We start from the raw sequence: 55,099 nt of genomic DNA, 5'->3' as shown, positions 1-55,099 counted from the left end.
ACGTGCAGGGCGGAGGCGACGGCTGGATCGGCGAGTGCGGCGGCCCAGCCGGTGGCCGCTCCTACGGCTTGGTCGTGCAGGCAGGCCCGAAGGATGTAGAGCAGCAGAGTGTCGAGCAGGGAAGGCACCACTGCGTCCGTGCCGGGCCCGGGTCGTTCCAGTTCGCCGCCCAGCAGGTCGACGGCCGCGCGCAGTTCGCGGTGTGCGCCGATGCGGGCCGGGAGATGCACGAGGCCGGGCAGCGCGGTCAGCAGCGGGTGTGCCCTGGTGCGGCTGAGCCGGTAGGCACCACACAGGACGACCGTGGTCGGCCCCGTGTCCCGGGGCAGTTCGCCCCGGATGATCCAGCTGCCGTCCGGTTCCTGGACCACATCGGTCAAAGGCGTCGCCGGGTCGTCGGCGATGCCGTGCCCGCGCCCGTCCGGCCGGAAGACCACATCGCCCGGACCGAGCCTGACGGGTGCTGAGCCGTCGCCCGGCAGGAGCCAGCACGAGCCCTGCAGGACGATGTGGAAGCCCGCGCCGTCGGAGGCGGCGAAGCGCAGGCCCCAGGGCGCTGACACGGCGGTGAGGAAGGACTCCGGACGTCCGGCGCGCATGGCGGTGATCGCGTCGCTGAGTACATCCATGCGCTGACCTTAACTCTTGCTCCGGGTTGCGAGACGGTGGGCAAAGGATCGTGGACTGTGAGGCATGGGTCGGCTCGTTCTCGCCGCATAGCGTCGTAGCCACCCCTACGGAAGAGAACCCCTCGCATGAGCATCGTTGTCACCGGAGCCACCGGATCCCTCGGCCGTCTCGTCGTCGGCGAGCTGCTCGCCACGGTCCCCGCCGAGCAGATCGCCGCAGTCGTCCGCAACAAGGAGAAGGCCGCGGACCTCGCGGCGCGCGGCGTCGAGCTGCGCATCGCCGACTACAGCCGGCCCGAGACCCTCGACGGGGCCTTCCGCGCCGGCGACCGCGTCCTGCTGATCTCCGGCAACGACGCCGAGCAGCGGGTGGCGCAGCACACCGCCGTGATCGAAGCAGTGCAGGCGGCGGGCGTGGCGCAGCTCGCGTACACCGGCGTCCTGGGCGGACCCGAGGCCGACTTCGAGCTGGCCGCCTCGCACAAGGTCAGCGAACAGCTGATCCTGGACGTTGGGCTGCCGTACACCTTCCTGCGCAACGGCTGGTACACCGAGAACCACACCGACCAGCTCGCCCCTGTGCTGCGGTACAACGCCGTCGTCCAGAGCGCGGGCGAGGGCCGGGTGGCCTCCGCCGCCCGCGCCGACTACGCGGCCGCGGCGGCTGCCGTCCTGACCGGCGACGGCCACCTCGGGCAGGCGTACGAGCTGAGCGGCGACGTCGCCTGGTCCCTTGCGGAGTACGCCGCCGAGCTGTCCCGGCAGCTCGGCCGCACGATCACCTACAACAACGTCCCGGCCGAGACGCACCTGTCCATCCTGACAAGCGCGGGCCTGCCGCAGCCGCTCGCCGAGATCCTCGTGGACCTGGACGCCGCGATCGAGCGCGGGCTGCTGGCGGCCACGCCGGGCGACCTGGCGCGGCTGACGGGCCGTCCCACCACCCCGCTCGCGGACACGGTCGCAGCGGCGCTGGCCGCCACCGCGTAACTGCCGGACGACGCGACGCCGATCGCCCGCCATCGGGCCGACGGAATGCGACGACGGTCCGCGCCGATCGATGCCGCGTCCGAACCCGGATCCGGCGTACACGCCTACGAGTTCTACCGCGACGAGACCGGGGTGTGCGTACATCGCGACTCCTATGTGGACGAGGCGTCGGCGTTTGAAATCCTGAGGGGTAGGCAGTTACGGCCCCGGCCGTGTGTTGGTGAACCTGGTTGACCGTGGAGTCCACCGACACGGTCCGCTCCACGACTGCTGCGGCGGCGCCGGTCGCCCACAACCGTCGCGGAGGTCAGCCCAGTGGCGCTGCCAGATGCGAGGTCCCTGACCGGATGACAATCTGGTCAGAAGGACCAAAAGCAATGCGGGAGGACGGTCATGGGTGCTGAAGGGATGAGGCAGCGGGCCAAAGACATGGCTGACAAGTTGCGCCAGATGAGCCAGGGCGGGCAGAGCAGCAAGTCGCGGCACAAGGACCAAGGGCGCGGTAAGCGCATCGAGGAGCAGATGAGGAAGCTCCAGGAGCGGCGGCACCGGCATAGGTGACGTCTAGTCCGGCTGCGGGTGCCGACGCGAACGGTCCGCGCTCTCCCGGGCGGGTCTCTTGTGCGGGCTCATGTCGTCGCCGTGCGCCGCCGGTAGTGGATGCTGTCAAATGGGGCCTCTCCGCGGCGACATGAGGGAAGGTTCGCTCGATCGAGCCGGTCGCGGACCACCCGCGAGCGACTCGGCAGTAATCAGGCCCATTGCGAACGGCGATCGGCCGTAATCGCGTCGTTTACCCCGGGATCAGGCCCTCGTCGGACAGCAGCGCTTGTACGTCGGTCAGGCTGGCGTCCTGGTCGGGGAGCACGAGGTCGGATGGGGTGAGTGCTTCATCCGGCAGGGTTGTGCCCAGGCGGCGCACGGTGTCCAGGAGGGCGTTGAGCGCGGTGTGGAAGGCTGCCTCGTCGTCGGCGTCGGCCGCGGACTGCAGGGCTGAGTCGGGTTTGTTGAGTTCGTCGAGGTGGGCATCGGTGACGTCGTACTGGCCCTCGCCGAGAATCCGGATGATCATGGTGCCTCCTGGCCCGTCGGACGGTTGAGGCTGCCGCCTTCCACGGCCGCCGGTTGGGCTGCGGATGCCGGGAGTTGGGCCTTCATCCGGGCCAGCTCCTGCTCGATTTCGGTGCCGGAGCTGAGGGCCTCGAGCTCGGCCTGGATGTCGTCGCGGCCGGCGGGGAGGGTCGCGTCCGCCAGGACTCCGGAGTCGATCAGCTCGTCCAGGGCGCCAGCGCGTGCCTGCATCTGCTCGGTCTTGTCCTGGGCGCGCTGCATGGCCAGGCCGACATCGCCCAGCTCTTCACTGATGCCGGTGACGGCCTCGGTGATGCGGGTCTGGGCCTCAGCCGCGGTGTAGGTGGCCTTCATGGTCTCCTTGCGGGTACGGAAGGTGTCCACCTTGGTCTGCAGGCGCTGCGAGGCACCGGTGAGCTTGTCCTCGTCGGCCTGCAACGCTGCCTGCTGGCTCTGCAGATCGGTGAGTTGGGAGGTCACCGCGTTGCGCCGGGTCAGCGCCTCGCGGGCGAGGTCCTCGCGGCCTGCGGCCAGTGCATGCTGTGCCTGGGTCTGCAGCTTCCCGGCGTACTGCTGCAGCTGTACCAGCTGCAGGTCCAGCCGTTTGCGGCTGGTGGCCACATCCGCCACCCCGCGCCGCACCTTGCGCAGCAGCTCAAGCTGCTGGGCATAGGAGTAGTCCAGCACCTCACGGGGATCCTCGGCCCGGTCCAGGGCCTTGTTCGCCTTGCTCCGGAACAACAGGGTGACGCGGTCCGCGATGCTGCTCACAGCCCCTCCTCCTCTCCTCTGACAGAGGCGTACACCTTCAGGCTCCGCCCGGTGGCGGTGCGCCGCAAACCGTCCCGCCTGCGGCGATCCGGTCCGTGGGCCGGGCGGTGTCGCTGCCGCCTTCGCAACCGCCTGGACCGGTGGGTGAGGCGGCCGGGCCGCGCGTCGTCGGCCACCGGGACCGAGACCTGCGCAGGAGCCCAGCAAAGCGAGGTTGCGGCATTGCGGATGGCGCCGGCCGGATGACGGGGTCACCGACTAGGAAGATTTAATCCGGTTTGTGGCTGGTTTTGCTGTTTCGTCGATTGGGTGAGGGTTAACCGGGACAGGGTCGCCGGCACGGTCACCGAGCAGGCAAAGGCCGTAACCGGTGAGGCTCGGGAACAGCCCGACGCGGCAGCGCGTGAGCTGCTCGGGCGGGTCACCGCAGGGCTTCGCCCGACGGCGGTTTCCTGGGCGCGGCGGCCCTGGCCGGTAGAAGCCGCCGCACCAGCGGACCGCCTGCATGGTCCTGCCGGCCCCATGGCAGGCGTGCTGAACACACCTCTTGTTGCTCTCTTTCGGAAGTGATCGCAATGACGTCACCCAACTACGGGTCCACCGGGTCGACCCGATCGGGCGGATCGACCGGGTCGACCGAGTCGACCATGGAGACCCACCCCGACATCGTCGAGATGCGCCAGCGCCACACCCTGGCCGAGCGCGCCGCAACGACTCCGCGGGCGCAAGCCATCGAGGCACTGGCCCTGCTCACGGGCCTCTACCTCGCGGCCTCCCCGTGGATCGCGGGATTCAACGGCGGCGGCTTCTCCCGGCTGGCCATCAACAACCTGATCGTGGGGATCGGCTATGCGCTGCTGATGAGCGGCGGCTTCGGCCGTGCCTACGACCGGACGCACAGCATGGCGTGGGCCGCATGCGCCCTGGGCGCGTGGACGGTCATCGCCCCATGGGTGGTGGCAGGCAACGTCGACACCACACGCACCGTCACCAACAACATCGTCACGGGCCTGATCGCCCTGCTGCTCGCCCTTGCCGCCAGCGCGGCAGCCCGCTCAGGCAGCGCACGCGGTACCGAGGGCGCCTACGGGGGCGCATACGGCGGAACCGGCCGCTGAGCACACGCCGGTCCGGCGACCGGGGGGGATTCCCGGCAAAAATCACCGGCGAGGTCCGCAAGGAACGCATTGAGGCCGACGAGGAGACCGGCGAGCGAGGCAGTGCCGCCGCTGACCCGCCGCGGACCCCAGGCGCCCGGGACGGGAAGAGCGACGGCCCTCGTCCCGGGCGCCCCGCACTTACGCCGTCCCTTCCCCCGCCGCACTCGGGTAGGGCGTATCCGGCTGGCACCGGAGCGCCGGAGCCGCGTGTCCGCGCGCAAGGAGCTGTCGTCTCAGAGACTGCGACACAGACGCGACACCGTTCACCAGGGCCGGGGCCTGGAGCCCGGCGAGGCGCAGCGGCGGGACGTCGAGGCGTACGGCCGCGAGGATGAATCGGAGAGGTTCGGCCCGTCTGCGGAGGTGGAGCGCAGAGCACCGAAGGCTCTGACCAGGATGCCGAAGAGGTCCTGGTGGGCGGTTCTGCGAGGGACGTTCAAGGAGTTCAAGGACGACGAGCTCGTCGACCGGGCGGCATCTCTGACCTACTACGGCATCCTGTCGCTGTTCCCGGCTCTGCTGGTTTTGGTCTCGGTGCTGGGGATCACCGGACAGTCGACGACGAGGCAGGTGCTGGACAACGTGCAGCAGCTGACTCCCGGTGCCGCCCGCGATGTGATCCGCAACGCGGTGCAGCAGATGGAAGGCCGCGGCGGCGTCGGCTCGGTGATGGCGATCGTCGGCCTGGCCCTGGCGGTGTGGTCGGCATCCGGCTATGTGGCGGCGTTCATCCGCACGTCCAACGCCGTCTATGACATGCCCGAGGGGCGCCCGGTGTGGTTGGTGTTGCCGCTGCGGCTCGTCGTCACGGTCGTGCTGATGATCCTGGCGGTGGTCAGCGCGCTGAGTGTGGTCTTCACGGGCGCTCTGGCCCGGCAGGCGGGCAAGGTGCTGGGGATCGGGGACACGGCCATCACCGTGTGGTCGATCGCCAAGTGGCCGGTACTCGTGTTCCTGGTCTCCCTGATGATCGCGATCCTGTACTGGGCCAGCCCGAACGCGAGGGTGCGCGGCTTCCGGTGGATCACACCCGGCAGCTTCCTGGCACTGGTGATCTGGATGATCGCCTCCGCAGGCTTCGCGGTCTACGTCGCCAACTTCGCTTCCTACAACAAGACCTACGGCACCTTCGCCGGGGTGATCGTCTTCCTGGTGTGGCTGTGGATCACGAACGTCGCCGTCCTGCTCGGCCTGGAGTTCGATGCCGAGACCGCACGCCAGCGCGCCGTCGTCGGCGGGCACCCACCGCACAAGGAGCCGTACGTCCATCCCCGCGACACCAGGAAGTGGGATGAGGACGACCGCCGCCGCCTTGAATGAGCTGCGGCGTGTGCTCGCGGCATCAGATGCCCCGGCCGGGAAGCCGGAGTCATGAGAGTGCTGGCAGGGCTTGAAGAAGGCGACCGGCGCCTGACCGCCCGCATGGCGTCGTGGAACTCGCCGTTCGTGCGCCGGGTGCTGCCCGCGGTCCGGGCGGCTGCCGAGCACACCAGGCTGTGGTGCGGCGCGGCCGTGCTGCTGTCCGTCGCCGGGGGCGGGCGTGGCCGCGAGGCCGCGCTGACGGGGCTGGCGAGCATGGCCGTGGCGGAGCTGGTCTCCAACGCGGTGGCCAAGCCCCTCCAGGAGCGTCCGCGGCCGCCGAAGGAGTGGATCCCGCACGACGACGTCGACGACCGTCCCAGGTCATCTTCCTTCCCGTCCGGTCACACCGCCGCCGCAGTGGCCTTCACCAGCGCCGTTGCACCGACGTGGCCGCGCGTGGCAACGGCGTGCGCGGTGCCGGCGGTGATGGTGGCGGCCGAGCGGGTGCACAGGGGCGCCCACTACGCCAGCGACGTTGCTGCTGGCGCCGCCATCGGCCTGGCCAGCTCCTGGTTCACTCGCCACGCTCCGCGCCTGATCCAGCGCCACTGGCCCCAATAACAGGGCCGGGTACGACTGGCGTATTGATGCAGCGCCTGCTGGCCATACCGAGTCCTGTGATCGCGCCGCTCCAGATGTTCCGGGGCATGGCAGACCTCCGCGGCTACCCCGGGCAACACCAGACTATGAGGGCAACTGCCAGCCGCGCACGTGCAAGGGCAAACAGCCGCTGAACGTCCCGGCCCATCCATCTGGGCCGGGACGCCCAGCAGGCACGGCCTATTCCCACCCTGCGCTGTTCCCTCGGAAGCAAGGGGGATGAGCTTGAACCAGTCGTCGACGAAGCAAGCCTCGCAGTCGCCGCTCCGCAGCGGAGCGCGCCGTGCAGTGGGCGGGCAACGGCGTGCACCGGTCCTTAAGTCGGCGCCCTGTTCACCACTCGTGTGAGGAATGGGGAAGGCATGACCCCTGCGGGTGACCTGACCGGTCACCCATGTCGCCTGGACTCGGTCGTCTGCCACCGTCGTGATCGGGATGCGGAGTCATCCGTTCCTCTCCTCGTGGGTCCCGACGAAAGGGCACAGGCATGCCTTCGGCCATGCGTAAGTCGACGACAACTTCTCTGCCGCAGCGGCTGGCCGCCGCGGCCGTCGCACTGGGCAGTTGCCTGGCGCTCGCCGTCCCGGCGGGCACTGCCACCGCGGCGCCCGCCGACCCGGTGCCGACCGTCTTCTTCGGCGACTCCTACACCGCCAACTTCGGCATCGCTCCCGTGAAGGACCATGACAGCGAGAGGGGCTGGTGCTTCCAGACCACGAAGAACTATCCCGCCGTCGCCACCCAGCGCCTGGCCGACAAGAACATCACCCTCGACGTCCAGGCGGACGTCTCCTGCGGAGGCGCACTCATCCACCACTTCTGGCAGGAGCAGGAGCTGCCCTTCGGAGCCGGGAAGGTCCCGGCGCAGCAGGACGCGCTCAAGGACAACACCCGGCTCGTCGTGGGTGGTATGGGCGGCAACACGCTGGGCTTCACCAGCATCCTCAAGCAGTGCTCCGACGAACTCCGCAAGCACCCTCTGCTGCCCGGAGAGCCGGTGGACCCGGACAAGCCGGCCGGCGAGTGCAAGGACTTCTTCGAGTCGGAAGACGCAAAGGCATGGCTGGACTACCAGTTCCAGCAGGTCGAAGGGGACCTGGAGCAGATCCTCATGCGCATGAGCTACTTCGCCCCGGACGCCGAGCGGGTCCTGGTCGGCTACCCCAGGCTCGTGCCGGAGGACACCACCAGGTGCCTGACTGCGGCCCCCGGCCAGACGGAACTGCCGTTCGCCGACATCCCCAAGGACGCGCTGCCGCTCCTGGACCAGGTGCAGAAGCGGCTGGACGACGTCATGAAGAAGGCCGCCGCGGATGATGGTGCCGACTTCGTGGACCTCTACGACCGCACCGGGAACAACACGGCGTGCGACGGCGCCAACCGCGGCATCGGCGGCCTGCTGGAGACCTCCAAGCTCGACCTCTTCGGCCAGCCGATCCCGTGGTACGGACACCCCAACGACAAGGGCCGTGACATCCAGGCCAAGTACGTGGCCGCCAAGATCGAGACAGTCCTCAACCGCTGACCGGGCCCCAGCCCTGAACTCGGATGACCCCAGATCCTGTTTGCGTCATCCACTCCGGAACGAGGCCCCAGGTCCGCTACCTGGGGCCTTGCCGTGCAGCGCCCCGGGGCCGACACCGCCACCGGCTCCGTCACAGGGCGTTGGCGCACGATGCAGAGGACGGCACCTCAACGCCGATGCTGCCGACTCCGCTCCCGAATTCGGCACTGTCCAGGGCAGCCGGGTACGGCGGGCAGCAGTGTCAGTTCGACGGCGACGTCCTGGCGCAGATCCAGGTAGCAGCGCAGCCGGACACCGGGCTGACCTGGGTCATGCGTGGTGCGGTCGGTGGTGGCGGTGGCCCACCGGGAGGCGAGCGCCTGCTGAAAGGCGAAGGCGGTGTGGTCGTCGGCGGCCGCGACGTCGACGACGACCAAACCCGCCAGCGTCCGCCTCTCGTGCTCACCTTGCGGAGTCAGCAGGAACTGCCGCGCTTCCTCGGCACGGGCTCGGTCCCGGTTCTCCTGCTCCCGGCAGGCAGCCTCACGAGACTCCTGCCACGCCTCGGGCAGCAACGACGCGTCCGCCCCGTACACCTTCTCAACCAGCCCAGGCACGTCTCCCGGAACCGACCACACCTCACCGGCACCGGGCAGCACAGCAGCGGTCCGCAGCAACAGATGACGCCCGTAGATCATCTCGCCGGCAAACGCGAATGCCGGGTCACGGCCCTCACGCGGCTCGAACCCCGTAACGAACAACCGTGGCACGCGCAGTCTGTCCGGGCGCCAAGTGTCCTCGTGCCGGTGCAGCCGTCCTACACGCTGCAGCAGAAGATCAACAAGGGCCAGATCCGTGATCAGTAGGTCGGCATCGACATCGAAGGACTGCTCGGCAAGCTGAGTCGCCACCAGGATCAGCCGGCCGCCCCGGCGGCGCGGCGTCCTCGGGCCCAGCAGACGCAGGCACTCCTCCGTCAGATCGGCACGCCGGGCAACCGTGAAACGGGCATGCGGTAGGCGCGAAGTTCTCCACGGACCAGATCGTGTACCGCGGTTGATCCCCGCGAGTGCGGTCCGACACCGGCTCCGGGCACGGAATCCGGCAACAGGCCGGAGCACTCCCACGACCGCGGGGCCAACCGCCCGTTGACCACGCCGCACATCAGACGATTCCTTTGCAGCTCATGTCATGGTTGCCGCACACCGCCAGAACGGGCGTCAATTAGCGTATCGGCAGCCTTCCGCAACCGTTGCCCGTCCGCAAAACAGCAGACCCAGCACCGCTGTCACAGCATCGGCTCGGCCCTGTAGTCCGCTGATGCCATTGACGATCAGGCCGCGGCCCTGCCACCACGAGGGAACACAGAGGCCGCACCCTCTCACTGTGTCAACGAAACGCAGACGCCCCGGACCGCGCCTGACGGCCTGCTACCGCCATCTCATCGCGCACCCCGCCCCGCTCGCACCAGTGCACAACCAGTGCACACTCGGCCGGTAACTCCCGGAAAACCAGGGAAGTGGAGGGAGGTATTCCGCAACCCTCAGCACAATTGCCCAGGTCAGCAGGGGTGCAGGTCACGCCCAGGATGCCACCGGCACAAACGAACTGTCCTGCCGGAACAGCTCCGTTCCGTTCGGCCGTTCCACGCGGAGCTGGTAGGCGTAGTGGCGCAGGTAGTACCCGGGGTAGTTGTACGACTCGAAGCGGACGGACCCCGATGACGTGCCGGCCCGGAGGAAGAACGTGGCGTCCTTGGCGAACGTGCTCGTGCCGTCGTTCGGGTCGAAGCGGGCGCGGAAGTCCCAGTGGCGCAGGTAGTTTCCGGCAGCGTCGCGGAAGGAGCAGCCGCTGCCGTCGGCCAGGCCGGCGACGACCGTGAAGGTGGCGGCCTGCTTCTCGGCGGTGGTGCTGGAGCCGCTGACCACGGGCAGGTTGAGGAGCGAGGACTGCTGCTGCCAGTAGCGGGTCGAGTAGTTGGCCGACCGGAAGGAACGGGTGGTGTTCCGGGGCAGGCTCGGGCCGACCGCGACCGTCTCCCTGATGACCGTGAAGTGCCGTGCCGTGCCGGAGATTCCGGGCAGCGCGGCCGGTGCCGTCCAGGTGGCGAAGGTGTCGTAGCTGTCGCTGTAGTAGTAGCTGCCGTCGCCGTAGCCGTCGAAGAAGATGCGCCAGCCGCCGTTGTCGAGCCGCACGAGCGCCGGGCCCTCGCGGTAGCTGCCCCAGCCCGCCCAGTCGCCCGTCCTGCGGATCGTGTACGGGCCGGTGAGGTTCGAGGCGGTGGCGTACTCGATGTACTTCGTCGTCTCGTTCTTCGGGAAGGCGTGGTACGTCGAGCCGGTCTTCACGATGTACGTGTCGATGTGGTTGGCGCCGATGCCCGCGAGCGCCACCGGTGAACTCCATGCCGTCAGCGCCGAGTTGGTGGCCCTGAGCAGGTACGGCGTGAAGATCCACTCGTCGTTCGTGGTGGAGCAGGACACGATGACGCTGACGCTGCCGTCGCTGTCGACGAACCACTCGGGCGCCCAGGCGCGGGAGAGGTTCCCGACGGGGACCGTGTAGTCGTACAGGAACGTCCAGTTGACGCGGTCGGAGCTGCGGGCGAAGCCGATGGTCCTGCTGGTGTCCTGCCAGGTGCGCGTGGTGTAGGTGACGTAGTAGTAGCCGTCGGTGTGTCTGATGACGCTGGCGTCGCGGATGCGGCCCGCCGGCGGCGTGTACGCGGAGGAGCGCAGCAGCCGGAAGTCGGTGGCGTCGTCCGACTGGTAGACGTTGACCGTGCCGTCGTCGCTGTTGAGGAACGGCACGATCGTGTACCGGGTGGCGGAGCCGTTCGGCGGTGCGGCGGCCAGGGCGCCGCCGAGCAGTCCGGGCGCCTCGCCCAGCAGCACCGCGGAGGCGGGCAGGGCGGCCAGGGCGCGCAGCAGCGTACGGCGGGACGGGGCGACGGGGCGTGAGGTCACGGGCGGCTCTCCCTGAGACACAAGGGGTCGGTATACCGAACAAGGTTCGGCAACTCGATCAGAAGTGAGGGATCAGAAAGTAAGGGCGGGGCAGGGAGGCGTCAATGGTTTGAACAGGAGCCGATGAGCCCAGTGAGGTAGATGTGGTCGGTGGGTGGACGTCCACTCCTGTCGTCGGCGTTCCACCACCAGCCATCGGACGTTACCGTTCGGTAGACAAGCTGCTTCCGGAGGTGTCCGTATGACGCTCGACCGTGCCGCAGGCCTGGCGGAGACCGCCCGTGCGCTGGCCGCCGGGGACGTGACGTCCCGGGCGCTGGTCGAGCGGACGCTGGCGCGGATCGAGGCGGCGCAGGGCAGTATCAACGCCTTCCGGATCGTCCGGGCCGAGGCGGCGCTCGCCGAGGCCGAGGCCGCCGACCGGGAGCTGGCCGCGGGCGTGAGGAAGCCGCTGCTCGGCGTGCCCGTGGCGGTGAAGGACGACATGGACGTGGCCGGCGAGCCGACCGCCTTCGGCTGCTGCGGGGAGTTCCCGCCGGTCGCCGAGGACGGCGAGGCGGTGCGGCGGCTGCGCGCGGCCGGAGCCGTGATCGTCGGCAAGACCAACACCTGCGAGTTCGGTCAGTGGCCCTTCACCGAGGGGCCGGCCTTCGGCGCGACCCGCAACCCGTGGAGCCCGGCCCATACGCCCGGTGGTTCCTCGGGCGGCTCGGCCGCCGCGGTCGCCGCCGGTCTGGTGCCCGCCGCGCTCGGCTCGGACGGCGCCGGGTCGGTGCGGATCCCGGCCGCGTGGACCCATCTGGTCGGCATCAAGCCGCAACGCGGCCGCGTCTCCACCTGGCCGCGCGGCGAGTCCTTCCAGGGCATCACCGTCAACGGCACCCTGGCCCGTACGGTCGCCGACGCGGCCCTGCTGCTGGACGCGGCGAGCGGCAACCACGCGCTGGACCCACACCGGCCCCCGGCCGTCGACGCGTCGGCGGCCGTCGGCCGCGACCCCGGGCGGCTGCGCATCGCGCTCGCCCTCAAGCCGCCGTTCACGGCCGTTCCCGCCCGGCTCCTGCCGGAGGTGCGGACCCGGGTCGTCGAACTCGCCGACCGGCTGGCGGCCTTGGGACACACGGTCGAGGAGGCGGACCCGCCGTACGGTCAGATCGGGCTGACCTTCGTGCCGCGCGCGACCGCCGGGATCGCCGAGCGGGTGGCCGAGGCGCCCTTCCCGGCGCTGCTGGACCGGCGCACCCTGGGGGCGGCCCGGCTGGGCCGGCTGCTCGGCGGGGCACCGCTGCGGGCGGCCCGGCGGGCGGAGAGCGTCCTGCACCACCGTATCGGCGGGTTCTTCACCTCGTACGACGTCGTCCTCGCGCCCACCACCGCCGCTCCCCCGCCCCGGATCGGCGCCCTGCTGGAGCTCAGCGGATTCGCCACCGACCGGGCGATGATCGCCGCCTGTCCGTACGCCTGGCCGTGGAACGTGCTGGGCTGGCCGGGCGTCAACGTACCCGCCGGTTTCACGGCGGACGGCCTGCCCGTCGGGGCCCAGCTGCTGGGCCCGGCGAACAGCGAACCGCTGCTGGTGCAGGTGGCCGCGCAGTTGGAGGCGGAGCTGCGCTGGCACGAGAAGTGGCCGGCGCCGCCGGTCACGGAGCGTTCCGCTGCCGCCTGAGCGGCCCCGCACCGGTCCAGCAGGGCGGATGCCTCGGTGATCGGGCCCATGGGGGCAGCCTCTAGGGTGCCCCCGTGACCGCGATTACCGATGAGAACGTCCCGGGCCGCTCCGGCCCCTCCGCCACCGTCCAGGCCGATCCGCGCGAGGTGGGCCGGGTGCGCACCGAGTACTCGCCCGCGCACGACGGCGACCCCGACCCCGGCGAGATCGTCTGGACGTGGGTGCCCTACGAGGAGAACGACGGGCGCGGCAAGGACCGCCCGGTGCTCGTGGTCGCCCGCGAGCCGGCGGGGACGTTCCTCGCCGTGCAGTTGTCCAGCAAGCGGCACGACGGCCATCGCGAGTGGGTGCCGATCGGCAGCGGCCCGTGGGACCGGTCGGGCCGCGACTCGTGGGTCGACGTGGACCGGGTCCTGCGTCTGCACGAGGACGGCATGCGCCGGGAGGCCTGCGCCCTGGACCGTATGCGGTTCAACCTCGTCAGGCACCGGCTGCGGGAGCGCTACGGCTGGAGCTGAAGCCTTCCCGAAGGCGACCCGCACCCCGGAGCACCACGGCCCCCACCGTACGGTGCAACGGGGTTTTCGCCACCGGAGAACACCAGGGAAAGCGCCGGGAAACGTCCGGCCGCCCCGGATGACCGCCCTGGAACGCCCCGGTTCGCCCCCTTGTGCCGAGCGGGACGAGCGACTTGGGTGGGACGAGTGATCCCGGCCCGGGCCGCCGAAGAGCCCGAACCGGTGGCATGGTGGAATCTCAGGAGGATCCCGACATGTCCGATGCATCTACCGCACCGGCGGGTGGCTGTACCGAGCCGCACCCCGCCCTGTCCGAAGCCGAGGTCGAGGCCTTGGTCCGCGGCATCTGCTTCAAGACCGGCCCGCCACGCCGCCTCGGTGTCGAGGTGGAATGGCTCGTCCACGAGCTGCGCGCACCGCAGCTCCCCGTCACACCCGAACGACTCGACGCGGCCTACGCCGCACTGCGACCCCTGTCCCTGAGGTCGGCGCTCACCGTGGAGCCCGGCGGCCAGCTGGAGCTGAGCTCGCCCCCCGCCGCCTCACTGACGGAAGTCATCGCCACCGTCTCCGCCGACCTCGACGCCGTCCGCGCGGTCCTGCGCGACAACGGCCTCACGCTGGTCGGCCTCGGTCACGATCCCTGGCACGAACCCCGCCGGTTCCTGCGCGAGCCGCGCTACGACGCCATGGAGACCTGCCTCGACCGCACCGGCCCCTCCGGCCGCGCGATGATGTGCGCCTCGGCCTCCGTGCAGGTGTGCGTGGACGCCGGCCACGAGGAGCCGGGGCCCCTCGGCCACGTGCGGCGCTGGTGGCTGGCCCACCATCTGGGGCCGGTCCTGGTGGCCGCGTTCGCCAACTCCCCGCTCGCCGGTCACCGGCCGACCGGCTGGCTGTCCACCCGGCAGCTCGTGTGGACCCGGATCGGCCCCGGCCGGGCGGGCGGACCGCGGCTGGACGCCGACCCGCGCGGCGCCTGGTCCCGGCACGTGCTGGACTCGCCCGTGATGTGCGTACGGCGCGACGGCGGGCCCTGGGACGTCCCGGAGGGCCTCACCTTCCGGGAGTGGATCCGCACGGGCGTCCCCCGGCCGCCCACGCGGGAGGATCTGGACTACCACGTCACGACGCTGTTCCCGCCGGTCAGGCCGCGCGGCCACCTCGAACTGCGCATGATCGACGCGCAGCCCGGCGACGACGGCTGGATCGTGCCGCTGGCCGTGGTGGCGGCGCTGTTCGACGACCCGGAGACCGCCGAGACCGCCTACCGGGCCGTGAAACCGCTGGCCGAGCGGACGCTGGGGCTGCCCGCGCCGCACAATCCGCTGTGGCTCGACGCGGCCCGCAGCGGACTGGCCGACGCAGAGCTGCGCGAGGTGGCCGTCACGTGCTTCACGGCCGCGCTGGACGCCCTGCCCCGGCTCGGCGCCGCGCCCGAGGTGACGGACGCCGTCACGGACTACCTGGACCGCTATGTCGTCCGGGGCCGCTGCCCCGCCGACGACCTGCTCGACCGACAGCGCGGCACGGACGGTCGCGCCCACGGGAAGGACCTGCGCCCATGACCGACACCAGCCCCGCTGTCGACGCCGAAACCGCCGACCCGGAGGTTCTCCGCGAGCGCGCGGTCGCCTCGCTGGTCGTCGCCCGCGACCGCACCACCCTGCTGACGAGCTGTGTCGAGGAACCCGACCTGACCGCGCAGCACTCGCCGCTGATGTCACCGCTGGTGTGGGACCTGGCGCACATCGGCAACCAGGAGGAGCAGTGGCTGCTGCGGGCCGTCGCCGGGCACGAGGCGATACGGCCCGAGATCGACGGCCTCTACGACGCGTTCGAACACCCGCGGGCCGAGCGGCCGAAGCTGCCCCTGCTGTCGCCCGTGGAGGCACGCACGTACGCGGCCGATGTGCGTGGCCGCGCGCTGGACGTGCTGGAGACGGCCGCCTTCCACGGGACGCGGCTGACGGAGGCCGGGTTCGCCTTCGGGATGATCGCGCAGCACGAACAGCAGCATGACGAGACCATGCTGATCACCCATCAGCTCCGCCGGGGCCCCCAGGCGCTCACCGCTCCCGACCCGGAGCCGACGCCGCTGTTCACCGGCCCGTCCGAAGTCCTCGTCCCGGGCGGCCCGTTCACGATGGGCACCTCCGACGAGCCATGGGCCCTGGACAACGAACGGCCCGCCCACCGGCGCGAGGTCGCGCCCTTCCGGATCGACACCACACCCGTGACGAACGGCGCGTACCAGGCGTTCATCGAGGACGGCGGCTACGACGACCCGCGCTGGTGGACGGCGGACGGCTGGGCCCACATCCGCCGGAACTCCATTTCGGCGCCGCTGTTCTGGCGGCGGGACGGCAGGCAGTGGCTGCGACGGCGGTTCGGCGTCACCGAGGCCGTACCGCCGGACGAGCCGGTGCTGCACGTGTGCTGGTACGAGGCCGACGCCTACGCCCGCTGGGCGGGACGCCGGCTGCCCACGGAGGCGGAGTGGGAGAAGGCCGCCCGGTACGACCCGGCCGGCGACCGCTCCATGCGCTATCCGTGGGGCGACGCCGACCCGGGCCCGGAGCACGCCAACCTCGGTCAGCGGCATCTGCGTCCGGCGCCCGCCGGAAGCTACCCGGCCGGTGAGTCGCCGCTCGGAGTACGGCAGTTGATCGGTGACGTGTGGGAGTGGACGGCGAGCGACTTCCTGCCGTATCCGGGGTTCAGGGCGTTCCCGTACAAGGAGTACTCGGAGGTCTTCTTCGGGTCCGACCACAAGGTGCTGCGCGGCGGTTCGTTCGCCGTGGACGCGGTGGCCTGCCGGGGCACGTTCCGCAACTGGGACTACCCGATCCGGAGGCAGATCTTCTCCGGGTTCCGCACGGCCCGCTCGGAGGACGTCTGATGTGCCGTCATGTGGCGTACGTGGGACCGGCCGAGCCGCTCGGCCGACTCCTGGTGGAGCCCCCGCACAGCCTGTACCGGCAGTCCTGGGCGCCCCGCCGGCAGCGGTACGGGACGGTCAACGCCGACGGCTTCGGCGTCGGCTGGTACGCCGAGGGCGATCCGGTGCCGGCCCGTTACCGCCGGGCGGGGCCGGTCTGGGCGGACCTGTCGTTCGCCGATCTCGCCCGGGTCGTACGGTCCACCGCGCTGCTCGCCGCGGTGCGGGACGCGACACTGTCGGGCGCGGACGCGGAGGCCGCTGCGGCGCCGTTCGCCGCGGGGACCTGGCTGTTCAGCCACAACGGGGCGGTCAAGGGCTGGCCCGGCTCGCTCGCGCCGGTCTCCCGCAGCCTGCCGCCGGAGGACCTGCTGTCGCTGGAGGCCCGCAACGACTCGGCGCTCGTGTGGGCCCTGGTCCTGGCCCGGCTGAGGAACGGCGACGAGCAGGGCCAGGCGCTGGCCGACACGGTCCTGGAGGTCGCAGCCGCGGCCCCCGGTTCCCGGCTCAACCTCCTGCTCACCGACGGCGACACCGTCACCGCCACCGCCTGGGGCGACACCCTCTGGTACCTCCCCCGGCCCGGCGGCGGCACCGTCGTGGCCTCCGAGCCCTACGACGACGATCCGCACTGGCAGGAGGTGCCCGACCGCACCCTGCTCGCGGCGAGCCGCACGGACGTGCTGCTCACGCCGCTCAAGGAGCCGACCGACGCCTTCGTGCCCGCACTCCCCGAGGAGCCCCGTACGTGAGCCCGTTCCGCCTCACCCGCACACTGCCCGAGGACGCCACGGACGCCGCGCTGCGCGCCGACGTCCACCGGGGTCTGACCAGCCGTCCCAAGACGCTGCCGCCGAAGTGGTTCTACGACGCGCACGGCAGCGACCTCTTCGAGAAGATCACCGAGCTGCCCGAGTACTACCCGACGCGCGCCGAACGGGAGATCCTCCTCGTTCGCTCCGGCGACATCGCCGCGGCGACCAGGGCCCGCACCCTGGTCGAGCTCGGCTCCGGCTCCTCCGAGAAGACGCGGCACCTGCTCGACGCCCTGACGGACCTGCACACCTACGTCCCCGTCGACGTCAGCGAGAGCGCCCTCACCCAGGCCGGGCAGGCGCTCGCCGCCGAGCGGCCGGGGCTCGACGTGCACGCGCTGATCGCCGACTTCACCGCGGAACTGACGCTGCCCGGCACGCCGGGGCCCCGGCTGGTGGCGTTCCTCGGCGGCACGATCGGCAACCTGCTGCCCGCCGAGCGCGCCGCGTTCCTGGCGTCGGTGCGTGCCCTGCTCGCCCCGGGCGACGCCCTGCTGCTGGGCACGGACCTGGTCAAGGACGAGGAGGTGCTGGTCCGGGCGTACGACGACGCGGCCGGGGTGACGGCCGCGTTCAACAAGAACGTGCTCACCGTGATCGACCGCGAACTCGGCGCCGACTTCGAGCCCGCCGCGTTCGACCACGTGGCCCTGTGGGACGCCGAGCACGAGTGGATCGAGATGCGGCTGCGCTCCCGTACGGCGCAGACGGTGAAGGTGCCGGCGCTCGGTCTCGCCGTCGACTTCGCGGCGGGCGAGGAGCTGCGCACCGAGGTGTCGGCGAAGTTCCGGCAGGAGGGTGTGCGCGCGGAACTGTTCGCGGCGGGGCTGGACCTGACCCACTGGTGGACGGACGAGGCGGGCCGGTTCGCGCTGTCGCTGAGCGTGGCGCGCTGACACCACCGGCCCTCTCAACGGCGGCGGGCGGGAGACGACGTCTCGCGCTTCGCCGCCGTTTGGGGCACGGTGGAGTGACGCGCGGCACATCCGTCACAGAATCCGTCACAGAATCAGGAGCAGCGGCATGTCGAACCACACCTACCGGGTCACGGAGATCGTCGGCACCTCCCCCGACGGCGTCGACCAGGCCATCCGCAACGGCATCGGCCGGGCATCGGCGACCCTGCGCAACCTGGACTGGTTCGAGGTGACGCAGGTGCGCGGACAGCTCGAGGACGGGCAGATCGCGCACTGGCAGGTGGGGCTCAAGGTGGGCTTCCGGCTGGAGGAGTCCGAGTAGTCCGACCAGTCGGGCGTCCTCCGAACGGCCGGCTCGGTCCGGCAAGGGCGCCGAGGCGGAACGGCCCGGCCGCTCGCCCTGGGGCGGGTAGTCGCAGTCGATGATGCTCGCCTCCCGGTCGCCGACCTGCGAGTCGGCGATCGCCACGCCCGTGCGGGCCCGGCCGTGTTCGTCCGTCCAGGTGACGATCTCGCTCCGGTCGGGCTTCGCACAGCCGGTGAGCAGCACGGCGCCGACGAGCGCGGCCGCGGTGAGCACGCCCTCGTGCTCTCAGGTGCGGCCTTCCCGCTCCTGCGCCACCTTCAGCTCGGCGGACCTGGCCGCCCAGTCGGCCCGTACGACGGTGAAGCCCGCCCGCCGGGCGTCCTCGCAGACCAGTTCGTCGTCGTCCACGAGGACACGGACCTCGCGCGTACGGGCCAGCCGCCGCAGGATCTCCAGCTTGGTGAACCGGGCGGGCCGGCGATCGGCGTCGCGCCGCATGTACACCCGCCCCTCGGGCAGTTCCTGCGCGGCGAGCCAGTCGAGCGTGTCGCGCCGGCAGCGCTCGGGCCGCCCGGTGAGGTAGACGATCTCGCACTCCCGCGCGCTCTCCTTGACCAGTGCGATGCCCTCCGGGAGCGGCGGGTCCTGCGGCGCCGCCGAGAAGAAGCCGTCCCAGTCCCGCGGCCTGCGCTCCAGGAACCGCTGCCGGTGCGCGGTGTCGGCGAGGGTGTTGTCCAGGTCGAACACGGCGAGCGGGGCCTTACTACGGTCGTCATTCACGCTGCCCACCCTAGGACGTCCGGCGGTTCCCGTCGTCTGCCCCGGGCAACCGGCAGCCTCCCCCGACCTGCGCTCCCGGACTCCCGGCCCGGCCCCGTCCCACACCCCGGCAACCTTCATCCCCCGGGCGGCCACTGCTCTGCGACAGCCACACAGGCACAGGCACAGACAGGAGGCCGTATGCGCAACGCAGGGATCTGGTCGGTGGCGATGACGGGGGCCGCAATGGTCATGGCGCTGGCGGGGCCGGCCGGGTCGGCGGCCGCCGCCGGCGCGACCCTGGTCGTGGCGCCGAACGGGAACGACTCCGCCCCCGGCACGCTCGCCCGGCCGCTGAGGACCATCCAGCGGGCGGTGGACCTGGCGCGACCGGGCGACATCATCAGCGTGCGCGGCGGGACGTACGCCCTCAGCGACAACATCACCATCACCACCTCGGGGACCGCGTCCCAGCCCATCACCCTCTCCGCCCACCAGGGCGAGCGTGTGGTCGTCGACGGGGAGAAACTGCCCGCCAGCCACACCCCGGTCGGCGGCAGCATTCCGCGTGCCGAACGCGGGGCGGTCCACATGGAGGCGTCGCACTGGCGGATCTCGGGTCTGGAGATCGTCAACGGCCCGTACGGCGTGTACTGCGACGGCTGCGACGACAATGTCTTCGCGCGCCTCAGCACGCACGACAACTACGAGTCCGGCTTCCAGCTCCAGGGCGCCTCCAGCGGCAACCAGATACTGAACCTGGACAGTTACGGCAACCGCGACCCCCGCAAGAACGGCGAGAGCGCCGACGGCCTCGCCATCAAGGAAGGCAGCGGTTCGGGCAACGTGGTGCGCGGCGCCCGGTTGTGGAACAACGTCGACGACGGCTTCGACGCCTGGAAGTTCACCTCACCGATCACGATCGAGAACACGGTCGCGTACGGCAACGGCTTCAACCGCTGGAACTTCCCCGACTTCGCCGGCGACGGGAACGGCTTCAAACTCGGCGGGGGCAGCCCGGCCCCGGCCGTGGCCCACACGGTCCGGGGCAGCGTCTCGTTCAAGAACGCCAAGCACGGCTTCACCGACAACGGCAACCCGGGCTCCCTCACCCTGAGCCGCAACTCCACGTACGGCAACGCCGGTACGGGTTTCGACGCCGACGTCCCGGCCGGGACCGCCAGGCTCACCGGCAATCTGTCCGTCGCGGACCAGCGCCCGGCGGCCGTCGGGTCCGGGACCGTCGCCGACGGGAACTCCTGGAACCTCGGCGGAACGTGGGACGCCGCCTCGGTACTGAGCACCGACCCCGGTCCGCTCACCGGCTCCCGGGCGGCGGACGGCTCGCTGCCGAAGGCACCGGCGTTCCTCGTCCCCCGGTCCGGCACCGCCGTCGGCGCTCGCTTCTGATGGTCCGTACTCTTCACTGGCCGCCGACCGTCCTTTCCCGCGGGCGTCGCACTATCACCAATCCTTCGACTGTGGCGTGAACCAGCCACATCCAGAGGTCAATTGACCCGCACAGTTGATGGCTCAAGCGTCGCACTGACATACTCCGCATTCAGCCTCGCCACCACCCGTGGCCGGGGCTGGTCGGGGATCTCCACACAGAACCCCGAGGCCGTCCGCGTGAATCCGGACAGCGAGTTTTCCGGTTTCACGAGACCCCCACAGAGCCCGCACCCCCACAGTGCGTCCGGCATCCCTCCACCCTGCTCGAAAACCGGACGAGATCACTGACTCGAAGGGGTCGAGTGCGGGGCACGTAGCAGCGAAGAAGGTGCGCCTGTGCCCGAATTTCCACCGCGACGGGATGACACTCCCACATTCCCGCTTCCGCACATCGAACACGCTCCGCCGTCCCGTATATCCGACCTTCCCGAATTCCACTCTCTGCGTCGCGCGCAGCGCCGGTTCGGCACCCGGGCGACGATCCTGTCCGTCGGCGGATTCCTGCTGTATGTGCTGTTGTCGAGTTTCGTGCCCGCGGTGATGAACCAGCCGCTGTTCGGCCACCTCACGATCGGACTCACCCTCGGTCTCGGGCAGTTCGTCATCATGGGTGTGACCGCGTGGTGCTACGTCCGGCACATGCGCACCCGGGTCGACCCGCTCGCCCGCGGCCTGCGGTCCCGGCAGTACGAGAACGAGAACCGCCGCACCCGCCCGTCGGCACCGCCCCAAGGGGCCGGGCAGCCCGTCCAGCACGGCGCGAAGGGGTTCCGCACGTGGTGACGATCGCCGCCATCGACGACAGCAGTCTCCAGCTCACGTTCGTACTGTTCCTGACCGTGGTCGTGATCACCCTGTTCACGGCACTGCTGACGGCGCCCCAGCGCGACGAGATCAGCGAGTTCTACCTCGGCAACCGCACCATGTCGCCGTTGCGCAACGGCCTCGCCATGTGCGGCGACTACCTGTCCGCCGCCACCCTGCTGGGCAGCACCGGACTGGTCGCCCTGACCGGCTACGACGGGCTGATGTATCTCGGCGGCACCACCGTCGCCTGGATGATGGTGCTGCTGCTGATCGCCGAACCCCTGCAACGCACCGGGAAGTTCACCCTGGGCGACACGGTGGCGCTGCGCCTGCCCCGGCAGCAGCGGCCGGTGCGGGTGGCGCTGGCCGTCTGCATCCTGGCCATCACGACCCTCTACCTGGTGGCCCAACTCGTCGGCAGCGTCGCCCTGCTGACGCAGTTCACCGGCGCGCCGAGCGCCACCACCCGCACCCTGTGCGTGGCCGTGATCGGTACCTTCGTGATCCTGTACGCCTCCCTCGGGGGCATGCCCGGAGCGACGGTCATCCAGATCATCAAGGCCGTGATGCTGATCGCGGGCGTGCTGTTCACCGCGGGCTGGGTGCTGTACCACTTCGACTGGAACCCCAACGCACTGCTCGAGCGGGCCGCCGACCGCAGCGGAACCGGTCTGACCTTCCTCGAACCCGGGCTGCGCTACGGCGGCACCGTCAGCAACAAGCTGGACTTCCTCAGCCTCGAACTGGCCATCGTCCTCGGCCTCGCCGCCCTTCCGCACGTGCTGATGCGGCTGCTCGCCCCGCGCAGCAGCAGCGTCCTGCGCCGCTCCGTGGTGTGGGCCATCGGCCTGGTCGGCGCGGTCTGCTTCGGGGCCGGCATCCTCGGTCTCGGCGCCACCGCGCTCCTCGGCCGGGACGCCATCGAGAGTACGGACCGCACCGGCAACGCCTCCGTCCTGCTGCTCGCGCACGAGCTGGGCGGCAGCGTCCTCACCGCGCTGCTGACCTGCCTGGCGTATCTGACCCTGCTCGCCGTGGCGGTGGGCCTGACCCTGGCCGCGGCCTCGTCCCTCGCGCACGACCTGTACAGCGAGGTGATCCGCAAGGGCCGGGCGAGCGAGACGGAGGAGCTGACCGTCGCCCGGCTGTCGGGAGCGGTCATCGGCATCCTCGGCATCCTGCTGGCCCTCGTCGCCTGGGGGGCGAACACGGCGACGCTGGCGTTCCTCGCCTTCGCCATCGCGGCCTCCGCGATCCTGCCGACGATCGTCTACACCCTCTTCTGGCGCCGTTTCACCGCGAAGGGAGCGCTGCTCAGCCTCTACGGCGGTCTGGCCAGCTCCGTCCTGCTCGCCGTGTTCTCCCCCGTCGTCTCCTCCGCCCCGGCCTCGTTCTACCCCGAGGTCGACTTCGCCTGGTTCCCGCTCCAGAACCCCGGCATCGTCTCCATCCCCCTGGGCTTCCTGCTGGGCTGGCTCGGCACGGTGCTGGACAAAGGCCCGGCGGAGGACAGCACCGCACACGAGGAGTTCGAGGTGCGGATGCTCGTGGGCACCGGCGACTGACGCAGCACCGGACATCGGTGTCCGGGCACCCGGGACGCGAATTGCTAATGGATTCCATTTTCATGTAGCGTCCTCGGTGCCTGTCCACCGAGGAGGAGTCCCATGGCTGTCCCGAAGCGGAAGATGTCCCGCAGCAACACCCGTCACCGCCGCGCCCAGTGGAAGGCCGCCACGCCGACGCTGGTCCCGGTCACCGTCGACGGCGTCCGTCACCTCGTACCGCAGAACCTGGTCAAGGCCTACGAGCGCGGGCTGCTGCGCCCCCAGGGCTGACGCCGTGTCGCTCGAACGGCTGCCCGTCACCGTCCTCTCCGGATTCCTGGGGGCGGGCAAGACCACCCTGCTCAACCACGTCCTCGGCAATCGCGAGGGGCTGCGCGTCGCCGTCATCGTCAACGACATGAGCGAGGTCAACATCGACGCGGCCCTGGTGCGCGGCGGCGAGGCCGCCCTGTCGCGGACCGAGGAACGCCTGGTCGAGATGACCAACGGCTGCATCTGCTGCACGCTCCGCGACGACCTCCTGGAAGAGGTGGACCGGCTGGCCCGCGAGGGCCGGTTCGACCATCTCCTCATCGAGTCGTCCGGGATCTCCGAGCCGATGCCCGTCGCGGCCACCTTCGCCTTCGCCCGTGACGACGGCGCCACCCTCGACGACGTGGCCCTGCTGGACACCATGGTCACGGTCGTGGACGCGGCCAACTTCCTCGCCGAGCTGGACAGCGGCGACGACCTCGCCGAGCGGGGTCTCGCCCCCTACGAGGACGACGAGCGCACGGTCAGCGATCTGCTCGTCGACCAGGTCGAGTTCGCCGACGTCCTGGTCCTCAACAAGCTCGACCTGGTCGACGACGAGGCGGCGGCCCGGCTGCGGGCGGCCCTGACCCGGCTGAATCCGGCCGCTCGGCTGGTCCCGGCGACGCACGGCCGGGTGGACCTCCGCCAGGTGCTCGGCACCCGGCTGTTCGACCTGGAACGCGCCCAGCAGGCACCGGGGTGGGTCCGGGAACTCAACGGCGACCACGTCCCCGAGACCGAGGAGTACGGCATCTCCTCCACCGTCTTCCGGTCCGAACTCCCCTTCCACCCCGGGCGGTTGTGGACGTTCGTCACGGAGGAAGCGGACACCGGGACGTACGGGCGGATCCTGCGCTCCAAGGGCTTCTTCACCCTGGCGAGCCGCCCGCGGGTGACGGGCCTGTGGTCACAGGCCGGCTCCGTCGCCCGCTTCGAGCCCTCCGCGGCCCGGGACGGAGACACCCCGTTCGCGCAGGAGCTGGTGTTCATCGGCACCGGGCTGGACGCCCCGGCTCTGCACTCCGCCCTGACCGGCTGCCTGATGGCACCCGGCGAGCCCGTACCGGCGGACGACCCGTTCCCCGCCTGGGACACCTACGGCATCGACGAGGCCTGCGAGCACGAGCACGACGTGGCGGTCTCCGCGGTGTAGAAGAGGCGGCGGACCCGGTGCAGCCACGCCTCGACGGCCGCCTCGTCGGGCCGCTCGGGCAGCACGGCGGGCGTCTCGTCGAAGGCGGCCTCGTAGTGCCTGAGCAGGGGCAGCGCGGCCGCCGGGTCGGCGGCGACGCGCTCGCCGAAGGCGTGGTACTCCTCGGGGTCCTCGACGCGGATCTCCAGTCGGCCGGTGGAGTACAGCGACAGGCCCTGGTGGCACAGCCTCTTCAGGTGCCGGGCGTGCTTCGCGGTGCGCTTGCGGGTGTCCGCCGAGAACGAGCCGTCGCCGCGGTTCTCGAGCCGGCGGAACTGCTGGGTGGCGTAGCCGAGATAGGCGTCCCGGACGCGCTTCGCGCACAGGAACGACGTACGTATGCCGATCAGTTCGTCGCCCAGCGGGGTACGCACCTCGTACAACTCGTCCGGGAGCCACACCAGCTCCATGGCGGTCGGATTGCCGCCGAGGGCGAGCCGGCACCACTTGGCGGCCTCGTGCAGGGTGCGGTCCGGTGCCGTGGTGACGTGGGACTCCTTCGGCGTGTGGAGCCCGTGCAGAGCCTCGGTGGGCGCGGCGAACATGCCGAGGCGGTCGATGTCCGAGCCCTGACGGGCCAGGCCGTACGCGGTCGAGCCGACGATGCCGGACAGCAGGATGTTCGCGACGGCCATGGCCGGTCCCCCCTCTTCACGCGCTGTACCCGGCGGTGCCGGGCCGTGCCGGTCCATTGTCCTGACGTGCGGGGATGCGGTCACCGGGTTTTCGGCGAGGCGGCACCGGCGGGAATGCCACGATCCGTCACGCGTTGAACCCGGTGTGAGTTCCTCGATCGCCACCACCCGCTTCTCCGTCCTCGACCGGTCCCGCACCCGCGAGGGGCACACGCATCCCGAGGCGCTGCGCGACACCGTGCGGCTGGCCGGGGAGCTGGAGGGGCTCGGGTACCACCGGCTGTGGGTCTCCGAGCACCACGGCGTTCCCGGGGTCGCCGGTTCCGCGCCGACCGTGCTGGCGGCCGCCGTCGCCGCCGCGACGCGGACGATCCGGGTCGGCACGGGCGGGGTGATGCTGCCCAACCACCGGCCGCTGGTCGTGGCCGAGCAGTTCGGGGTGCTGGAGTCGCTGTTCCCCGGGCGGATCGACATGGGTCTGGGGCGGTCCGTCGGCTTCACGGACGGGGTGCGCAAGGCCCTGGGCCGCGACAAGGAGGACGCCGAGGACTTCGAAACCCAGCTGCGCGAGCTGCTCGGCTGGTTCCGGGGCACCTCCCCGACCGGCGTGCACGCCCGTCCCGCCGAGGGACTGACCGTGCCGCCGTTCGTCCTGGCCATGGGCGAGGGCGCCGGCATCGCGGCCCGGGCGGGTCTGCCCATGGTCATCGGCGATTTCAGGAACCGGGAGAAGATGCTGCGCGGCATCGATCACTACCGCGAGCACTTCCGCCCCTCGCCCTGGGCGAGCGAACCGTACGTGGTCGTCTCCGGCACGGTCGCGGTGGCCGGGACCCCCGAGGAGGCCCGGCGGCTGCTCGTCCCGGAGGCCTGGGCGATGGCGTACTCCCGCACGCACGGCACCTTTCCGCCGCTGCCGCCCGCCGAGCGCGTCGAGGCGCTCACCATGACCGGCAAGGAACGCGGCTTCTACGAGTCCGGCCTCGCGGGCCACATCGCCGGCACCGAGGAGCAGGTCGCGCACGAGCTGGAGACGGTGCTGAAGGAGACGGGCGCGCAGGAGGTCCTGGTCACCACCAGCACGTACGACCGCGAGGCGCTGCTGGACTCCTACCGGCGGCTGGCCGCGATCACCTCCGGTTAGAGTCGTTGCCCATGCACGACCCCCATGGCCCCCACGACCCTCACGATCCGTACGTCCGTGTCCGCGGTGCCCGCGAGCACAACCTCAAGGGCGTCGACGTCGACATTCCGCGGGACGTGCTGGCCGTGTTCACCGGCGTGTCCGGCTCGGGCAAGTCGTCGCTGGCGTTCGGCACGATCTACGCGGAGGCGCAGCGGCGCTACTTCGAGTCGGTCGCGCCGTACGCGCGCCGGCTGATCCACCAGGTGGGCGCGCCGAAGGTCGGGGAGATCAGCGGTCTGCCGCCGGCGGTCTCGCTCCAGCAGCGCCGGGCGGCTCCCACCTCGCGCTCCTCGGTCGGCACCGTCACCAACCTCTCGAACTCGCTGCGCATGCTGTTCTCCCGGGCCGGCACCTATCCGCCCGGGGCGGAGCGCCTCGACTCCGACGCCTTCTCGCCCAACACGGCGGCCGGGGCCTGCCCGGAGTGCCATGGGCTCGGCCGGGTCCACCGTACGAGCGAGGAGCTGCTGGTCCCCGACCCGTCGCTGTCGATCCGCGAGGGCGCGATCGCCGCGTGGCCGGGCGCCTGGCAGGGCAAGAACCTGCGGGACGTCCTCGACGCACTCGGGTACGACGTGGACCGGCCGTGGCGGGAGCTGCCCGCCGGCGAGCGTGAGTGGATCCTGTTCACGGACGAGCAGCCGGTGGTCACCGTGCACCCGGTGCGGGACGCGGACCGGATCCAGCGGCCGTACCAGGGCACGTACGTGAGCGCCCGGCGGTATGTGATGAAGACGTTCTCGGACTCCAAGAGCCCGGCCCTGCGTTCGAAGGCCGAGCGGTTCCTCACCAGCGCGCCCTGCCCGGCGTGCGGTGGCAGCCGGCTGCGGCCCGAGGCGCTCGCGGTGACGTTCGGCGGCCGGACCATCGCCGAGCTGGCGGCGTTGCCGCTGATGGAGCTGGCCGCCGTTCTCGACGCGACGTCGGAGACCGCCAGGGTCCTCACCGACGACCTCACGTCCCGTATCGCGCCGATCGTCGAACTCGGCCTCGGCTACCTCAGCCTCGACCGGTCCACCCCCACCCTCTCCGCGGGCGAGCTGCAACGCCTGCGCCTCGCCACCCAGCTGCGCTCCGGCCTGTTCGGGGTCGTCTACGTCCTCGACGAGCCGTCGGCGGGACTGCACCCGGCGGACACCGAGGCGCTGCTCGTCGTGCTGGAGCGGCTGAAGGCGGCCGGGAACTCGGTGTTCGTGGTGGAGCACCACCTCGATGTGGTCCGCGGGGCCGACTGGCTGGTCGACGTGGGCCCGCACGCGGGCGAGCACGGCGGGCGGGTGCTGCACAGCGGCCCGGTCGCCGGGCTGGCGGCCGTGGAGGAGTCGGCGACGGCCCGCTACCTGTTCGACGACTCCCCCGCCCCCGCGCGCGAGGTGCGCGAGCCGAGCGGGTGGCTGAAGACCGGGCCGGTCACCCGGCACAACCTGCGGGGGGTGTCCGCCGAGTTCCCGCTCGGGGCGTTCACCGCGGTCACCGGGGTGTCCGGCTCCGGCAAGTCCACGCTCATCGGGGAGATCACGCAGGACACGGCCGGAGTGGGCCGGCTGGTCTCGGTCGACCAGAAGCCGATCGGACGCACCCCGCGCTCGAACCTCGCCACCTACACCGGCCTCTTCGACGTCGTGCGCAAGGTGTTCGCGGCGACCGACGGGGCACGCGCGCGGGGCTTCGGCGTCGGCCGGTTCTCCTTCAACGTGGCGGGCGGGCGCTGCGAGACCTGCCAGGGCGAGGGGTTCGTCAGCGTGGAGCTGCTGTTCCTGCCGAGCACGTACGCGCCCTGCCCGGACTGCGGCGGGGCCCGGTACAACCCTCAGACGCTGGAGGTGACGTACCGGGGGCGGAACATCGCGCAGGTGCTGGACCTGACGGTGGAGAGCGCGGCGGAGTTCTTCGCGGACACCCCGGCCGTCGCCCGCAGCCTCGGCACGCTGCTCGACGTGGGCCTGGGCTACCTCCGCCTCGGCCAGCCCGCGACCGAGCTCTCCGGCGGCGAGGCCCAGCGCATCAAGCTGGCGAGCGAACTCCAGCGCGGCCGGCGCGGCCACACGCTCTACCTCCTCGACGAGCCCACGACCGGCCTCCACCCGGCCGACGTGGACGTCCTGATGCGCCAGCTGCACGGCCTCGTCGACGCCGGGCACACGGTGATCGTCGTCGAGCACGACATGTCCGTCGTCGCGGGCGCGGACTGGGTCATCGACCTCGGCCCGGGCGGCGGCGACGCGGGCGGCCGGATCGTGGCGGCGGGACCGCCGGCGGAGGTGGCGCGGTCCGGGCCGAGCAGGACAGCGCCGTATCTCGCCCGCACGCTGTCCGGGGCCGGCTGAGGCCAGGAACCGGCCCAACGCGGCGGCCCAAGGGGAACAGCCTCGGCACGCCGCTCTCGCCCGAGCCGCCGCCGGGGCCGGTCGCGGCGAGCGCCAGGGTGTTCCGCCCACCGAGCCCGCTGCGGGCCGGACACGGCACCACCGCCGGACCGGTATGCGCCCCCTACGCCACCAGCACCGTGTGCGTCCACGCCGGCGCCGCCGTCTCCTGGGGTTGGACGGAATGGGCCAGGGAGCGGCGGTCGGAGTGGGTGCCCGGGGGGATGGGGGCGCGGATCTCGACCTCCGCGACCAGGCCACGGGCCGTCGCCACGCGCCACAGTGAGGCGAGCAGGGTGTCGTCGCCGACGAACGCGGGGGCGGTGGTGGTGGTTCCGCCGGTGAGCCGGTAGCGGATCCGGACCGGCTGGACCGGCACCCCGGCGTCGAGGGCGGCCTGGAAGACGGCCCGGCGAAAGGTGCCCTGGGCCCGGCCGCACCAGGTGCTGCCCTCGGGGAAGGCCGCCACGGCGGAGCCCTCGCGCAGGGCCCGGGCGATCCGGGCGACGGTGTCCGGGAGGGACCGCAGCCGGTCCCGGTCGATGAACAGGGTGCCGCCGCGGGCAGCCAGCGGCCCGGCGACGGGCCACCTCCGTACCTCGGTCTTGGCCAGCATCCGGGCGGGGCGCACGGCGGCGAGCAGCGGTACGTCCAGCCAGGAGATGTGGTTGGCGACCAGCAGCAGTCCGCCGCTGGGGGCGGCGGCGCCGGTGACGCGGACCCGGATCCCCGCGGCCCGCACGATCCACTGGCACCACCGCCGGATCAGGGACGCCGGTATCCGAGCGCCGAGCGGCGACAGCGCGATCCCCGCGAGCAGCAGCAGGACGACCCCGGTGAGCCGCAGCACGGCACGCGGCACGGCACGCGCCGTCACCGCCGCCGGCGCCTCGACACAGGCCCGCGGTGTGCAGGGCGCGGTGGGCAGCCAGGCGCTCATCAGGCGGGGACGAGGGACAGGAAGTGCCGCAGGTAGCGCGCGTTGATCCGGCTCATCGGCAGCAGCACGTACAGGTCGGCGACGCCGAAGTCCGGGTCGTGGGCCGGTTCCCCGCACACCCAGGCGCCGAGGCGCAGGTAGCCGCGCAGCAGGGCGGGCAGTTCGACGCGGGCGGCGGGCACCGGGCCCGGGACCCACGGCAGCAGCGGCCGCACGCGGTACTCCTGCGGCGACAGGTGCTTGGCGTTCACCCGGTCCCAGGTGGCGGAGGCCACGGTGCCGCCGTCCGCGAGCGGGACGGAGCAGCAGCCGGCGAGCCACTCGTGGCCCCGGTCGACCATGTAGCGGGCGATACCGGCCCAGATGAGGCTGATGACCGCGCCGTCGCGGTGGTCGGGGTGCACGCAGGAACGGCCGACCTCGACGAGCTCCGGCCGGATCCCGGCGAGGGAGCTCAGGTCGAACTCGCTCTCGGAGTACAGGCGTCCGGCGACGGCCGCACGCTCCGGCGGCAGCAGCCGGTAGGTGCCGACGACCTGGCCGGTCGTCTCCTCGCGGACGAGCAGGTGGTCGCAGTACGCGTCGAACGGGTCGACGTCCAGCCCGGGTTGCGAGCCGGCCAGCAGGGCGCCCAGCTCCCCGGCGAAGACGTCGTGCCGCAGCCGCTGCGCGGCACGCACGTCCTCCTCGCTCCGGGCGAGGGCGACGGTGTAGCGGGTGGGGGCCGTGGGCTGCGCGGGGCGGTCGACGGTCAGTACGCCGGTCATGGCTTCTCCTGGTCACGGGCCGGGGGCGGCGAACGGTGCCGCCGTCACTGTTGTGCCCATGCCGCCTGACCTTCGCGTGACCAGTGCCGGGAGCGCGGATGCCGGGATGTTGAATGCCTGGAGCCCGGAAAGGCGAGACGGGGCCGGTGAGCACCAACCGGCCCCGCCCGTCCGCACCAGACGGCGAACGCTTCTACCTGCCCGGACCTACCGCTTGCTCACCTTCCGCGTGGCGCGCAGCCACTCCTTGTTCATGCCGGTGATGGACATGAGCGGAATGCCCTTGGGGCAGGCCGTGGCGCACTCTCCCGTGAGGGTGCATCCGCCGAAGCCCTCCTCGTCCATCTGCGCCACCATGTCCAGCACGCGCGTCTCGCGCTCGGGCGCGCCCTGCGGCAGTACGTTCAGGTGGTTGACCTTGGCGGACGTGAACAGCATCGCCGCGCCGTTCGGGCACGCGGCGACACACGCTCCGCAGCCGATGCACTCGGCGTGTTCGAAGGCGAAGTCGGCGTCCGGCTTCGGCACCGGCGTGGCATGTGCCTCGGGAGCCGCACCGGTCGGCGCGGTGATGTACCCGCCGGCCTGGATGATCCGGTCGAACGCCGAACGGTCGACGACCAGGTCCTTGATCACCGGGAACGCGGACGCCCTCCACGGCTCGATGTCGATCGTGTCGCCGTCCTGGAACGACCTCATGTGCAGCTGGCAGGTGGTCGTGCGCTCGGGCCCGTGCGCATCGCCGTTGATCACGAGCGAGCAGGCACCGCAGATGCCCTCGCGGCAGTCGTGGTCGAAGGCGACCGGGTCCTCGCCCTTGAGGATGAGCTCCTCGTTGAGGGTGTCGAGCATCTCCAGGAAGGACATGTCGGAGGAGATGCCGTCCACCTCGTACGTGGACATGGCGCCTTCGGCGTCGGCGTTCTTCTGCCGCCAGACGCGCAGGGTGAGCTTCATGCGTAGCTCCGCTGGGTGGGGTGGACGTACTCGAAGACCAGGTCTTCCTTGTGCAGGGTCGGAGCCTCGCCGGTGCCGTTGAACTCCCAGGCGGCCGCGTAAGCGAACTCCTCGTCCTTCCGGTCGGCCTCGCCGTCGGGAGTCTGGGACTCCTCGCGGAAGTGGCCGCCGCAGGACTCGCCGCGGTGCAGCGCGTCGAGACACATCAGCTCGGCCAGCTCCAGGTAGTCGACGACGCGGTTGGCCTTCTCCAGGGACTGGTTGAACTCCTCGCCGGTGCCGGGCACCTTGACGCGCCGCCAGAACTCCTCACGGATCTGCGGGATGCGCTCCAGCGCCTTGCGCAGCCCCGAGTCGGTGCGGGCCATGCCGCAGAACTCCCACATGAGCTCGCCGACCTCGCGGTGGAAGGAGTCGGGCGTGCGGTCGCCGTCGACGGACAGCAGCAGGTTGAGCCGGTCCTCGGTCTCGGCCAGCACTTCCTGGACTACTGGGTGGCCGGCGTCGACCCGGTCCTTGTGCGGGTTTCGGGCGAGGTAGTCGTTGATGGTCGCCGGGAGCACGAAGTAGCCGTCGGCCAGTCCCTGCATCAGCGCGGAGGCGCCGAGCCGGTTGGCCCCGTGGTCGGAGAAGTTGGCCTCGCCGATCGCGAACAGGCCGGGAATGGTGGTCTGGAGGTCGTAGTCGACCCACAGGCCGCCCATCGTGTAGTGCACGGCGGGGTAGATCCGCATGGGCACCCGGTACGGATCCTCGTCGGTGATCCGCTGGTACATGTCGAAGAGGTTGCCGTACTTGGCCTCGACGGCCTCCCGGCCCATGCGCTCGATGGCGTCGGCGAAGTCGAGGTAGACGCCCTGCCCGCCGGGTCCGACGCCCCTGCCCTCGTCGCAGACGTTCTTCGCGGCGCGGGAGGCGATGTCACGCGGCACCAGGTTGCCGAAGGACGGATAGATGCGCTCCAGGTAGTAGTCGCGCTCGTCCTCGGGGATCTCGTTGGGCGGGCGGTCGTCGCCCTTGGCCTTCGGCACCCAGATGCGGCCGTCGTTGCGCAGCGACTCGCTCATCAGCGTCAGCTTGGACTGGTGCTCGCCGGTGCGCGGGATGCAGGTGGGGTGGATCTGGGTGAAGCAGGGGTTGGCGAAGTAGGCGCCGCGCCGGTGCGCCCGCCAGATCGCGGTCGCGTTGGAGTTCATGGCGTTCGTCGACAGGTAGAAGACGTTGCCGTAGCCACCGCTGGCGAGTACGACGGCGTCCGCGAAGTACGTGTCGATTTTGCCGGTGACGAGGTCCCGGGCCACGATCCCGCGCGCCCGCCCGTCGACGACGATCAGGTCGAGCATCTCCGTACGCGGGTGCATCTCGATGTTCCCCGCGGCGATCTGCCGGCTGAGGGCCTGGTAGGCGCCCAGCAGCAGTTGCTGTCCCGTCTGGCCACGGGCGTAGAAGGTCCGCGACACCTGGACGCCGCCGAAGGAGCGGGTGTCCAGCAGGCCGCCGTACTCGCGGGCGAACGGCACGCCCTGTGCCACGCACTGGTCGATGATCTCGACGGAGATCTGTGCGAGCCGGTGGACGTTGGACTCGCGGGCCCGGAAGTCACCGCCCTTGACGGTGTCGTAGAACAGCCGGTGGATGGAGTCGCCGTCGTTGCGGTAGTTCTTCGCCGCGTTGATGCCGCCCTGCGCGGCGATGGAGTGGGCGCGGCGCGGGGAGTCCTGGTAGCAGAACTGGACGACGTGGTAGCCCTGTTCGGCGAGGGTGGCCCCGGCGGAGCCGCCGGCGAGGCCGGTGCCGACGACGATGACGGTGTGCTTGCGCCGGTTGGCGGGGTTGACCAGCTTGGCCTCGAAGCGGCGCTTGTCCCAGCGCTCGTTGACGGGGCCCTTCGGCGCCTTGGTGTCGGTGACCGGTTCGCCGGTCGCGTAGTCGGTGTAGGTCATGTCAGCTCACCACTCCGGTCATGACGCCCACGGGTACGGCGATGAACCCGGCCGTGAGCAGCAGCGCGAGGACGTCGGCGACGGTCTTCAGGGCCCGGTCGCGGGTGCGGCTGCCGGCGCCGAGGGTCTGGGCGGCGCTCCAGAAGCCGTGCCGCACGTGCAGGCCGAGCGCGAGCACCGCGACGATGTAGATGACGTTGCCGTACCAGGTGGAGAAGGTGTCGAGGACGTTCTGGTACGGGTGGCCGGGCCGGAAGCCGGGGTGCACGGTGCCGGTCGTGAGGTCCAGGATGTGCCAGACGATGAACAGCCCGAGGATGACCCCGCCCCACCGCATGGTCCGCGTCGCGTAGCTCGCGCGCGGCTTCTTGTGCACGTACTTGCTGGGCCGCGCCCTGATGTCGCGGCGGCTGAGCTGGTACGCGGACACGGCGTGGGCCACGACGGCGGCCACCAGCACGATCCGGACCAGCCAGAGCGTCCACTCGTAGTGCATGAACGGCTCGCCGACGGTGCGCAGCCAGTGGGCGTAGTGGTCGAACTCGCCGGCCCCGAAGAAGATCTTCAGGTTTCCGATCATGTGGACGACCAGGTACAGCAGCATGATCAGCCCGCTGACCGCCATCACGGTCTTCTTGCCGAGGGTGGAGTCCCACACGGTGCGTGCCATGGACGGCCGTCGGCCCGTCCGCGTTGCCAGAGCCATGGCACAGCACGCTACGGACACGGAGCCGATCGGTCCAAGACATGGTCCGGCTTGATTCCATAGGCTGGGGCTATCGTACGAGTATGCAGTTCCAGCAGCTCCAGTACTTCGTGGCCGTCGCCGAGACCCGGCACTTCACCCGGGCCGCCGATCTGGTCCATGTCGCGCAGCCGTCGCTGTCGCAGCAGATCAAGGCGCTGGAGCGGGAGCTGGGCGCGGATCTGTTCCTGCGGGCCCGGGGCAACATCTCGCTCACGGACGCCGGGGAGGCCCTGCTCCCCCTGGCCCGGCGCATCCTGGCGGATGCGGACACGGCCCGGCACGAGGTGCTGGAGCTGGTGCAGCTGCGCCGGGGGCGGGTGCGGCTCGGTGCCACGCCCAGCCTGTGCACGGGCCTGCTGCCGGACGTGCTGCGCGCCTTCCACGACCGCTACCCGGGCATCCAGCTCCTGATCGAGGAGGGCGGTTCGCACGACCTGGTGCGGGAGCTGGCACGCGGCGCGCTGGATCTCGCCCTGGTGGTGCTGCCCCTGCCGACGCCGTCCCCGGCGCTGACCACGGTGGAACTGCTGCGGGAGGATCTCGTCGTGGTCTCCTCCCCCGACGCGCCGAAGCCCGGCCGGGGGCGGCGTACCGTGCGCGTCGCCGACCTGGAGGGCGAGCGCCTTGTGATGTTCCGGCACGGCTATGACCTGCGGGAACTGACCGTGGCCGCGTGTCGCGCCGAGGGGTTCGAGCCGGACTTCGCGGTGGAGGGCGGGGAGATGGACGCGGTGCTGGGGTTCGTGCGGGCGGGGCTGGGGGTGGCCGTCGTACCGCGCATGGTGGCCGCGCGGTCCGGGCGCGGACTGCGGGTCACGCCGCTGGCCCGGCCCGGCCTGCACCGCACGATCGCCCTCGCACACCGCAGCGATGTGGCTCCGCCACGGGCCGCGAGGGAGTTGCAGCGGATGCTGCTGGAGCGGTGAGCAGCCCCCTGTAGGGGCCGGACATTCGCCGCACCCTGAAGCGGCGATCGGGACCCACGTCGCGACGCAGACCGACCGGGTCACGGTGCGGCTGCCGAGGGCACTGGCCGAGGCGGCGGTGGCCGCGTGGGAGCGCGAGGAGAACGACGCGCCGGGAGAGGAGACGCCCGAGCGGTACGCGTGCGTGACGGTGCCGCCGAGCTGGCGCTGATCGGTCTCGCGATCACGGAACGCGGCCGCTGGGAGGGCGAGGAGGTCGCCGTCGACCTGGACCTCGCCTCCGCGGGAGCGGCCGTCCGGGCCGCGCAGTGACCGGCCGGCCCCGCTCGGCCGCGTCACCCGGTGGCGGCCGCGGTCCCCGCCGGGCGTGCGACCGCGGCGGCCCGTGTCCGCTCCGGCGAGGTCCGGGCCTGTTCGCCACAACGTGGCCAGGTCGAAGCGGACCGCCTCGCCCGGGACCCCCGTCAGCCCGTCGCGTCCGCCAGCGCCAGTTCGTGCAGCCTCTCCGGCGGGCCCGGGCGGGCGTAGTACCAGCCCTGGGCCGTGTCGCAGCCCAGTATGCGGAGTTGTTCGGCCTGGGCCCCTGTCTCGACGCCCTCCACGGTCACCGCGAGGTCCAGGCTGTGGGCCAGTGAGACGATCCCCTCGACGATCTTGAGGTCGACGGGGTCGGCCGGGAACTGCTGCATGCTCTGGGTGAACGAGCGGTCCAGTTTGAGGACGCTGACCGGCAGGCGGCGCAGGTTGGCGAGGTTGGAGTAGCCGGTGCCGAAGTCGTCCAGGGCGATGTCGACGCCCATCTCCGCCAGGCGGCGCAGCGGCTTCAGCAGGTCGTCGTCCGCGCCGATCAGCGCCGACTCCGTGACCTCCAGGCAGAGCGCGTCCGGTTCGACGCCCGCGCGTTCCAGGATGTCGACGGTGTCCTGGACCAGGCCGGGGTGGGTCAGCTGGCAGGGTGAGAGGTTGACGTTGATCCGCAGCGGGCCCACGGCCTCCCCACCACCGTGCAGTTCCCGCCACTCACGGGCCTGCCGCACCGACTGCTCCAGGACCCAGCGGCCCAAGGGCACGATCAGCCCGGTGTGTTCGGCGAGCGGGATGAACCGGTCCGGGCCGAGCACCCCGTGCTGCGGATGCAGCCAGCGCACCAGGGCCTCCGCACCGCGCACACTGCCGTCGCCGAGATGGACCAGCGGCTGGTACTCGATGAAGAACTCGCCCCGCTCCAGGGCCGTCGGCAGCGCCGTGGTCAGCCCGTGGCGGGTGATGGCGCGGGCATCCGCCTCCGGGTCGGCCAGTTCGAAGCGGTTGCCGCCCGCCGACTTGGCCCGGTACATGGTGATGTCGGCGCTGCGCAGCACCTCCGCCGGGCTGCGCTCCCCGGCCGGGCCCTCGACGATGCCGATGCTGCCGCGCACGGTCAGCTCCCGGCCGTCGACGCTGATCGGCGCGAGCAGGGCGTTCATGATGCGCGTGGCCAGCTCGTCGACCTCGCGCTGGGTGTCGGGGCCCGTGGTCAGGGCCACGAACTCGTCGCCGCCGAGCCGCGCGACCATTTCGCCGGGCGCGGTGGCGCAGGACTGGAGCCGGTCGGCGACCTCCACCAGCAGCCGGTCGCCGGCCGCGTGGCCGAGGCTGTCGTTGATGGTCTTGAAGCCGTCCAGGTCCAGGTAGCAGAGGCCGAACCGCTGACCCTTCCCGGCGCCCAGTGCCTTCTCCAGGCGCTCGAAGAAGAAGGTGCGGTTCGGCAGGCCGGTCAGCGCGTCGTGCGTGGCCTCGTAACGCAGCCTCAGATTGAGCAGCCGCCGCTCGGTGGTGTCCTCCATGAGCGCGAGCTGGTACTGCGGACTGCCGTCGGCGTCCCGCAGCAGGGAGACCGTCAGGTTGGTCCACAGGACCGTTCCGTCAGGGCGGTAGAACGCCTTCTCCAGGTGGTAGTGCTCACGCTCGCCGCGCACGAGTTCGTCGTAGAGCCGCCAGGTCTGCGGCGCGTCGTCGGGGTGGGTCCACTCCCTGACGTTGCGGCCGCGCATCGTCTGCTCGGAGACCCCGAACATGCGCAGCAGCGCGCCGTTGACCTGGAGGATGTTGCCGTCGAGGTCGGCCATGCCGATGCCTATGGCCGCGCCCTCGAAGACCGCGCGGAAGCGGGCCTCGGTCGCGTGCAGGGCCTGTGCCACCACGCCCTGCGCCTGGAGGGCGGCCTGGGCGATGGCCTCCTGCTCGGCCAGCGTCCGTTCGCGGAGCGCCTGCGCGAAGCCGGCGGCCATCGCGTGCTGGAGGCGTGCGGAACGCGCCCGCAGGCCCTCCTGGTCGCCGTCACCGCCGCAGTACAGGACGAGGTACGCGTCCACGCAGTCCAGCGTGCGGCTGAGCGCCTCCGGGTCGGTGCAGTGCGCGTCCACGAGGGCGGCGCCCACCGCCCTGCCCGCGTCGGCGTCGAAGGCCCGGGCCAGCAGTGCCTCGCTCAACCGCCGGGCCAGCGGCAGCAGTTGCTCCTCGAACTCCGGCCGGGTCGACGACGTCGAGGTCACCGGGAAGACGGCCCGGCTCCAGATCGTCGCGAACCGGCGGAGTCTGTCCTCCGGCCCGTCCGGTTCCGCGATCACGCCGTACGCCCCACGCCCGCGAAGCCGGAGAACGCGTACGGATCCTCGTCCTCCGGTGCGGTGTCGGGCCGCCAGCGCGGCATCGCCACCAGTCCGGGTTCCACCATGTCGTACCCCTTGAAGAACCGCGCGATCTCCTCGCGCGAGCGCATGATCAGCGGGCTGCGGATGTCCTGGTACACGTTCACCGCGCCCCCGGCCCGCTCCGGCGGCAGCGGGACCCCCTCGTACGAGGCATGGGTGAGCACGAGCAGGCTGCCGGGCGCGAGCGCCTCGCGCAGCTCGGCCACCGCCCCGTACGGGTCGTCCTCGTCTTCCACGAAGTGCAGTATGGCAACGAGGAGCAGCGCCACTGGCTGATTCAGGTCGATCAGCCGCTCCACTTCGGGGCTGCGCAGGATCTCCTGGGGCTTGCGGAGGTCCGCGGCCACGATGTCCGCGTCGTCGTTGCCCTGAAGGACCGCCTGGCTGTGCGCCACGGCCACCGGGTCGTGGTCGACGTACACCACGCGCGCTCCGGGGCGGGCGGCCTGGGCCACCTCGTGCACATTGCCGAAGGTGGGGATGCCGGAGCCGATGTCCAGGAACTGGCTGATGCCCTGGTCGGCCGCGTAGCGCACGGCGCGGCGCATGAACGCCCGGTTCGCCTGCATGATCTTGGGGAGTCCCGGCATGAACTCCATGGCCTTGCGGGCCGCTTCCCGGTCGACCTCGAAGTTGTGCGATCCGCCCAGGTAGTAGTCGTACATCCGGGAGACGCTGGGCACCGAGATGTCGATGCTCCGTGGGGCCCAGGCGGGACGCTCCATCTATCTCTCCAAGGCGTAGGCGATCCGGTGTTCGAGCAGAGGCTACTGATCGCCCGCCAATGGAGCGACCCGAAACGGAAATTGACCATCCGTTCCCGGTCACTGCCTGCGGCACGTGCCGAATTGATACCCGCACGCACACCCTTCGAACATATGACGAACAGTGTTCGAGCACGTCAAAACGGTCCGCCCCTCCGTGAGTCACGGAGGGGCGGACCGGGTCGGCTCCGTCGGGTGGACGAGAGGATCAACCCTGGGGAGGTTTCTCTACTTCTCCGAAGCGCCGACCAGCTTCCCGTCGGGCCGCACGGCGTACCAGGTGCCGCCGACGCCCTGGCCGTTGGTGTCGCCGGGAGCCTTGTCACCGGCGAAGGTGTAGATCGGCGAGCAGTTGATCGTCTGCTGCTTGCCCTTGCCGTCGGTCCGGTCGAAGATCATGTAGCCCTTCTCCTGGATGCCCTTGGTGTCGGCGTAGTCGACGGGCTCCACGAGCGGCCACTTCTCCAGGCACTCGCCGGTGCAGTTGGAGACGGGCTTGGGCCACGCCTCGTCCTTCTTGAACCGGTAGACGGTCATGCCGTTCTTGTCGACGACGATCTCGCCGAGCTTGGGGTCGTTGCGGGTGGACAGCCCGGGCTGCGCCCCGGCCTCCTCACCGCCTGCCTCCCCGCCGCCGGCGGCCCCGCCGCCCTGCGCCTTCTTGCCGTCGGGGGCCAGCGCGTACCACTTGCCGCCCACGCCCTGACCCTTGACGTCACCGGCGTTGACGTCCTTGGCGTAGCGGTAGGCCGGCCAGCCGCCGACGGTCAGCTGCTTGGTGCCGTCGGCCCGGGTGACCGAGCCGAGCAGCGACTTGTCGATGCCCTCGCCGGCCTCGGCGTCGTCCGCGGGCACCGGCGGCCACGTCTTGGCGCAGTCGCCGTCGCAGTTCGACTTGGGCGGCTGCTCGCTGTCCTGGTCGAACCGGTACAGAGTGAGGCCCAGGCTGTCGGTCACCACCTTGCCGACCTCCTCGGCGGTGGCGACGGACAGCTTGCCCGCGGGGTTTGACGGGCTGGAAGGGCTCGGCGAGGCCTGCTGGCCGCCAGCGGTGCCGCCCACTCCGTTCCCGGTGCCGATGCTTCCGTAGTCGCCGGGCGCCGCCGTGGCTCCCACGTTCTGGCTGGCCGCCGGTGGGCTGTCCTGACCGCACGCCGTCGTCAGCGCCAGGACCGCCGCGGCGCTCGCCACGAGTGAGGCGCTCCGCCAGGAGGTCTTCATCGTCAACTCCCCATAATCGCAAGGGTGTTGCAGCGCCCTGCTGCGCCGCCGCACGGTCATGAGTACGCACCGGGGCCGTGTTTGTGTTCAACGACCGGCCAAATTTCTTTCCGGAACCTGTGACGGCCACCGCTCGCCACCGCTCGCCACCGCACAGAGGTACGCGTCGCTCGCCTCGTGGGCGACCGCCGTCAAACCGCCGGCACCCGGATATCCCTCTTTCGGGGCAATCCCCTTGAGCTCCGGCGCGTCCCGGCGGGGCAAGGCTCATGATCTTCGTCGTGCATGGACCCCTATCGACTCAATCCGCCTTCGCCGCAAAGGCCTTGGCGGTGGCGACGCTGACCTGGGCGCTCGTCGGCGCGCCGGCCGGAGTGGCGGTGGCCGACTCCTGTGCGTACGCCTCGACGGGGCCGGACGGCACGGAGGCGGTGGCGATCGCCGGAAGCAGGACCTGGCCGACCAAGCCGCCGTGCCCGACACCCACACCGACCCCCACACCCACCCCGACCCCGGCACCCCCGCCGCCGAAGCCGACTCCGAGACCGACGCCGCCACCGGACCCGACACCGCCGCCACCCTCACCCTCACCCCCGAAACCGACCCCCACGGCCAGACCGGAGCCGCCACCTCCGCCTCCGCCGCCCGCGCCACGCCCGGCGCCGCCGCCCCGGCCTGCTCCCAGGCCGGTACCTCCCCCGCCCCCCGCCCCGGCACCGAAGCCGTCGGCGAAGCCCACCCCGCGTCCGTCCGCGACCCCCGTGCGCTACCCGGTCTACCGCGCCGCGCCGCGGCCACGGCCGGCGAGCAGGAGCATGTCGCCGCTCACCTTCGTCCTGCTCGTCACGGTGCCCGCGGTGGTCGCCGTCGCCGCGCTGCGCGCGCGCTGATCCCTGAAGCTCTGGAGGCATCTCTTGCCGGAATGGCTTGTTCTCACCCTCGCGATGCTGGCCGCGTGTGTCGTGGTGGTCGTCATCACGGTCGTACGCCACCGCACGGCGTCCGACGACGAGGACCCCAGCGAGACCCCGGACGTCATCGAGTACATGACCATGTGGATCGGCGTGGTGTACGCCATCGTCCTGGGTCTGGCGATCGCCGGTGTGTGGGAGGGGCGCAGCGCCGCCCAGGACCACGTCCAGGCGGAGGCCACCGCGCTGCACGAGATCTCGGAGCGGGTCCGGGTCTACCCGGACGACGCACGCGACCGCATCCGGGACGACATCCACATGTATGTGAGCCACGTCGTCACCACCGAGTGGGACACCATGGCCGACGAGGGCCAGGTCACCGAGCGCGGCCGTGAGCTCTTCGAGCGCCTCCGCCAGGACGTCACCGACTACGAGCCGGAGACGGACTTCCAGGCCCAGGCCTACCAGCCGCTCCTCGACCAGGTGACCGCGGCCAGCCAGGCCCGGATCGCCCGGGCCGAGTCGACCGGGGAGACCATGCCGGGCGTGGTGTGGTTCGGGCTGATCAGCGGAGCCGTCGTCACCATCGGGATGATCTTCGCCCTCCAGATCCGCAGAACGACGCGCGAACTCGTCCTCGCCGGGCTGTTCTCGGCGCTGATCGCCTTCCTGCTGTTCCTGATCTGGGACTTCGACGCGCCCTTCAGCAGGGGCGTGACCGCGTCGGCGGATCCGTTCCTGAACCTCTTCCCGGGCACCGGGGACTGACGGCACCCGCACCACGGAACCCGGCCGGGGGACGGCGACACACCGTCGCCGTCCCCCGTCCGCGTCACCGGGGTCCCCCGGACAGCCCACACGTGTGCCCCATTCGCGCTACTGCGATCGCGCCGCCGCGCACCCGTTCTTAGCGTTTCGGGCATCGAGGTGCACTCGTGACGTGAGCGGAACAGGTCCGCGGCGGCTCCTCGGGGACCCGGAGGATCACTATGCGCGCGATATGCGTCGCTTCGGCCTCGGCCGTACTGCTGGGCGCCGGCACCCTCACGTCCTGCGTGCCGGCCGACGCGGCCGTCCGGACCGACTTCGGCTTCAGCGTCGAGCCCTCCACCGTCGCGGCGGGCGGCCGGGTCACGCTGCGTGTGCAGCGCAACGAAGCATGCCGGGGGGAGGCGATGGTCAACTCACCGGTCTTCGACATGCTCGAAATCCCGTGGCACAAGTCGTCGGCGACGGCCAGGGTCGACCGGGACGCCGAGCCCGGGGCCGAGCACTCCGTGGTGTTCATCTGTGACGAGTCGAGCGGCAGAGCGCGTCTGACCATCGCCGGCGACCGTCCGCCGCACCACTCCCCGCATCACCCGTCGGACCGCCACCGCCATCCGTCGAAGGGCGTGCACGCCGGAGAGGGCGGCACCCTCGCCGGTTTTGACCTGAGGGAGATCGGCCTCGGTGCCGCCCTCATCGCCGGCGCGCTGGGCACGGCGTACCACTTCGCACGCCGCCGCACCGACGAGGACGCCGGCTGACCCGCCCGGCCCACCGCACGCACAGGTCTTCGCCCCGGATCCGTCGAAGGATCCGGGGCGAAGACCGTTCACGTGCGAGGCGGCTCGTCGAAGGAGCGGGAAACCAGGCGTCAGACGCGCCGCTCGGCGCGGCGGCGCATCCAGAACACCCCGCCGCCGACGAGCGCCGCGGTCACGAGCCCACCACCGATGGCCATGTCGGTCGGGGTCGCACCGGTGGTGCTGCTGCCGCCGATACCGCCGCGGACACCGCCGATGACGGTGAAGGCCTGGGGCTTGGTCAGGCTCTTGCCGTCGCACGTGACCGTGATGTCATACGGCCCCGGGCGGGCGTTGTTCCTGATGGTGGCGGTGCCCCTCGCCGTCTCCTTGGCGCCGGAGATGGGCGAGAGCCTCGCCGGCCTCGTGAACGCGTTGGAAGTCGCCGTGCCGCCGTGGCGGCAGCCGTCGACCGTGATGGTCAGCTGGCCGCCGCGGGCGATCACGCTGGGCAGGGCGACGATGTTGCTGGGCGTGTCCCACGCGACGGCCGCGGGGGCGGAAAGGCCGAGGGCGGCGACCGCGGCGCCGGCGACCGCCAGGGCACGAGTGTTACGCATGTGAACCTCCGCGGAAGACGCCCCGGGACCCGTCCCCGGTCGATCGGCGAGAAAGCGCCTCCCAGAAAGACAGTCAGTTGCCTTGCCCCGGCCCGCATTTCGGGAATGGTCCGTCCTGGTGAGAGAAGGCGTCGCGGGACAACCGCGCAATCGGATATCGCCGCAGGTCACGCACCGTCAGAAAATTCCTCGCGGTGGCAACTCGGATGGCGCACCTCGTGCCCACGGGCCACCGCGGACAGCCCGGACCGCCCTGCGCCACCCGTTCGCTCCTGCCCCGTCGCCGGTTGCGCGCGCGGCGCTTAGCGTTCTGATATGCGCGAACGACACGGCGACGGCCGGGTCGAGAGGGGATGGCCCATGTCTGCGTCCGAGCTGGCCGAGGCGGAAGAGGAGGCGCGGCGGAAGAAGCGCGCCCCGTGGGGCGTGATAGCGCTGGTTCTGCTGACCGGCCTCGCGCTCATCCGGAATGGTTCGGGGGAATTCGACGAGGGCCCGCCGCAGCCGGCGACCGCGGCCGCGGCGGACAGCCGCGTGCCCGGGGACACCTTCGCCGGGAACATCAAGCCCCTCCCCTACGCCCTCCCGGACCGGGTCAGGATCCCGGCGATCCAGGTCGACGCGCCGATGATTCCCGTGGGCCTGGACGCGGACGGCTGGGTCGGCGCACCGCCCCCGGAGGACCCGAACCTGGCCGGCTGGTTCACCGGTGCCGTCACCCCCGGCGAGAAGGGCACCGCGGTCGTCGTCGGCCATGTCGACAACCAGCAGGGCCCCGCCGTGTTCTACGGACTCGGGGCCCTGAAGAAGGGAAACCGCGTCGAGGTCGCCCGGCAGGACGGCAAGACGGTCGTGTTCGAGGTCTACGGCGTCGAGGTGTTCGCGAAGGACAACTTCCCCGGCGACCGTGTCTACGCCTCCAAGGGCACGGCGGAGCTGCGGGTCATCACCTGCGGCGGCGGTTTCTCCCAGCAGAACGGCTACGAGGGCAACGTCGTCGCCTTCGCCCGCCTGGTCGAGGTGCGCTGAGCGTCCCCGGCCCGGCGGGCGAAGGCCCGACGGCGGATCTCAGGCGTACTGCCGCCGGGGCACGGTGACGTGGTAGCCGGAGTCCAGCAGTTCGGGCAGATAGCGCCGCAGGGCCCGCACGCTCTGCGAGCGGTCACCCCCGGCGTCGTGGGCGAGCACCACGACGCCGGGGGCGGCGCCGTTCTCCACCCGCCTGACGATGGACCGGGTGCTCGGGGAGGTCCAGTCGAGGGTGTCGAGCGTCCAGCCGAGGGGTTCCATGCCGAGCTCGGCTCCGAGTTGGAAGGCGGCGCGGTTCCAGGCGCCGTAGGGAGCGCGGAACCACTCGGGGCGCTCGCCGTAGGCATCCTCGATGACGTCGCTGGTGCGCTCCATCTGGGAGCGGATCTGCCGGCGGGTGAGGCGGGTGAGCAGCGGGTGGGACCAGGTGTGGTTCCCGACGACATGGCCCTCGTCGGCCATCCGGGCCAGCAGCTCCTTGTTGTCGGCGGCCATCTCCCCGCACACGAAGAACATGGCGCGCACGTCGTACTCGGCCAGGGTGTCGAGGATGTCCGGGGTGTAGCGGGGGTCGGGGCCGTCGTCGAAGGTCAGCACCATGGTGCGGCCGCGGCCGGAGACGCGCAGCAGTGGTGCGCGACGTACCAGGGTACGGCGGGGCGCGGCCTGCGGCGGGCCGTATCCGGTCAGGGGCTGGAGGCGGTACGCGGAGGCGCCGAGCGAGCGGCGGGCCTGTGGCCCCGAAGCCTGGACGGACCCGTCGGGGCCGTCCCCGGTGACCGCCGTGAGCACACCGGCCGCGGCGGCCGCTCCCACGGCGCCCGTGCCCGCGATCAACAGCCGGCGCCGGGTGAGCAACTGATCCTTCTTCATGACCCATCAGTCGCCCGGCGGAAGGCCGACGCACCTGAGCAACACCGGTGCGGCGGCACGGATTCACCCGAACGGCCCAGGCAAAAGGGTCAGTGGCGGCGCACCAGGGGGAACGGCAGGGTGTCCCGGATCGTCAGTCCGGTGAGGCGGCGGGGTCGATCGCGGTGCCGGACGCGGACCTGGTCGGACAGGCCGCCGAGGGGGTCGGCGGGCTCGGTCCCGTCCCCTCCGGCGAGGCCGAGCGCCGCCAGTGACGGCAGCCCCTCCGTCGTGGCGGGCCGCTGTCCGCCCTTCGAGTGCCCTCTTCCTCTTGTCCACAACGTGCGCGTCGACGGCCTCCAGTTGTCACCACTGGGAGAAGAGCAGCGAACAGGCCGAGCGGGCGCGCTCCCGCCTCAGGACCTGGCCTGTGGCCTTCGATAGCCTCGCAGCGTGACGGAACAGCACTCCCATCAGTTCGAACGGGGCACGGACGGGCCGAAGGTGATCGTGGCCGGGGTGGACGGCTCCGACTCGTCCCTGCGCGCCGCGGCCTACGCCGCCGGCCTGGCCCGGCGCCAGCACGCGCTGCTCGCCGTGGTGTACGTGCAGCCGGTGCTGGCGGCGGGCGCGGCGCTCGGGGCGCCGGTGGCCGAGACGACCGACGAGATCGCCGAGGACCTGGTGGCGTACATCCGGGACGCGGCCGAGCGGCTCAAGGGGATATTCGACGTCCGCTGGGAGTTCCACACGTTCCGCGGCGACCCTTACAACGGCCTGGTGAAGGCGGCGGACGAACTCAAGGCGGACGCGGTGGTCGTGGGCGCGTCCGAGCAGGCGGGCCACCGGATCGTCGGGTCGGTGGCGGTGCGGCTGGTGAAGGCGGGGCGCTGGCCGGTGACGGTGGTGCCGTAGGCCCTTTGGCGGCATGCCGGCACGACGATCCCGCGCAGCGGGAAACGGTGTGGCCGCGTCTGGAGCCGGTGTCCCTAGTCGCGCACGACCTGAGCCACGCCGTGTCCCCGTGGGGCGGCAGGGACCTTGCGCGGTGTCTTCCGTCGCGGGGACACCTGGGCCATCATGATCCGCCATCAGCCGTTTGCCGATCGCGAAGAGGTGAGGCGCATGGCCGGGCTCCGCATGGGTCAGGGGATTCTCCGACGCAAACCCATCGAGCAGATCGAGGAGACGGAAGTCGGCAAGGGCACCCAGCTGGAACGGTCCCTGGGGCTGTGGCAGCTGACCGCCATCGGCGTGGGCGGCATCATCGGCGCGGGCATCTTCACCCTCGCGGGAACCGTGGCCAACGGCACGGCGGGTCCGGCCGTGCTCGTCTCCTTCCTCATCGCGGGCGTCGCGAGTGCCGCGGCGGCCCTGTCCTACGCCGAGTTCGCCGGGCTCATCCCGAAGGCCGGTTCCGCCTACACCTACGGCTACGCGGTGCTCGGCGAGCTCGCGGGCTGGTTCATCGGCTGGGACCTGCTGCTGGAGTACACGGCGATCGTGGCGGTGGTCGCGATCGGCATCTCCGGCTACTTCAGCTTCCTGGTCGGCGAGATGGGCGCCGACCTGCCGAACTGGATGCTGGGCGCCCCCGGCACCGGTGAGGGGCACAAGGTCGACCTGTTCGCGGCGTTGCTGTGCCTGCTGATCGCGTATCTGCTCACCCTCGGCATCAAGAACGCGGCCCGGTTCGAGACGGTCGTGGTGGTGCTGAAGGTCCTGGTCGTGCTGCTGGTGATCGGGGTCGGTGTGTTCCACATCGACACGGCGAACTACAACCCGTTCTTCCCGTACGGGGTCGGCGGGGCGTTCACGGGCGCGGCGACGGTGTTCTTCGCGGTGTTCGGCTACGACGCCATGTCGACGGCGGCCGAGGAGTCCAAGGACGCGCAGCGGCACATGCCCAAGGCGATCATCTACTCGCTCGTCATCTCGATGGTCCTGTACGTGGCGGCCTGCCTGGTGCTGACGGGCATGCAGGACTACAAGGACATCGACAAGGAGAGCGGCTTCTCGACGGCTTTCAAGTCGGTGGGGCTGAGCGGGCTGGCGGACGTCATCGCGGTGGGTGCGATCATCGGCATCCTCACGGTGATGTTCACGTTCATGCTGGGCGTGACCCGGGTGTGGTTCTCGATGTCCCGTGACGGGCTGCTGCCCAGGTGGTTCGCGAAGACGCACCCGACGCGGCACGTGCCCACGCGTGTCACCTGGATCGTGGGGTTCGCGTCGGCCGCCATCGCCGGGTTCCTGCCGATCGGCGAGGCGGCCGAGCTGACCAACATCGGCATCCTGCTGGCGTTCGTGGTGGTGTGCGCGGCGGTGATCGTGCTGCGCTACCGGCAGCCGGACCTGCCGCGCACGTTCCGTACGCCGTGGATGCCGGTCGTGCCGGCGGTGGGCATCGTCTTCTCGATCTGGCTGATCACCTTCCTCCAGTGGCAGACCTGGGCGCGGTTCGCCGTCTGGTTCGCGCTGGGGCTCGTGGTCTACTTCGCGTACTCCTACCGGCGCTCGGAGCTGGCGCGGCGCTGACCGGCCGGCTGCCCGGGTCTACTCCCCCATCATCAGGCCGTCCTCGGCCGCGCCCCGGCTGAGCACGACGTCGCGGATGCGGTCGCGGACGGCCTGTACGCCGGCGCCCTGGGCGATCGCCCGGTTGAGGTTGACGACCCGGCCGGCGTCGACGTCGAACATCTGCGGTACGAACTCGGCCTTCGTCACCTCCCAGCGGCCGCCCGGCCGTGCGGGCGGGGCGAAGGTGAAGCGGCCGAGGGTGGACTGGTTCCCGCGCGGGTCCCGGGCTCCCTGGTGGTTGGTCATCTCGCCGGCGATCTGGTCGCCCATGCCGTAGATCACCCAGGTGCCGTTGACCTTCTCGTAGGCCTGCGGGACGTGCGCGTGGGTGCCGAGGACGAGGTCGATGTAAGGGCGTCCCCCGCTTCGTGCGGCGGTGAGGCTCCGGGCCAGGGTCAGTTGCTGCTCGTCGGGGGCGTCCTGCCACTCGGTGCCCCAGTGCGTGGAGACCACGACCACGTCGGCGCCGGCCCGGCGCGCGGCCCGGGCGTCCGCGAGGATCCTGGTCTCGTCGATGAGGTTCACGGCCCAGGGCTGTCCGTCCGGGAGCGGGATGCCGTTGGTGCCGTAGGTGTAGGCGAGGTGCGCGACCCTGGCCGGGCCCGCCTGGAGGACCGTGACCGCGCGGGCCTCCTCCTCGGCGCGTGCCGAGCCGGCGTGCCGTACGCCCGCGCGGTCGAGGGCGTCGAGAGTGCGGCGGATGCCGTCGGCGCCGTCGTCGAGGGTGTGGTTGGAGGCGGTGGAGCAGCCGTCGTAGCCGGTGGCGGCGAGGGCCCGGGCGACCTCGGGCGGGGACTTGAAGGCGGGATAGCCGGTGTAGTCGCCGTCCGCGCCGTACACGGTCTCCATGTGACACAGGGCCACATCGGCGCGGGAGACGACGGAGCGGATCCCCGCGAGCATCGGCCGGAAGTCGTAGCCGGTGCCGCCGGCGTCGAAGCGGGCCCGGTCGATGATCGTGCTGTGCGGGAGGACGTCGCCGGAGGCGACCAGTGTGAAGCCGCGGGGTCCCACCGCGGAGGGCGCCGGGCGTCCGGGGCCGTTCGGTTCGTGGCTGCGGGCCTGGCAGGCGGCACCCGTGGCGAGGGCGACGGTCAGGACTAGGGCCACCTGTCGACTGCGTGCGATCATGCATTCACCCCACTGTGGGCGTTGTGGTCGTATTTACGCACAAACAGGAAAGAAGGCCCATCGCGCCCCACGCGGCTCCGACACGCTCATTAGCCCGTCCGGCGCGCGCCCGGCGGGCGGCCGTGACCGTTCGTCGAACCGTTCGTCGACGCGATCGACCGTCCGCCGCACGGGCGGGTACGTGGCCTGTCCCCCCGGCTGCGCCCTGCGGTGGCATACGGCCATGACGGCCGGATCCACTCTCACGAACGGGACGACCGCCGAGCACGAGCTCGCCGCACTGCAGCGGGAGCACGGCCGGCCCCTCTTCGCGCTCCTGCTCCGGCTCTGCGACGGCGACCGGCAGCGCGCGGAGGACCTGGTCCAGGAGACGCTGGTGCGTGCCTGGCAGCACCCCGAGGCGCTGCGCGCCGACGACTTCGACTCCGTACGGCCCTGGCTGATGACCGTCGCGCGGCGGCTCGCAATCGACGCCCGGCGGGCCCGGCAGGCCCGTCCGCCCGAGGTCGGCGACGCGGTGCTGGAGAACGCGCGGGTCATCTCCGACCACGCCGAGCGGGCCGCGGCGATGCTCGACGTCCGCCAGGCTGTGAAGACACTCACTCCGGAGCACCGTGAAGTCCTGGTGCTGGTGTACTTCCAGGGGGCGAGTGTGGCGGAAGCAGCGGCGACCCTCGGCATCCCGCCCGGTACCGTGAAGTCCCGCGCGTACTACGCGCTGCGCGCCCTGCGCCGGGTGCTTCCGGGATACGCCGCCGACCTGCGCTGAAACCCATGGCTGAGTCAAACCTCCGTAAAGCGCCTTGCTGCGGACCCCGGTTGAGTAATCGGCTGTTCCCATCCGTGTTCCGGATGGGGGCGTCAGCGCCCCGGGGCCCGGTGTCGGGCGACGCGCACGTACCGGAGGAAGGCAGGAAGGGATGCTGCACAGAAGCGAAGAGGGCACGGACGGCTCCGACGGCGAACTGACCGTCCCCATGGCGTGGTTGTACGCCGAGTACATCGCCGACGAGCTGCTGCGGACCGGCGATCTGATGCCGCCGACGTCCTTCGAGTTCCGCGCGGGACGGGACGCCCTGGCGCTGACCATCTTCCTCTCCGACACCGAGGGAGAGCTGTCCGGCATCAGGGTCGTCACGCAGTTGGAGACGTGGCTGTCACTGACGGCGTACGACCAGCCGTGGCAGGAGTGGGTGCGTGAGCGGCTGGCCGAGCTCGGCGCCGGGGCCGCGGAGTCGGGCGGGCCCGCGCCGGACCTGGACCTGGCGGAGGACGCCTGGCGCTGGCTCCAGGAGACGGAGCTGCTCGCGCCCGACCTGAACGCGGTGCCGGGCGGCGCTCCGGTGGTCGGGGAGGACGAGGGGCCGAAGGTCTGGACGCCCGCCTGGCAGCTCGGACTGCCGCTGGGACACCTCGCCATCCATCTTTTTTAGATTTCCGCGGCCCCGGACCAATCCGCGGGCCGGAGCGCTCCGAATCCTTTGGTTGCGATTGTGTCACCGGCTTGAGTGATTCAGCGGCCTGGTCCGTACCGGTGGGAGCAAGGAGTAACCCCACCCGCACCCAACGGCACGAGGATTCGGCATGAGGTCCCTGGAAAGGCATCGCGACGTCGGCGCCTACGCGCTCGGCGTGCTGGACGAGGCGGAGGCCTTCCGCTTCGAGGACCACCTCATGGAGTGCCCTCGGTGCGCCGCAGAGGTGACGGAATTCGGCCCGACGACACGGCAGTTGATGCTGTACCGGCGGGCGACGCCACGGTTCGTGCACCCGATGGCGCAGCCCGGTCAGCGCATGCTGGACCGGCTGCTGGCCGAGGTGGCGACGCGGCGCCGGGCCGGGCGCAGGCGCATGCTGTTCGGCCTGGCCGCGTCGGTGGTGATCGCCGTGTCGGTACCCGGCGTCGCGATGATGGCGCGGGGCGGCGCCGAGGAGCCGGTGCGGATCGCGGCGACCGACGCGCGGTCGGGTGTCTGGGCCCAGGTGACGGTCGAGGACAAGGCCTCGGGCAGCCAGGTCGAACTGAAGGTGAAGGACGCGGCCGGTCCCCGGCCCTGCCACCTGGTCATCGTCGGCCGTGACGGCACGGAGGAGACCGCGACCAGCTGGCAGGGGCCCGGGCACGACACCCACCCCAGCACGATGATGGCCAGTTCCTCCATGCATCCCGACGAGACCGCCCGCTACGAGGTCCGCTCGGCGGCCGGGGAGGTCCTGGTGAGACTCCAGCCGCAGTAGGGCCCGCCGGGCACGTCCCGCCTGCTCCGCGGAAGGAGTTCCTTTCGAGTGGTCGCGCCCGGCCCGCTGAGGGCGAGGCCGGGGCCCACGACCGGCGCTCTGGTGTGCCCTGGCGTCAGGACGCCGTCGCTCAGTCCCGCGACGGTTGTGCCAGTCGCCCCAGCAGCCCCGCGACCAGGGCGGTCTGGGCGGGCACGGTGTCGGGGTAGATGAACTCGCCCCGTGCGTGGGCGCCGTCGCCGACCGCGCCCATGCCGCAGAGGACGGGCAGGCCCAGTGCGGCGACGAAGTTGGCGTCGCTGGCGCCGCCGACGGCGGCGTCGGGCAGGCCGTCGCGGCCCTGCTCCCGGGCGACCTCGCGGGCGAGGCCCAGGAGGGGCGCTGAGGCGGCGTTCAGGGTCATCGGCGGCCGGTTCCAGGCGTGTTCGATCTCGATGCGGACGCGGGGGTCGCTGACCTCGATGGCGTCCAGTTCGCGGTCGACACGGGCCTGTTCGGCCACGCTGCCGACCCGGATGTCGACGCTCGCGGTGGCCTGCCCGGCGACGACGTTGGTGGCGGAGCCGCCCTCGATGAGCCCGGTGTTGATGGTCGTGCCCCTGTCGGGGGCGGCCACGGCCGCGGCGGCCACCACGAACTCGGACAGGGCGGTGATCGCGCTCGCCCCGTCCTGAGGCGCGAGCCCGGCGTGCGCCTCGACGCCGGAGGCGGTCACCCGGAAGATCCCGGAGCCCTTGCGGGCGGTCTTGACCGCGCCGTGGGCGGTCGGCTCAAGCACCAGTGAGGCGTCGGCCTTCCGCGCGACCTCCTCGATCACCGGCCGTGAGGACGGGGAGCCGATCTCCTCGTCGCCGTTGAAGAGGAAGGTGACGCCGGGCACGGGCGCACCGCTCTCCCGGGCCAGTTTCAGGGCCCAGATGCCCTGGGCCAGGCCGGTCTTCATGTCGAAGATGCCCGGGCCGCTGAGCTTGTCCCGGCCGTCGGCGGACGCCTCCGGCTGCTGCCATCCGGCGAGGGTGCCGGCCGGCCATACGGTGTCGTAATGGCCGACGAGCGCGACGTGCCCGGCGCCGGTGCCGGCGTAGGTCAGGGTGAGGGTGTCTCCGCACGCACCGCCGGGATGGCGCTGTTCGTGGTCGGGCCGCCCGAGGCGGTGGACCGTCAGTTCGCGCAGGAGGTCCAGCCCCGCCGCGAGTCCGGGCAGGTCGTGGCTGCTGGTCTCGTGGCGGACGAGGGTCAGGATGTCGGTGACGATCTCCGACGATACGTCCTGGGCGCGGGCGGAGAGGGCGGCAGCGGGCGATGCGGTCATGATCTGCTTTCTCGGACGGAGGCGGGGCGGAGACGGGGCGGCGTTTCCTCGGCGGAAGGAGCCGGGTCAGCCGACACCGAAGGGGATGCCCAGCAGGTACCAGGCCACGAAGAACGCGATCCAGACGACCCAGACGACGGCGGCGATCGGAATCGTGAAGGAGGCCAGGGTGCCGATGCCGGCGGACTTGCGGTACTGCTGGATGAAGCCCAGGGCCATCACGAAGTACGGACTCATCGGGGTGACGCAGTTGGTGACCGAGTCGGCGACGCGGTAGACGGCCTGGGTGGTCTCCGGCTCGATCCCGATCAGCATCAGCATGGGCACGAGCACCGGCGCGGCCAGCGCCCACAGCGCGGAGCCGCTGGTGATGAGGAGGTTCATGAAGGTGATCAGCACGGCGATGCCGACCAGCACGGTCCAGCCGTGCATGTCCAGTTCGCGCAGGGTCTCCGCGCCCTTGACCGCGAGGATGTTGCCGATGTTCGTCCACTTGAAGTAGGCGAGGAACTGGGAGATGGCGAAGAACAGGACGAGGATCGGCGCCATCGACCGGGTGCCGTCGGCCATCGCGGCGATGATGTCCCGGGCGGCGGAGAAGGTGCCGGTCATCCGGCCGTAGACGGTGCCGAGCAGGGCGAAGAACACGCCGAGGACGAGCGCCATCCCGCCGATGAGCGGGGAGTCGACGATGCCGCCGTCCTCGCCGCGCAGCGGTGAGGACGCGGGGATCATCGACACCGCCAGGAGCCCCAGGAAGCCCACTGCCACCAGCCCGGTCACCCGCAGGGCACGGCGCTGCTGCCCGGTGACCTCGATCGCCGTCAGATCCGTGGCGTCCGGTTCGGTGACGGGCTCGTCGGGCTCCAGGTCCGAGCGGCGGGTGAGGACCTTGTCGACGACGAGCGTGATCACCAGGGCTATGAGGACCGACGAGCCGAGCCCGAAGAAGTAGTTGGCCAGCGGGGTGACGACGTAGTCGCCGTCGATGGTGTGGGCGGCGGCGGTGGAGATCGAGGACAGCAGGACGTCGGTGGGGGTCAGCGAAGGGGAGGCGTCGTAGCCGGCGGAGATCGAGACGTAGGCGACGATGCAGCCGAGCACCGGGCTGCGGCCCGCCGCACGGAAGATGAGCGCGCCGAGCGGGATGAGGGTGACGTAGGCGGCGTCGCCGGCGACATGGCTGACCATGGCCGTCATCGACAGGGCGAAGGTGAGGTACCTGCCCGGCACCCGCGCGACCATGCGGCGCAGCAGGGCGGCGAACAGCCCGCTCCTCTCGGCGACGGCGATGCCGAACATCACGGTGAGGATGGTGGCCAGCGGCGGGAAGGCCGCGTAGTTGTCGACTGCTCCCTCGACGGCCATCGTGAGGCCGTCCTTGCTGAGCAGGTTCCGCACGTCGATGGTCTCGTGCGTGCCGGGGTGCACGGCGCTGACGCCGACCGTCGCCAGTACGGCGCTGAGGACGGCGACGACCCCCGCGAGGATCCAGAACAGCCAGAACGGGTTGGGGAGTTTGTTACCGACCTTCTCGATCGCCGCGAAACTCCGGAACGCGGCGCGCAGGAGTCTCGACCGCGGCTCGGTCGGCTGGGGCTGGGCGGAGGTGGTACTCATCGGTTCCTCTTCGCACATTCGAGGGATGTTCCTGCGAACAATGGCACTTCGATGAGAGATTCTCTAGCCTCTGGATGTAACAGTGGGATTAATCGGCAGTCTAAGGTGGAGTGCTATGACCCGCCCTCTCCTGGACGAGCTCGACCGGCGCCTCATCGGCGCACTCCACCTGGCACCCCGGGCCACCTGGGACGACATCGGCGGGATCCTGGCCGCCGACGCCAGCACGCTCAAACGCCGCTACGACCGGCTGCACGAGGCCCGGATGGTCCGCGTGATCGGGCAGGCCGACTGGGGCATGCACTCCACGACGATGCCGGTCCACGTTTTCCTGGACATTACCGGCGAAACCCCGCTGGCCGTCCTCCACCGGCTCCGTGACCTGCCCCACCTCCAGCTCCTGGCACAGATCTCCGGCGACTACCCCCTCTACGTCGTGGTCCACGCCCCCACCGAGGCCGCCACGAGTGAGGCGATCGACCGGATGTTCTCCATCCCCGGCGTCCGCCGCGTCAACGCCCTGCCGGCCCTCAGCACACTGCGCCGTGGCATCACCTGGGATCCCGGGTTTCTCACCGAGGCCGAACGCGCCGGGCTGCTCGAGCTCACCGGAGCCCGCCCCGAGGGCACCGCGACGGCGACACCCCCCGCCAAACCGCTCAGCGAGGCCGAACGCACGGTCGTCGCCCAGCTCATCCAGGACGGCCGCGCATCCGCCGCGAGCATCGCCCGGGCCGCCGGTCTGGCCACCTCCACCGCACACCGCGTCGTCCGCCGGGTCCTGGACGAGGGGTGGGTCAAACCGCGCCTGGAAATCGTGTCGGAATGGCTCGGCTTCCAGACCCCCTTCATGCTCCGCCTGCGCGTGGCCCCCGGCGAAACCCCCGACGTCATGCACCGTATCGACCGGCTCCCCCAGACCCGGCTCGCCGTCCATGTGGCCAGCGACCTGTCCGTCCTCGCCACCGGCCTGGTCACCGACCGCTCCGCCCTGGCACGCTTCGTCGACGACGAACTGTCCGGGATCCCCGGCATCCTCGCCGTCAGCGTCGGCGTCATGCTGGCCGAACCGCGCCGCTACTGGCTGGACCGGGACGGGACCTCCGGTCTCGGTGAATTCCACGCGCCGGCGCTCCTGTAGCCGGGTCCGGCGGCGCCGGCCGGCGCGATGGATCCAGAAGGCCGTCTTCCGCGGCAGCTCACTTCAGCAGCCGGGACATCCTGCGGTCCGCCAGCGGTTTCCCGCCGGTCTGGCAGGTCGGGCAGTACTGGAGCGAGGAGTCGCTGAAGGACACCTCGCGGACGGTGTCGCCGCACACCGGGCAGGGCTCGCCCGTGCGGCCGTGCACGCGCAGGCCGCTCTTCTTCTCGGCCTTCAGCCGGCCGGCCGCCACGCCCCGGGAGCGCTCGACCGCCTCGGTGAGCGTGTCGCGCAGGGCCGCGTACAGCCGCCCGGTCTCCTCCTCGCTCAGGGACGCGGCCAGCTTGAAGGGCGACATCCTCGCCGCGTGCAGGATCTCGTCGCTGTAGGCGTTGCCCACGCCCGCGATCAGGCTCTGGTCGCGCAACGCGCCCTTGAGCTGCCGCCGTTCACCGGCCAGGAGTTCCGTGAAGCGCCGCTCGTCGAAGTCGTCGGCCAGCGGGTCCGGGCCGAGCCGGGCGATGCCCTGGACCTCCTGGGGGTCCGCCACGACGTACACCGCGAGCCGCTTCTGGGTGCCGGCCTCGGTCAGGTCGAAACCGGCTCCGGTCTCCAGGGCCACGCGCAGGGCGAGGGGGCCCTTGCCGGGCCGGGGCGGGCCGTCGGGGAGGCGGTCCTTCCAGTGCAGCCAGCCGACGCGGGCCAGGTGCGTCACGAAG

General features: G+C 71.3%; 56 protein-coding genes (2 of these 56 cut by a window edge). 34 read left to right on the top strand and 22 right to left on the bottom strand.

From position 1 onward, the window contains the following. Window positions 1-629: the 5' portion of a cupin domain-containing protein gene (locus ABFX81_RS06090; protein WP_086852857.1), read on the bottom strand. The gene continues 298 nt to the left of window position 1, outside the view; only the first 629 of its 927 coding nucleotides appear in the window; it begins with the start codon at window positions 627-629; its stop codon lies beyond the left edge, outside the window. Window positions 630-755: 126 nt separating this feature from the next. On the opposite strand from ABFX81_RS06090, the gene ABFX81_RS06085 reads away from it, so the two are divergent. Beyond that, window positions 756-1,619 (top strand): NAD(P)H-binding protein, encoded by an 864-nt coding sequence (locus tag ABFX81_RS06085; protein ID WP_086852855.1) that lies wholly within the window; start codon window positions 756-758, stop codon window positions 1,617-1,619. Window positions 1,620-2,048: 429 nt separating this feature from the next. Then, the gene (locus ABFX81_RS06080) at window positions 2,049-2,180 is read left to right on the top strand and encodes a hypothetical protein (RefSeq protein ID WP_346137714.1); all 132 of its coding nucleotides are present in this window, start codon (window positions 2,049-2,051) and stop codon (window positions 2,178-2,180) included. A gap of 232 nt (window positions 2,181-2,412) precedes the next feature. Here ABFX81_RS06080 and pspAA read toward each other — a convergent pair whose 3' ends face one another. Continuing rightward, entirely contained in the window at window positions 2,413-2,691 is a 279-nt protein-coding gene (pspAA, locus tag ABFX81_RS06075) for a PspA-associated protein PspAA (protein ID WP_086852853.1), read from the bottom strand. After that, the gene (locus tag ABFX81_RS06070; RefSeq protein WP_086852851.1) at window positions 2,688-3,461 is read right to left on the bottom strand and encodes a PspA/IM30 family protein; all 774 of its coding nucleotides are present in this window, start codon (window positions 3,459-3,461) and stop codon (window positions 2,688-2,690) included. Before ABFX81_RS06070 ends, pspAA begins: the two co-directional genes overlap by 4 nt. Window positions 3,462-4,108: 647 nt before the next feature. Between ABFX81_RS06070 and ABFX81_RS06065 the strand changes: the two genes are divergently transcribed. The 4 genes from ABFX81_RS06065 to ABFX81_RS06050 all read left to right on the top strand — a co-directional run bounded on the left by ABFX81_RS06065 (window position 4,109) and on the right by ABFX81_RS06050 (window position 8,108). Then, complete coding sequence (locus ABFX81_RS06065; RefSeq protein ID WP_086852871.1) at window positions 4,109-4,579, top strand: SPW repeat domain-containing protein; 471 nt, start codon at window positions 4,109-4,111, stop codon at window positions 4,577-4,579. Between the two features lie 321 nt (window positions 4,580-4,900). Further along, the gene (locus ABFX81_RS06060; protein ID WP_346137778.1) at window positions 4,901-5,941 is read left to right on the top strand and encodes a YihY/virulence factor BrkB family protein; all 1,041 of its coding nucleotides are present in this window, start codon (window positions 4,901-4,903) and stop codon (window positions 5,939-5,941) included. A 51-nt stretch (window positions 5,942-5,992) separates the two neighbouring features. Continuing rightward, entirely contained in the window at window positions 5,993-6,544 is a 552-nt protein-coding gene (locus tag ABFX81_RS06055) for a phosphatase PAP2 family protein (RefSeq protein ID WP_086852849.1), read from the top strand. 526 nt (window positions 6,545-7,070) lie between these two features. Then, a complete protein-coding gene (locus ABFX81_RS06050; RefSeq protein WP_346137713.1) occupies window positions 7,071-8,108 on the top strand; it encodes an SGNH/GDSL hydrolase family protein in 1,038 nt (345 codons plus the stop codon). A gap of 167 nt (window positions 8,109-8,275) precedes the next feature. Here ABFX81_RS06050 and ABFX81_RS06045 read toward each other — a convergent pair whose 3' ends face one another. Then, window positions 8,276-9,208: a DUF6207 family protein gene (locus ABFX81_RS06045; RefSeq protein ID WP_428837144.1), complete on the bottom strand. Its 933-nt coding sequence runs from the start codon at window positions 9,206-9,208 to the stop codon at window positions 8,276-8,278. A 456-nt stretch (window positions 9,209-9,664) separates the two neighbouring features. Beyond that, the gene (locus tag ABFX81_RS06040; protein ID WP_086852846.1) at window positions 9,665-11,053 is read right to left on the bottom strand and encodes an AbfB domain-containing protein; all 1,389 of its coding nucleotides are present in this window, start codon (window positions 11,051-11,053) and stop codon (window positions 9,665-9,667) included. 241 nt (window positions 11,054-11,294) lie between these two features. On the opposite strand from ABFX81_RS06040, the gene ABFX81_RS06035 reads away from it, so the two are divergent. The 7 genes from ABFX81_RS06035 (at window position 11,295) to ABFX81_RS06005 (ending at window position 18,235) form a co-directional block, all read left to right on the top strand. Then, a complete protein-coding gene (locus tag ABFX81_RS06035; protein ID WP_086852844.1) occupies window positions 11,295-12,719 on the top strand; it encodes an amidase in 1,425 nt (474 codons plus the stop codon). Window positions 12,720-12,793: 74 nt separating this feature from the next. Beyond that, window positions 12,794-13,240, top strand: a complete 447-nt coding sequence (locus ABFX81_RS06030; RefSeq protein ID WP_086852842.1) for a type II toxin-antitoxin system PemK/MazF family toxin — start codon at window positions 12,794-12,796, stop codon at window positions 13,238-13,240. A 254-nt stretch (window positions 13,241-13,494) separates the two neighbouring features. Further along, complete coding sequence (gene egtA, locus ABFX81_RS06025; protein WP_086852840.1) at window positions 13,495-14,808, top strand: ergothioneine biosynthesis glutamate--cysteine ligase EgtA; 1,314 nt, start codon at window positions 13,495-13,497, stop codon at window positions 14,806-14,808. Next, window positions 14,805-16,142 carry an ergothioneine biosynthesis protein EgtB gene (egtB, locus tag ABFX81_RS06020; RefSeq protein WP_086852837.1) on the top strand — a complete coding sequence of 446 codons (1,338 nt, stop codon included), beginning with the start codon at window positions 14,805-14,807 and terminating at the stop codon, window positions 16,140-16,142. Before egtA ends, egtB begins: the two co-directional genes overlap by 4 nt. Continuing rightward, on the top strand, window positions 16,142-16,933 hold the full coding sequence (gene egtC / locus ABFX81_RS06015; RefSeq protein ID WP_086852834.1) for an ergothioneine biosynthesis protein EgtC: 792 nt from the start codon (window positions 16,142-16,144) through the stop codon (window positions 16,931-16,933). Before egtB ends, egtC begins: the two co-directional genes overlap by 1 nt. Continuing rightward, a complete protein-coding gene (gene egtD / locus ABFX81_RS06010; RefSeq protein ID WP_346137711.1) occupies window positions 16,930-17,892 on the top strand; it encodes an L-histidine N(alpha)-methyltransferase in 963 nt (320 codons plus the stop codon). The genes egtC and egtD overlap by 4 nt, the downstream gene beginning before the upstream one ends. Window positions 17,893-18,019: 127 nt before the next feature. Next, a complete protein-coding gene (locus tag ABFX81_RS06005) occupies window positions 18,020-18,235 on the top strand; it encodes a dodecin (RefSeq protein WP_150484436.1) in 216 nt (71 codons plus the stop codon). Between the two features lie 270 nt (window positions 18,236-18,505). On the opposite strand, the gene ABFX81_RS06000 is transcribed toward ABFX81_RS06005, so the two are convergent. After that, window positions 18,506-19,000, bottom strand: a complete 495-nt coding sequence (locus ABFX81_RS06000) for a phosphatase domain-containing protein (protein ID WP_193508448.1) — start codon at window positions 18,998-19,000, stop codon at window positions 18,506-18,508. A 180-nt stretch (window positions 19,001-19,180) separates the two neighbouring features. Here ABFX81_RS06000 and ABFX81_RS05995 point away from each other — a divergent pair, with 180 nt between their 5' ends. The 5 genes from ABFX81_RS05995 to ABFX81_RS05975 all read left to right on the top strand — a co-directional run bounded on the left by ABFX81_RS05995 (window position 19,181) and on the right by ABFX81_RS05975 (window position 24,253). Next, window positions 19,181-20,389, top strand: a complete 1,209-nt coding sequence (locus tag ABFX81_RS05995; RefSeq protein ID WP_346137710.1) for a right-handed parallel beta-helix repeat-containing protein — start codon at window positions 19,181-19,183, stop codon at window positions 20,387-20,389. Between the two features lie 378 nt (window positions 20,390-20,767). Then, window positions 20,768-21,214 (top strand): DUF485 domain-containing protein, encoded by a 447-nt coding sequence (locus ABFX81_RS05990; protein WP_086854404.1) that lies wholly within the window; start codon window positions 20,768-20,770, stop codon window positions 21,212-21,214. Then, window positions 21,208-22,803 carry a sodium:solute symporter family transporter gene (locus tag ABFX81_RS05985; protein ID WP_086854405.1) on the top strand — a complete coding sequence of 532 codons (1,596 nt, stop codon included), beginning with the start codon at window positions 21,208-21,210 and terminating at the stop codon, window positions 22,801-22,803. The genes ABFX81_RS05990 and ABFX81_RS05985 overlap by 7 nt, the downstream gene beginning before the upstream one ends. Window positions 22,804-22,905: 102 nt before the next feature. Continuing rightward, the gene (gene rpmF / locus ABFX81_RS05980; protein ID WP_086854406.1) at window positions 22,906-23,076 is read left to right on the top strand and encodes a 50S ribosomal protein L32; all 171 of its coding nucleotides are present in this window, start codon (window positions 22,906-22,908) and stop codon (window positions 23,074-23,076) included. Window positions 23,077-23,080: 4 nt separating this feature from the next. Then, window positions 23,081-24,253, top strand: coding sequence for a GTP-binding protein (locus tag ABFX81_RS05975; protein ID WP_086854407.1), 1,173 nt, complete (start codon window positions 23,081-23,083; stop codon window positions 24,251-24,253). On the opposite strand, the gene ABFX81_RS05970 is transcribed toward ABFX81_RS05975, so the two are convergent. Further along, window positions 24,196-24,927: a DNA polymerase beta superfamily protein gene (locus tag ABFX81_RS05970; protein ID WP_086854408.1), complete on the bottom strand. Its 732-nt coding sequence runs from the start codon at window positions 24,925-24,927 to the stop codon at window positions 24,196-24,198. The two genes, ABFX81_RS05975 and ABFX81_RS05970, sit on opposite strands and share 58 nt — an antisense overlap. A 145-nt stretch (window positions 24,928-25,072) precedes the next feature. Here ABFX81_RS05970 and ABFX81_RS05965 point away from each other — a divergent pair, with 145 nt between their 5' ends. Together ABFX81_RS05965 and ABFX81_RS05960 are read left to right on the top strand one after the other, a co-directional pair. Continuing rightward, window positions 25,073-26,071, top strand: a complete 999-nt coding sequence (locus ABFX81_RS05965; protein ID WP_086854409.1) for an MsnO8 family LLM class oxidoreductase — start codon at window positions 25,073-25,075, stop codon at window positions 26,069-26,071. A gap of 11 nt (window positions 26,072-26,082) precedes the next feature. Beyond that, the gene (locus tag ABFX81_RS05960) at window positions 26,083-28,440 is read left to right on the top strand and encodes an ATP-binding cassette domain-containing protein (protein WP_086854410.1); all 2,358 of its coding nucleotides are present in this window, start codon (window positions 26,083-26,085) and stop codon (window positions 28,438-28,440) included. A gap of 163 nt (window positions 28,441-28,603) precedes the next feature. Here the strand turns inward: ABFX81_RS05960 and ABFX81_RS05955 are convergent, their stop codons facing one another. The 5 genes from ABFX81_RS05955 to ABFX81_RS05935 form a co-directional block, all read right to left on the bottom strand. Next, window positions 28,604-29,419 carry a 1-acyl-sn-glycerol-3-phosphate acyltransferase gene (locus ABFX81_RS05955; RefSeq protein WP_086854411.1) on the bottom strand — a complete coding sequence of 272 codons (816 nt, stop codon included), beginning with the start codon at window positions 29,417-29,419 and terminating at the stop codon, window positions 28,604-28,606. Beyond that, on the bottom strand, window positions 29,419-30,186 hold the full coding sequence (locus ABFX81_RS05950) for a GNAT family N-acyltransferase (RefSeq protein ID WP_086854412.1): 768 nt from the start codon (window positions 30,184-30,186) through the stop codon (window positions 29,419-29,421). Before ABFX81_RS05950 ends, ABFX81_RS05955 begins: the two co-directional genes overlap by 1 nt. Before the next feature lie 207 nt (window positions 30,187-30,393). Next, on the bottom strand, window positions 30,394-31,143 hold the full coding sequence (locus ABFX81_RS05945; protein ID WP_086854413.1) for a succinate dehydrogenase/fumarate reductase iron-sulfur subunit: 750 nt from the start codon (window positions 31,141-31,143) through the stop codon (window positions 30,394-30,396). Then, window positions 31,140-33,086, bottom strand: a complete 1,947-nt coding sequence (locus tag ABFX81_RS05940; RefSeq protein WP_346137709.1) for a fumarate reductase/succinate dehydrogenase flavoprotein subunit — start codon at window positions 33,084-33,086, stop codon at window positions 31,140-31,142. The genes ABFX81_RS05945 and ABFX81_RS05940 overlap by 4 nt, the downstream gene beginning before the upstream one ends. Before the next feature lies 1 nt (window position 33,087). Next, complete coding sequence (locus ABFX81_RS05935; RefSeq protein ID WP_346137777.1) at window positions 33,088-33,756, bottom strand: succinate dehydrogenase; 669 nt, start codon at window positions 33,754-33,756, stop codon at window positions 33,088-33,090. A 119-nt stretch (window positions 33,757-33,875) separates the two neighbouring features. Between ABFX81_RS05935 and ABFX81_RS05930 the strand changes: the two genes are divergently transcribed. The 3 genes from ABFX81_RS05930 to ABFX81_RS05920 all read left to right on the top strand — a co-directional run bounded on the left by ABFX81_RS05930 (window position 33,876) and on the right by ABFX81_RS05920 (window position 35,072). Beyond that, the gene (locus ABFX81_RS05930) at window positions 33,876-34,760 is read left to right on the top strand and encodes a LysR family transcriptional regulator (protein ID WP_346137708.1); all 885 of its coding nucleotides are present in this window, start codon (window positions 33,876-33,878) and stop codon (window positions 34,758-34,760) included. Between the two features lie 85 nt (window positions 34,761-34,845). Next, entirely contained in the window at window positions 34,846-34,971 is a 126-nt protein-coding gene (locus ABFX81_RS05925; protein ID WP_346137707.1) for a hypothetical protein, read from the top strand. Further along, complete coding sequence (locus tag ABFX81_RS05920; RefSeq protein ID WP_346137706.1) at window positions 34,941-35,072, top strand: hypothetical protein; 132 nt, start codon at window positions 34,941-34,943, stop codon at window positions 35,070-35,072. The genes ABFX81_RS05925 and ABFX81_RS05920 overlap by 31 nt, the downstream gene beginning before the upstream one ends. Before the next feature lie 152 nt (window positions 35,073-35,224). Here ABFX81_RS05920 and ABFX81_RS05915 read toward each other — a convergent pair whose 3' ends face one another. From ABFX81_RS05915 to ABFX81_RS05900, 4 genes are all read right to left on the bottom strand, one after another. Continuing rightward, window positions 35,225-37,369, bottom strand: a complete 2,145-nt coding sequence (locus ABFX81_RS05915; RefSeq protein WP_346137705.1) for a putative bifunctional diguanylate cyclase/phosphodiesterase — start codon at window positions 37,367-37,369, stop codon at window positions 35,225-35,227. Then, window positions 37,366-38,178, bottom strand: a complete 813-nt coding sequence (locus ABFX81_RS05910) for an SAM-dependent methyltransferase (protein WP_086855131.1) — start codon at window positions 38,176-38,178, stop codon at window positions 37,366-37,368. Before ABFX81_RS05910 ends, ABFX81_RS05915 begins: the two co-directional genes overlap by 4 nt. A gap of 267 nt (window positions 38,179-38,445) precedes the next feature. Next, window positions 38,446-39,438 (bottom strand): SCO0930 family lipoprotein, encoded by a 993-nt coding sequence (locus ABFX81_RS05905; RefSeq protein ID WP_086855130.1) that lies wholly within the window; start codon window positions 39,436-39,438, stop codon window positions 38,446-38,448. A 301-nt stretch (window positions 39,439-39,739) separates the two neighbouring features. Continuing rightward, window positions 39,740-40,048 (bottom strand): hypothetical protein, encoded by a 309-nt coding sequence (locus ABFX81_RS05900; RefSeq protein ID WP_346137704.1) that lies wholly within the window; start codon window positions 40,046-40,048, stop codon window positions 39,740-39,742. A 151-nt stretch (window positions 40,049-40,199) separates the two neighbouring features. Between ABFX81_RS05900 and ABFX81_RS05895 the strand changes: the two genes are divergently transcribed. From ABFX81_RS05895 to ABFX81_RS05885, 3 genes are all read left to right on the top strand, one after another. Beyond that, the gene (locus ABFX81_RS05895) at window positions 40,200-40,328 is read left to right on the top strand and encodes a hypothetical protein (protein WP_346137703.1); all 129 of its coding nucleotides are present in this window, start codon (window positions 40,200-40,202) and stop codon (window positions 40,326-40,328) included. A gap of 24 nt (window positions 40,329-40,352) precedes the next feature. Continuing rightward, window positions 40,353-41,117 (top strand): bestrophin-like domain, encoded by a 765-nt coding sequence (locus ABFX81_RS05890; RefSeq protein WP_086854534.1) that lies wholly within the window; start codon window positions 40,353-40,355, stop codon window positions 41,115-41,117. Between the two features lie 221 nt (window positions 41,118-41,338). Then, complete coding sequence (locus ABFX81_RS05885) at window positions 41,339-41,878, top strand: hypothetical protein (RefSeq protein ID WP_086854535.1); 540 nt, start codon at window positions 41,339-41,341, stop codon at window positions 41,876-41,878. Window positions 41,879-41,988: 110 nt separating this feature from the next. On the opposite strand, the gene ABFX81_RS05880 is transcribed toward ABFX81_RS05885, so the two are convergent. Then, entirely contained in the window at window positions 41,989-42,477 is a 489-nt protein-coding gene (locus ABFX81_RS05880; RefSeq protein ID WP_086854536.1) for a hypothetical protein, read from the bottom strand. Window positions 42,478-42,837: 360 nt separating this feature from the next. Here ABFX81_RS05880 and ABFX81_RS05875 point away from each other — a divergent pair, with 360 nt between their 5' ends. After that, window positions 42,838-43,506: a class F sortase gene (locus ABFX81_RS05875; RefSeq protein WP_086854537.1), complete on the top strand. Its 669-nt coding sequence runs from the start codon at window positions 42,838-42,840 to the stop codon at window positions 43,504-43,506. 39 nt (window positions 43,507-43,545) lie between these two features. On the opposite strand, the gene ABFX81_RS05870 is transcribed toward ABFX81_RS05875, so the two are convergent. Continuing rightward, window positions 43,546-44,379, bottom strand: coding sequence for a polysaccharide deacetylase family protein (locus ABFX81_RS05870; RefSeq protein ID WP_086854538.1), 834 nt, complete (start codon window positions 44,377-44,379; stop codon window positions 43,546-43,548). Window positions 44,380-44,471: 92 nt separating this feature from the next. Here ABFX81_RS05870 and ABFX81_RS05865 point away from each other — a divergent pair, with 92 nt between their 5' ends. The 3 genes from ABFX81_RS05865 (at window position 44,472) to ABFX81_RS05855 (ending at window position 46,896) form a co-directional block, all read left to right on the top strand. Next, the gene (locus ABFX81_RS05865; RefSeq protein ID WP_346137702.1) at window positions 44,472-44,633 is read left to right on the top strand and encodes a hypothetical protein; all 162 of its coding nucleotides are present in this window, start codon (window positions 44,472-44,474) and stop codon (window positions 44,631-44,633) included. Window positions 44,634-44,811: 178 nt separating this feature from the next. Beyond that, window positions 44,812-45,273: a universal stress protein gene (locus tag ABFX81_RS05860; protein ID WP_086854539.1), complete on the top strand. Its 462-nt coding sequence runs from the start codon at window positions 44,812-44,814 to the stop codon at window positions 45,271-45,273. Between the two features lie 210 nt (window positions 45,274-45,483). Next, window positions 45,484-46,896 (top strand): amino acid permease, encoded by a 1,413-nt coding sequence (locus ABFX81_RS05855; RefSeq protein ID WP_086854540.1) that lies wholly within the window; start codon window positions 45,484-45,486, stop codon window positions 46,894-46,896. A gap of 18 nt (window positions 46,897-46,914) precedes the next feature. On the opposite strand, the gene ABFX81_RS05850 is transcribed toward ABFX81_RS05855, so the two are convergent. Then, the gene (locus tag ABFX81_RS05850; RefSeq protein ID WP_086854541.1) at window positions 46,915-48,069 is read right to left on the bottom strand and encodes a CapA family protein; all 1,155 of its coding nucleotides are present in this window, start codon (window positions 48,067-48,069) and stop codon (window positions 46,915-46,917) included. Window positions 48,070-48,292: 223 nt separating this feature from the next. Here ABFX81_RS05850 and ABFX81_RS05845 point away from each other — a divergent pair, with 223 nt between their 5' ends. From ABFX81_RS05845 to ABFX81_RS05835, 3 genes are all read left to right on the top strand, one after another. Further along, a complete protein-coding gene (locus ABFX81_RS05845; protein WP_086854542.1) occupies window positions 48,293-48,838 on the top strand; it encodes a sigma-70 family RNA polymerase sigma factor in 546 nt (181 codons plus the stop codon). A gap of 151 nt (window positions 48,839-48,989) precedes the next feature. After that, window positions 48,990-49,502 (top strand): hypothetical protein, encoded by a 513-nt coding sequence (locus ABFX81_RS05840; protein ID WP_346137701.1) that lies wholly within the window; start codon window positions 48,990-48,992, stop codon window positions 49,500-49,502. Between the two features lie 151 nt (window positions 49,503-49,653). Beyond that, the gene (locus ABFX81_RS05835; RefSeq protein WP_086854972.1) at window positions 49,654-50,307 is read left to right on the top strand and encodes a zf-HC2 domain-containing protein; all 654 of its coding nucleotides are present in this window, start codon (window positions 49,654-49,656) and stop codon (window positions 50,305-50,307) included. A 130-nt stretch (window positions 50,308-50,437) separates the two neighbouring features. Here the strand turns inward: ABFX81_RS05835 and ABFX81_RS05830 are convergent, their stop codons facing one another. Both ABFX81_RS05830 and ABFX81_RS05825 read right to left on the bottom strand, forming a co-directional pair. Continuing rightward, complete coding sequence (locus tag ABFX81_RS05830) at window positions 50,438-51,619, bottom strand: M20/M25/M40 family metallo-hydrolase (RefSeq protein ID WP_086854973.1); 1,182 nt, start codon at window positions 51,617-51,619, stop codon at window positions 50,438-50,440. 66 nt (window positions 51,620-51,685) lie between these two features. After that, window positions 51,686-53,239 (bottom strand): AbgT family transporter, encoded by a 1,554-nt coding sequence (locus tag ABFX81_RS05825; protein ID WP_086854976.1) that lies wholly within the window; start codon window positions 53,237-53,239, stop codon window positions 51,686-51,688. Between the two features lie 115 nt (window positions 53,240-53,354). Between ABFX81_RS05825 and ABFX81_RS05820 the strand changes: the two genes are divergently transcribed. Then, window positions 53,355-54,380 carry a winged helix-turn-helix transcriptional regulator gene (locus ABFX81_RS05820; RefSeq protein ID WP_086854974.1) on the top strand — a complete coding sequence of 342 codons (1,026 nt, stop codon included), beginning with the start codon at window positions 53,355-53,357 and terminating at the stop codon, window positions 54,378-54,380. A 58-nt stretch (window positions 54,381-54,438) separates the two neighbouring features. Here the strand turns inward: ABFX81_RS05820 and ABFX81_RS05815 are convergent, their stop codons facing one another. Next, on the bottom strand, window positions 54,439-55,099 hold the 3' portion of the coding sequence (locus ABFX81_RS05815; protein WP_086854975.1) for a DNA-formamidopyrimidine glycosylase family protein. It continues 203 nt past the right edge of the window; only the last 661 of its 864 coding nucleotides appear in the window; the start codon falls outside the window, past its right edge — the gene reads right to left on this strand; the stop codon is at window positions 54,439-54,441.

Source organism: Streptomyces coeruleofuscus, from assembly GCF_039532725.1.
GTDB lineage: Bacteria > Actinomycetota > Actinomycetes > Streptomycetales > Streptomycetaceae > Streptomyces > Streptomyces coeruleofuscus.
This window is presented reverse-complemented; position numbering and strand designations above follow the sequence as displayed.

Excerpts from the sequence above, each read along its gene's own strand:
- ABFX81_RS05885 (WP_086854535.1), top strand. The coding sequence starts at position 41,339 with ATGCGCGCGATATGCGTCGCTTCGGCCTCGGCCGTACTGCTGGGCGCC.
- ABFX81_RS05820 (WP_086854974.1), top strand. The coding sequence starts at position 53,355 with ATGACCCGCCCTCTCCTGGACGAGCTCGACCGGCGCCTCATCGGCGCA.
- ABFX81_RS06055 (WP_086852849.1), top strand. The coding sequence starts at position 5,993 with ATGAGAGTGCTGGCAGGGCTTGAAGAAGGCGACCGGCGCCTGACCGCC.
- ABFX81_RS05930 (WP_346137708.1), top strand. The coding sequence starts at position 33,876 with ATGCAGTTCCAGCAGCTCCAGTACTTCGTGGCCGTCGCCGAGACCCGG.
- pspAA (WP_086852853.1), bottom strand. The coding sequence starts at position 2,691 with ATGATCATCCGGATTCTCGGCGAGGGCCAGTACGACGTCACCGATGCC.
- ABFX81_RS06005 (WP_150484436.1), top strand. The coding sequence starts at position 18,020 with ATGTCGAACCACACCTACCGGGTCACGGAGATCGTCGGCACCTCCCCC.
- ABFX81_RS05875 (WP_086854537.1), top strand. The coding sequence starts at position 42,838 with ATGTCTGCGTCCGAGCTGGCCGAGGCGGAAGAGGAGGCGCGGCGGAAG.
- ABFX81_RS05940 (WP_346137709.1), bottom strand. The coding sequence starts at position 33,086 with ATGACCTACACCGACTACGCGACCGGCGAACCGGTCACCGACACCAAG.
- ABFX81_RS05955 (WP_086854411.1), bottom strand. The coding sequence starts at position 29,419 with ATGAGCGCCTGGCTGCCCACCGCGCCCTGCACACCGCGGGCCTGTGTC.
- ABFX81_RS05840 (WP_346137701.1), top strand. The coding sequence starts at position 48,990 with ATGCTGCACAGAAGCGAAGAGGGCACGGACGGCTCCGACGGCGAACTG.
- ABFX81_RS06035 (WP_086852844.1), top strand. The coding sequence starts at position 11,295 with ATGACGCTCGACCGTGCCGCAGGCCTGGCGGAGACCGCCCGTGCGCTG.
- ABFX81_RS06085 (WP_086852855.1), top strand. The coding sequence starts at position 756 with ATGAGCATCGTTGTCACCGGAGCCACCGGATCCCTCGGCCGTCTCGTC.
- ABFX81_RS05850 (WP_086854541.1), bottom strand. The coding sequence starts at position 48,069 with ATGATCGCACGCAGTCGACAGGTGGCCCTAGTCCTGACCGTCGCCCTC.
- ABFX81_RS05945 (WP_086854413.1), bottom strand. The coding sequence starts at position 31,143 with ATGAAGCTCACCCTGCGCGTCTGGCGGCAGAAGAACGCCGACGCCGAA.
- ABFX81_RS05835 (WP_086854972.1), top strand. The coding sequence starts at position 49,654 with ATGAGGTCCCTGGAAAGGCATCGCGACGTCGGCGCCTACGCGCTCGGC.
- ABFX81_RS05855 (WP_086854540.1), top strand. The coding sequence starts at position 45,484 with ATGGCCGGGCTCCGCATGGGTCAGGGGATTCTCCGACGCAAACCCATC.
- ABFX81_RS05950 (WP_086854412.1), bottom strand. The coding sequence starts at position 30,186 with ATGACCGGCGTACTGACCGTCGACCGCCCCGCGCAGCCCACGGCCCCC.
- egtB (WP_086852837.1), top strand. The coding sequence starts at position 14,805 with ATGACCGACACCAGCCCCGCTGTCGACGCCGAAACCGCCGACCCGGAG.
- ABFX81_RS05960 (WP_086854410.1), top strand. The coding sequence starts at position 26,083 with ATGCACGACCCCCATGGCCCCCACGACCCTCACGATCCGTACGTCCGT.
- ABFX81_RS05935 (WP_346137777.1), bottom strand. The coding sequence starts at position 33,756 with ATGGCACGCACCGTGTGGGACTCCACCCTCGGCAAGAAGACCGTGATG.
- ABFX81_RS05845 (WP_086854542.1), top strand. The coding sequence starts at position 48,293 with ATGACGGCCGGATCCACTCTCACGAACGGGACGACCGCCGAGCACGAG.
- ABFX81_RS05880 (WP_086854536.1), bottom strand. The coding sequence starts at position 42,477 with ATGCGTAACACTCGTGCCCTGGCGGTCGCCGGCGCCGCGGTCGCCGCC.
- rpmF (WP_086854406.1), top strand. The coding sequence starts at position 22,906 with ATGGCTGTCCCGAAGCGGAAGATGTCCCGCAGCAACACCCGTCACCGC.
- ABFX81_RS06050 (WP_346137713.1), top strand. The coding sequence starts at position 7,071 with ATGCCTTCGGCCATGCGTAAGTCGACGACAACTTCTCTGCCGCAGCGG.
- egtC (WP_086852834.1), top strand. The coding sequence starts at position 16,142 with ATGTGCCGTCATGTGGCGTACGTGGGACCGGCCGAGCCGCTCGGCCGA.
- ABFX81_RS05910 (WP_086855131.1), bottom strand. The coding sequence starts at position 38,178 with ATGGAGCGTCCCGCCTGGGCCCCACGGAGCATCGACATCTCGGTGCCC.
- egtA (WP_086852840.1), top strand. The coding sequence starts at position 13,495 with ATGTCCGATGCATCTACCGCACCGGCGGGTGGCTGTACCGAGCCGCAC.
- ABFX81_RS05870 (WP_086854538.1), bottom strand. The coding sequence starts at position 44,379 with ATGAAGAAGGATCAGTTGCTCACCCGGCGCCGGCTGTTGATCGCGGGC.
- ABFX81_RS05905 (WP_086855130.1), bottom strand. The coding sequence starts at position 39,438 with ATGAAGACCTCCTGGCGGAGCGCCTCACTCGTGGCGAGCGCCGCGGCG.
- ABFX81_RS05995 (WP_346137710.1), top strand. The coding sequence starts at position 19,181 with ATGCGCAACGCAGGGATCTGGTCGGTGGCGATGACGGGGGCCGCAATG.
- ABFX81_RS05830 (WP_086854973.1), bottom strand. The coding sequence starts at position 51,619 with ATGACCGCATCGCCCGCTGCCGCCCTCTCCGCCCGCGCCCAGGACGTA.
- ABFX81_RS06065 (WP_086852871.1), top strand. The coding sequence starts at position 4,109 with ATGGAGACCCACCCCGACATCGTCGAGATGCGCCAGCGCCACACCCTG.
- ABFX81_RS05970 (WP_086854408.1), bottom strand. The coding sequence starts at position 24,927 with ATGGCCGTCGCGAACATCCTGCTGTCCGGCATCGTCGGCTCGACCGCG.
- ABFX81_RS06080 (WP_346137714.1), top strand. The coding sequence starts at position 2,049 with ATGGCTGACAAGTTGCGCCAGATGAGCCAGGGCGGGCAGAGCAGCAAG.
- ABFX81_RS05825 (WP_086854976.1), bottom strand. The coding sequence starts at position 53,239 with ATGAGTACCACCTCCGCCCAGCCCCAGCCGACCGAGCCGCGGTCGAGA.